Origin of the sequence: Streptomyces bullii (assembly GCF_042657145.1) — a bacterium.
GTDB lineage: Bacteria > Actinomycetota > Actinomycetes > Streptomycetales > Streptomycetaceae > Streptomyces > Streptomyces bullii.
Genome location: NZ_JBHSNY010000008.1, coordinates 225,001 through 272,714, shown reverse-complemented (window position 1 = coordinate 272,714; position 47,714 = coordinate 225,001). Strand labels below are relative to the sequence as shown.

At 72.7% G+C, this 47,714-nt stretch carries 44 protein-coding genes and 4 pseudogenes (1 of these 48 running past the window's edge); 28 read left to right on the top strand and 20 right to left on the bottom strand.

Features of this window, described 5'->3' with window-relative positions:
- The first annotated feature begins 435 nt into the window (after positions 1 to 435).
- A complete protein-coding gene (gene polA, locus ACFPZJ_RS24145; protein ID WP_381025269.1) occupies positions 436 to 3,162 on the top strand; it encodes a DNA polymerase I in 2,727 nt (908 codons plus the stop codon).
- Positions 3,163 to 4,106: 944 nt separating this feature from the next.
- Here the strand turns inward: polA and ACFPZJ_RS24140 are convergent.
- On the bottom strand, positions 4,107 to 4,961 hold the full coding sequence (locus ACFPZJ_RS24140; protein WP_381025267.1) for a DUF4184 family protein: 855 nt from the start codon (positions 4,959 to 4,961) through the stop codon (positions 4,107 to 4,109).
- A 319-nt stretch (positions 4,962 to 5,280) separates the two neighbouring features.
- Between ACFPZJ_RS24140 and ACFPZJ_RS24135 the strand changes: the two genes are divergently transcribed.
- The 3 genes from ACFPZJ_RS24135 (at position 5,281) to pgfA (ending at position 8,346) form a co-directional block, all read left to right on the top strand.
- A complete protein-coding gene (locus ACFPZJ_RS24135; protein ID WP_381025264.1) occupies positions 5,281 to 7,053 on the top strand; it encodes a lytic transglycosylase domain-containing protein in 1,773 nt (590 codons plus the stop codon).
- Positions 7,054 to 7,196: 143 nt separating this feature from the next.
- Positions 7,197 to 7,331, top strand: a complete 135-nt coding sequence (locus ACFPZJ_RS24130; protein ID WP_381025262.1) for an SPW_0924 family protein — start codon at positions 7,197 to 7,199, stop codon at positions 7,329 to 7,331.
- Between the two features lie 25 nt (positions 7,332 to 7,356).
- Positions 7,357 to 8,346, top strand: coding sequence for a cell envelope lipid trafficking protein PgfA (gene pgfA / locus ACFPZJ_RS24125; RefSeq protein WP_381025259.1), 990 nt, complete (start codon positions 7,357 to 7,359; stop codon positions 8,344 to 8,346).
- A gap of 10 nt (positions 8,347 to 8,356) precedes the next feature.
- Here the strand turns inward: pgfA and hrpB are convergent, their stop codons facing one another.
- Both hrpB and ACFPZJ_RS24115 read right to left on the bottom strand, forming a co-directional pair.
- Positions 8,357 to 10,900: an ATP-dependent helicase HrpB gene (gene hrpB / locus ACFPZJ_RS24120; protein WP_381025257.1), complete on the bottom strand. Its 2,544-nt coding sequence runs from the start codon at positions 10,898 to 10,900 to the stop codon at positions 8,357 to 8,359.
- A gap of 4 nt (positions 10,901 to 10,904) precedes the next feature.
- Positions 10,905 to 11,768 (bottom strand): class I SAM-dependent methyltransferase, encoded by an 864-nt coding sequence (locus ACFPZJ_RS24115; RefSeq protein ID WP_381025254.1) that lies wholly within the window; start codon positions 11,766 to 11,768, stop codon positions 10,905 to 10,907.
- A 316-nt stretch (positions 11,769 to 12,084) separates the two neighbouring features.
- On the opposite strand from ACFPZJ_RS24115, the gene rpsA reads away from it, so the two are divergent.
- The 4 genes from rpsA to ACFPZJ_RS24095 all read left to right on the top strand — a co-directional run bounded on the left by rpsA (position 12,085) and on the right by ACFPZJ_RS24095 (position 15,834).
- On the top strand, positions 12,085 to 13,575 hold the full coding sequence (gene rpsA, locus ACFPZJ_RS24110) for a 30S ribosomal protein S1 (protein ID WP_381025252.1): 1,491 nt from the start codon (positions 12,085 to 12,087) through the stop codon (positions 13,573 to 13,575).
- A 170-nt stretch (positions 13,576 to 13,745) separates the two neighbouring features.
- Positions 13,746 to 14,684 carry a PAC2 family protein gene (locus ACFPZJ_RS24105; protein WP_381025250.1) on the top strand — a complete coding sequence of 313 codons (939 nt, stop codon included), beginning with the start codon at positions 13,746 to 13,748 and terminating at the stop codon, positions 14,682 to 14,684.
- Between the two features lie 74 nt (positions 14,685 to 14,758).
- A complete protein-coding gene (gene coaE / locus ACFPZJ_RS24100; protein ID WP_381025248.1) occupies positions 14,759 to 15,403 on the top strand; it encodes a dephospho-CoA kinase in 645 nt (214 codons plus the stop codon).
- A gap of 50 nt (positions 15,404 to 15,453) precedes the next feature.
- Complete coding sequence (locus ACFPZJ_RS24095) at positions 15,454 to 15,834, top strand: tetratricopeptide repeat protein (RefSeq protein ID WP_381025245.1); 381 nt, start codon at positions 15,454 to 15,456, stop codon at positions 15,832 to 15,834.
- Positions 15,835 to 16,021: 187 nt separating this feature from the next.
- Here the strand turns inward: ACFPZJ_RS24095 and ACFPZJ_RS24090 are convergent.
- Positions 16,022 to 16,267 (bottom strand): annotated as a pseudogene (locus tag ACFPZJ_RS24090) (DUF6343 family protein); the annotation flags it as partial.
- 162 nt (positions 16,268 to 16,429) lie between these two features.
- Between ACFPZJ_RS24090 and ACFPZJ_RS24085 the strand changes: the two are divergent.
- Positions 16,430 to 16,750 (top strand): annotated as a pseudogene (locus ACFPZJ_RS24085) (SAM-dependent methyltransferase); the annotation flags it as partial.
- Positions 16,751 to 16,861: 111 nt separating this feature from the next.
- On the top strand, positions 16,862 to 17,362 hold the full coding sequence (locus tag ACFPZJ_RS24080; RefSeq protein ID WP_381025243.1) for a DoxX family protein: 501 nt from the start codon (positions 16,862 to 16,864) through the stop codon (positions 17,360 to 17,362).
- Between the two features lie 121 nt (positions 17,363 to 17,483).
- Here the strand turns inward: ACFPZJ_RS24080 and ACFPZJ_RS24075 are convergent, their stop codons facing one another.
- A complete protein-coding gene (locus tag ACFPZJ_RS24075) occupies positions 17,484 to 17,939 on the bottom strand; it encodes an RNA-binding S4 domain-containing protein (protein WP_381025773.1) in 456 nt (151 codons plus the stop codon).
- Between the two features lie 405 nt (positions 17,940 to 18,344).
- Here ACFPZJ_RS24075 and ACFPZJ_RS24070 point away from each other — a divergent pair, with 405 nt between their 5' ends.
- The 3 genes from ACFPZJ_RS24070 to ACFPZJ_RS24060 are packed head-to-tail and all read left to right on the top strand — an operon-like array spanning position 18,345 to position 21,143.
- On the top strand, positions 18,345 to 18,971 hold the full coding sequence (locus ACFPZJ_RS24070) for an ArsR/SmtB family transcription factor (RefSeq protein ID WP_381025242.1): 627 nt from the start codon (positions 18,345 to 18,347) through the stop codon (positions 18,969 to 18,971).
- A gap of 41 nt (positions 18,972 to 19,012) precedes the next feature.
- Entirely contained in the window at positions 19,013 to 20,362 is a 1,350-nt protein-coding gene (locus ACFPZJ_RS24065) for an MFS transporter (RefSeq protein ID WP_381025771.1), read from the top strand.
- 34 nt (positions 20,363 to 20,396) lie between these two features.
- The gene (locus ACFPZJ_RS24060) at positions 20,397 to 21,143 is read left to right on the top strand and encodes a uracil-DNA glycosylase (RefSeq protein ID WP_381025240.1); all 747 of its coding nucleotides are present in this window, start codon (positions 20,397 to 20,399) and stop codon (positions 21,141 to 21,143) included.
- Between the two features lie 32 nt (positions 21,144 to 21,175).
- Here the strand turns inward: ACFPZJ_RS24060 and ACFPZJ_RS24055 are convergent, their stop codons facing one another.
- Positions 21,176 to 21,835, bottom strand: coding sequence for a GntR family transcriptional regulator (locus ACFPZJ_RS24055; RefSeq protein WP_381025237.1), 660 nt, complete (start codon positions 21,833 to 21,835; stop codon positions 21,176 to 21,178).
- A gap of 179 nt (positions 21,836 to 22,014) precedes the next feature.
- Between ACFPZJ_RS24055 and ACFPZJ_RS24050 the strand changes: the two genes are divergently transcribed.
- Positions 22,015 to 23,469, top strand: a complete 1,455-nt coding sequence (locus ACFPZJ_RS24050) for an NCS1 family nucleobase:cation symporter-1 (RefSeq protein WP_381025235.1) — start codon at positions 22,015 to 22,017, stop codon at positions 23,467 to 23,469.
- Positions 23,470 to 23,474: 5 nt separating this feature from the next.
- Positions 23,475 to 24,197: an aspartate/glutamate racemase family protein gene (locus ACFPZJ_RS24045; RefSeq protein WP_381025234.1), complete on the top strand. Its 723-nt coding sequence runs from the start codon at positions 23,475 to 23,477 to the stop codon at positions 24,195 to 24,197.
- A 72-nt stretch (positions 24,198 to 24,269) separates the two neighbouring features.
- On the opposite strand, the gene ACFPZJ_RS24040 is transcribed toward ACFPZJ_RS24045, so the two are convergent.
- On the bottom strand, positions 24,270 to 24,677 hold the full coding sequence (locus ACFPZJ_RS24040; RefSeq protein ID WP_381025232.1) for a RidA family protein: 408 nt from the start codon (positions 24,675 to 24,677) through the stop codon (positions 24,270 to 24,272).
- Positions 24,678 to 24,706: 29 nt separating this feature from the next.
- Positions 24,707 to 25,309 (bottom strand): hypothetical protein, encoded by a 603-nt coding sequence (locus ACFPZJ_RS24035; RefSeq protein ID WP_381025230.1) that lies wholly within the window; start codon positions 25,307 to 25,309, stop codon positions 24,707 to 24,709.
- Positions 25,310 to 25,436: 127 nt separating this feature from the next.
- Between ACFPZJ_RS24035 and ACFPZJ_RS24030 the strand changes: the two genes are divergently transcribed.
- The 4 genes and pseudogenes from ACFPZJ_RS24030 to ACFPZJ_RS24015 all read left to right on the top strand — a co-directional run bounded on the left by ACFPZJ_RS24030 (position 25,437) and on the right by ACFPZJ_RS24015 (position 29,496).
- Positions 25,437 to 25,895, top strand: coding sequence for a hypothetical protein (locus tag ACFPZJ_RS24030; RefSeq protein ID WP_381025228.1), 459 nt, complete (start codon positions 25,437 to 25,439; stop codon positions 25,893 to 25,895).
- Positions 25,896 to 26,043: 148 nt separating this feature from the next.
- Positions 26,044 to 26,874: a nucleotidyltransferase domain-containing protein gene (locus ACFPZJ_RS24025; RefSeq protein ID WP_381025226.1), complete on the top strand. Its 831-nt coding sequence runs from the start codon at positions 26,044 to 26,046 to the stop codon at positions 26,872 to 26,874.
- A 304-nt stretch (positions 26,875 to 27,178) separates the two neighbouring features.
- A pseudogene (locus tag ACFPZJ_RS24020) lies at positions 27,179 to 27,373 on the top strand (cytochrome P450); the annotation flags it as partial.
- A gap of 227 nt (positions 27,374 to 27,600) precedes the next feature.
- Positions 27,601 to 29,496, top strand: coding sequence for an FUSC family protein (locus ACFPZJ_RS24015; protein ID WP_381025224.1), 1,896 nt, complete (start codon positions 27,601 to 27,603; stop codon positions 29,494 to 29,496).
- A 42-nt stretch (positions 29,497 to 29,538) separates the two neighbouring features.
- Here the strand turns inward: ACFPZJ_RS24015 and ACFPZJ_RS24010 are convergent, their stop codons facing one another.
- Together ACFPZJ_RS24010 and ACFPZJ_RS24005 are read right to left on the bottom strand one after the other, a co-directional pair.
- Positions 29,539 to 30,057, bottom strand: coding sequence for a class I SAM-dependent methyltransferase (locus ACFPZJ_RS24010; RefSeq protein WP_381025221.1), 519 nt, complete (start codon positions 30,055 to 30,057; stop codon positions 29,539 to 29,541).
- A 3-nt stretch (positions 30,058 to 30,060) separates the two neighbouring features.
- Complete coding sequence (locus tag ACFPZJ_RS24005) at positions 30,061 to 31,014, bottom strand: endonuclease/exonuclease/phosphatase family protein (RefSeq protein ID WP_381025219.1); 954 nt, start codon at positions 31,012 to 31,014, stop codon at positions 30,061 to 30,063.
- A gap of 46 nt (positions 31,015 to 31,060) precedes the next feature.
- Between ACFPZJ_RS24005 and ACFPZJ_RS24000 the strand changes: the two genes are divergently transcribed.
- A complete protein-coding gene (locus ACFPZJ_RS24000) occupies positions 31,061 to 32,413 on the top strand; it encodes an amidohydrolase (RefSeq protein WP_381025216.1) in 1,353 nt (450 codons plus the stop codon).
- Between the two features lie 219 nt (positions 32,414 to 32,632).
- Positions 32,633 to 32,815: a hypothetical protein gene (locus tag ACFPZJ_RS23995; RefSeq protein WP_003989511.1), complete on the top strand. Its 183-nt coding sequence runs from the start codon at positions 32,633 to 32,635 to the stop codon at positions 32,813 to 32,815.
- An 8-nt stretch (positions 32,816 to 32,823) separates the two neighbouring features.
- On the opposite strand, the gene ACFPZJ_RS23990 is transcribed toward ACFPZJ_RS23995, so the two are convergent.
- The 3 genes from ACFPZJ_RS23990 to ACFPZJ_RS23980 all read right to left on the bottom strand — a co-directional run bounded on the left by ACFPZJ_RS23990 (position 32,824) and on the right by ACFPZJ_RS23980 (position 35,995).
- Positions 32,824 to 34,746: an ABC transporter ATP-binding protein gene (locus ACFPZJ_RS23990; protein ID WP_381025768.1), complete on the bottom strand. Its 1,923-nt coding sequence runs from the start codon at positions 34,744 to 34,746 to the stop codon at positions 32,824 to 32,826.
- A gap of 287 nt (positions 34,747 to 35,033) precedes the next feature.
- A complete protein-coding gene (locus tag ACFPZJ_RS23985; RefSeq protein ID WP_381025213.1) occupies positions 35,034 to 35,465 on the bottom strand; it encodes a hypothetical protein in 432 nt (143 codons plus the stop codon).
- Complete coding sequence (locus tag ACFPZJ_RS23980; RefSeq protein WP_381025765.1) at positions 35,462 to 35,995, bottom strand: ATP-binding protein; 534 nt, start codon at positions 35,993 to 35,995, stop codon at positions 35,462 to 35,464. The genes ACFPZJ_RS23985 and ACFPZJ_RS23980 overlap by 4 nt, the downstream gene beginning before the upstream one ends.
- Positions 35,996 to 36,354: 359 nt before the next feature.
- Between ACFPZJ_RS23980 and ACFPZJ_RS23975 the strand changes: the two genes are divergently transcribed.
- The 3 genes from ACFPZJ_RS23975 (at position 36,355) to ACFPZJ_RS23965 (ending at position 38,426) form a co-directional block, all read left to right on the top strand.
- Positions 36,355 to 37,215, top strand: coding sequence for a helix-turn-helix domain-containing protein (locus ACFPZJ_RS23975; protein ID WP_381025210.1), 861 nt, complete (start codon positions 36,355 to 36,357; stop codon positions 37,213 to 37,215).
- Positions 37,216 to 37,491 carry a DUF397 domain-containing protein gene (locus tag ACFPZJ_RS23970; RefSeq protein WP_381025209.1) on the top strand — a complete coding sequence of 92 codons (276 nt, stop codon included), beginning with the start codon at positions 37,216 to 37,218 and terminating at the stop codon, positions 37,489 to 37,491. It abuts the gene before it with no gap.
- A gap of 131 nt (positions 37,492 to 37,622) precedes the next feature.
- Positions 37,623 to 38,426 carry an SAM-dependent methyltransferase gene (locus tag ACFPZJ_RS23965; protein ID WP_381025206.1) on the top strand — a complete coding sequence of 268 codons (804 nt, stop codon included), beginning with the start codon at positions 37,623 to 37,625 and terminating at the stop codon, positions 38,424 to 38,426.
- A 110-nt stretch (positions 38,427 to 38,536) separates the two neighbouring features.
- Here ACFPZJ_RS23965 and ACFPZJ_RS23960 read toward each other — a convergent pair.
- The 4 genes and pseudogenes from ACFPZJ_RS23960 to ACFPZJ_RS23945 all read right to left on the bottom strand — a co-directional run.
- A pseudogene (locus ACFPZJ_RS23960) lies at positions 38,537 to 38,623 on the bottom strand (chitosanase); the annotation flags it as partial.
- Positions 38,624 to 38,905: 282 nt separating this feature from the next.
- On the bottom strand, positions 38,906 to 40,396 hold the full coding sequence (locus ACFPZJ_RS23955) for a glutamate synthase subunit beta (protein WP_381025204.1): 1,491 nt from the start codon (positions 40,394 to 40,396) through the stop codon (positions 38,906 to 38,908).
- Positions 40,397 to 40,556: 160 nt separating this feature from the next.
- Positions 40,557 to 41,036 (bottom strand): anthrone oxygenase family protein, encoded by a 480-nt coding sequence (locus ACFPZJ_RS23950; protein WP_381025201.1) that lies wholly within the window; start codon positions 41,034 to 41,036, stop codon positions 40,557 to 40,559.
- Positions 41,037 to 41,234: 198 nt separating this feature from the next.
- On the bottom strand, positions 41,235 to 41,936 hold the full coding sequence (locus tag ACFPZJ_RS23945) for a DUF2293 domain-containing protein (RefSeq protein ID WP_381025198.1): 702 nt from the start codon (positions 41,934 to 41,936) through the stop codon (positions 41,235 to 41,237).
- Positions 41,937 to 42,030: 94 nt separating this feature from the next.
- Between ACFPZJ_RS23945 and ACFPZJ_RS23940 the strand changes: the two genes are divergently transcribed.
- A complete protein-coding gene (locus ACFPZJ_RS23940) occupies positions 42,031 to 42,672 on the top strand; it encodes a nucleoside/nucleotide kinase family protein (RefSeq protein ID WP_381025197.1) in 642 nt (213 codons plus the stop codon).
- Positions 42,673 to 42,782: 110 nt separating this feature from the next.
- A complete protein-coding gene (locus ACFPZJ_RS23935; RefSeq protein ID WP_381025195.1) occupies positions 42,783 to 43,211 on the top strand; it encodes a CBS domain-containing protein in 429 nt (142 codons plus the stop codon).
- A 38-nt stretch (positions 43,212 to 43,249) separates the two neighbouring features.
- Here ACFPZJ_RS23935 and ACFPZJ_RS23930 read toward each other — a convergent pair whose 3' ends face one another.
- Positions 43,250 to 44,377: a magnesium and cobalt transport protein CorA gene (locus ACFPZJ_RS23930; protein WP_381025192.1), complete on the bottom strand. Its 1,128-nt coding sequence runs from the start codon at positions 44,375 to 44,377 to the stop codon at positions 43,250 to 43,252.
- A gap of 281 nt (positions 44,378 to 44,658) precedes the next feature.
- Between ACFPZJ_RS23930 and ACFPZJ_RS23925 the strand changes: the two genes are divergently transcribed.
- Positions 44,659 to 45,450: a methyltransferase domain-containing protein gene (locus ACFPZJ_RS23925; protein WP_381025190.1), complete on the top strand. Its 792-nt coding sequence runs from the start codon at positions 44,659 to 44,661 to the stop codon at positions 45,448 to 45,450.
- A 184-nt stretch (positions 45,451 to 45,634) separates the two neighbouring features.
- On the opposite strand, the gene ACFPZJ_RS23920 is transcribed toward ACFPZJ_RS23925, so the two are convergent.
- Positions 45,635 to 46,564, bottom strand: coding sequence for a carbohydrate kinase family protein (locus ACFPZJ_RS23920; RefSeq protein ID WP_381025188.1), 930 nt, complete (start codon positions 46,562 to 46,564; stop codon positions 45,635 to 45,637).
- Positions 46,561 to 47,466 (bottom strand): pseudouridine-5'-phosphate glycosidase, encoded by a 906-nt coding sequence (locus ACFPZJ_RS23915; protein ID WP_381025762.1) that lies wholly within the window; start codon positions 47,464 to 47,466, stop codon positions 46,561 to 46,563. The genes ACFPZJ_RS23920 and ACFPZJ_RS23915 overlap by 4 nt, the downstream gene beginning before the upstream one ends.
- Positions 47,467 to 47,568: 102 nt before the next feature.
- Here ACFPZJ_RS23915 and ACFPZJ_RS23910 point away from each other — a divergent pair, with 102 nt between their 5' ends.
- Positions 47,569 to 47,714, top strand: partial view of a VOC family protein gene (locus tag ACFPZJ_RS23910; RefSeq protein WP_381025185.1) — the beginning only. 283 nt of this gene lie beyond the right edge of the window; only the first 146 of its 429 coding nucleotides appear in the window; the start codon lies at positions 47,569 to 47,571; the stop codon falls past the right edge of the window.

Genomic DNA, 47,714 nt, shown 5'->3' with positions numbered 1-47,714 from the left:
GCTTCCTGCCCGCCGTCCGGTCCGCTCCTTCCTGCCCGCCTTCTCGGTCCGCTGCGGTCCGCCTCTTCCTGCCCGCCGTCCGGTCCGCTCCTTCCTGCCCGCCTTCTCGGTCCGCTGCGGTCCGCCTCTTCCTGCCCGCCGTCCGGTCCGCTCCTTCCTGCCCGCCTTCTCGGTCCGCTGCGGTCCGCCTCCTCCTGCCCGCCGTCCGGTCCGCTCCTTCCGGTCCTTCCCTCCGGTCCGTTCCGTCCGCCTTCCTGTCCGGCCGCAGGCGGTCTGGCGGTCCGGCGGTCCGGCTGTACCTGCGCGTCTGCCGGGGTGCGGTCACGCCGTACCGAACCCTCCGCACCGTCCGTCCGCCCGCCCTTCGGCCGCCGCCCCGGCGGACCGGACCGGGGCCGGGACCGACTGTCGGTGGCTCGTGGCAGGATCGGGGGCGTGGCAGAGACAGCATCGAAGACGACCGACACCCCCTCCGGCGGCAGCCGCCCGCGCCTGATGCTCATGGACGGGCACTCGCTGGCCTACCGCGCGTTCTTCGCGCTGCCCGCGGAGAACTTCACCACCGCGACCGGCCAGCCGACGAACGCGATCTACGGCTTCGCGTCGATGCTCGCCAACACCCTGCGCGACGAGGAGCCCACCCACTTCGCGGTCGCGTTCGACGTCTCGCGCAAGACCTGGCGGTCCGAGGAGTTCACGGAGTACAAGGCGAACCGCTCCAAGACGCCGGATGAGTTCAAGGGCCAGGTCGAGCTGATCTGCGAGCTGCTCGACGCCATGAACGCCGCCCGCTTCGCCGTCGAGGGCTACGAGGCCGACGACGTCATCGCCACGCTCGCCACGCAGGCCGAGGCCGAGGGCTTCGAGGTGCTGATCGTCACCGGCGACCGGGATTCCTTCCAGCTGGTCAGCGAGCACACGACCGTGCTGTATCCGACGAAGGGCGTCTCGGAGCTGACCCGGTTCACCCCGGAGAAGGTCTTCGAGAAGTACGGGTTGACGCCCGCCCAGTACCCCGACTTCGCGGCGCTGCGCGGCGACCCGTCGGACAACCTGCCGGGCATCCCGGGCGTCGGCGAGAAGACGGCCGCCAAGTGGATCAACCAGTTCGGGTCCTTCGCCGAGCTGGTCGAACGCGTCGACGAGGTCAAGGGCAAGGCCGGGCAGAACCTGCGCGACCACCTGGAGGCCGTCAAGCTCAACCGCCGGCTCACCGAGCTGGAGCGGCGGGTGGAGCTGTCCAGGGGCGTCGCCGACCTCGCCCGGGCGCCGTACGACCGCAAGGCCGTCGCGATGGTCCTGGACACCCTGGAGATCAGGAACCCCTCGCTGCGCGAGCGGCTCTTCGCCGTCGACCCCGGCGCGGAGGAGGCCGAGGTCACCCCCATCGCGGCGGACGGTGTGGAGCTGGACGGCACGGTGCTGGGCACCGGCGAGCTGGCCCCCTGGCTCGCTGAGCACGGAACGCAGGTCCTCGGTGTCGCCACGGTCGACGCCTGGGCGCTCGGTACGGGTTCGGTCGCCGAGGCCGCGCTCGCCGCGCCCGGCGGGGCCGCCGCCTGGTTCGACCCGTCCCAGCTGGACGAGACCGACGAGAGGGCGTTCGCGACCTGGCTCGCCGACGCGGACCGGCCCAAGGTCCTCCACAACGCCAAGGGCGCGATGCGCGTCTTCGCCGAGCACGGCTGGACCGTCGAGGGCGTCACCATGGACACCGCGCTCGCCGCCTACCTGGTCAAGCCGGGCCGCCGGTCCTTCGACCTGGACGCGCTGTCCCTGGAGTACCTGCACCGCGAGCTCGCCCCCGCCGCCGCGGCCGACGGCCAGCTGGCCTTCGGTGCGGACGAAGGCGCCGAGGCCGAGGCGCTCATGATCCAGGCCCGGGCCGTCCTCGACCTGGGGCAGGCCTTCGAGAGCCGGCTGGAGGACGTCGGCGCCGCCGACCTGCTGCGCGACGTGGAGCTTCCCACGTCGGCGCTGCTGGCCCGCATGGAGCGGCACGGCATCGCGGCCGACCGGGCCCACCTGGAGGCCATGGAGCAGATGTTCGCCGGCGCCGTGCAGCAGGCCGTGAAGGAGGCGCACGCGGCGGCCGGGCACGAGTTCAACCTGGGCTCGCCCAAGCAGCTCCAGGAAGTCCTCTTCGGCGAGCTGGCCCTGCCGAAGACGAAGAAGACCAAGACCGGCTACACCACCGACGCCGACGCCCTGGCCTGGCTGGCCACCCAGACCGACAACGAGCTCCCGGTGATCATGCTCCGCCACCGTGAGCAGGCCAAGCTGCGCGTCACCGTCGAGGGCCTGATCAAGACCATCGCCGCGGACGGCCGTATCCACACCACGTTCAACCAGACCGTCGCCGCGACGGGCCGCCTGTCGTCGACCGACCCGAACCTGCAGAACATCCCGGTCCGCACCGACGAGGGCCGGGCCATCCGCCGCGGCTTCGTCGTGGGTGAGGGCTTCGAGTCCCTGATGACGGCGGACTACAGCCAGATCGAGCTGCGGGTGATGGCCCACCTGTCCGAGGACGAGGGCCTGATCGAGGCGTTCACCTCGGGCGAGGACCTGCACACCACCGCCGCCTCGCAGGTGTTCTCGGTCGAGCCCACCGCGGTGGACGCCGAGATGCGCCGCAAGATCAAGGCCATGTCGTACGGCCTGGCCTACGGACTGTCCGTATTCGGCCTGTCTCAGCAGCTGAACATCGAGGCCGCCGAGGCCCGTGCCCTGATGGATGCGTACTTCGAGCGCTTCGGCGGCGTACGGGACTATCTGCGCCGTGCGGTCGACGAGGCCAGGGCGACGGGCTACACGGCCACGCTCTTCGGGCGTCGCCGCTACCTGCCCGAACTCAACAGCGACAACCGCCAGCGCCGTGAGGCGGCGGAGCGGATGGCCCTCAACGCGCCGATCCAGGGCACGGCGGCCGACATCGTCAAGATCGCCATGCTCAAGGTGGACCAGGCGCTGCGGGAGGCCGGCCTGAAGTCCCGCATGCTCCTGCAGGTCCACGACGAAATCGTCCTGGAGATCGCCCCCGGAGAGCGGGCCACGGCGGAGGAACTGGTCCGCCGGGAAATGGCGAACGCGGTCCACCTCCGCGTCCCCCTGGGCGTCTCGGTGGGCGCGGGCCCGGACTGGGAGTCGGCAGCGCACTAGCCCCTCCGGGGGTGGGCAGGGTGTTCTGCCGGCGTGCCTCCCCGCGCGGTGGGCCTGCGTGTCGTGCGGCGGGGCTGCCCGGTGCGGAGCAGGGCCGAGGTCTTGCTGCCGGAGCGCCTCCCCCGCGGGAGGGCGGGCAAGTGGGTTCTGCTGGCGCGCCTCCCCGTGCGGGGTGGGGCCGGGCGTCGTGCGGCGGGCTGCCCCTCCCGGGCGGAGCTGCCGTCGTCTGCCCGAGTGCCTCCCCCTGCGAGGGTCGGCAGGGGCCGTTCTGCTGGGCGTACCTGCCCGTACGAGGCAGACGGTGCCCTGCGGGCCGCTGACCCGCGGCCCGCTGCCCCTCCTGGGCGGCTGCGGGGTTGGCCGGGCGCCCCCGGGCGCCGCCATCCCCTTCACCCACCCGGCCCCCACGAAAAAGCCGAGGCCTTCCGCGACCGCCAGGATGCGGGGCATGGGCATACGACTGCTTCTCTGTCGGTCGGCATCCGCGCGTGCGGGGGCAGGTGCCGACCGAGCCGCCCGCGAGGTGCCCCCGTGGGTCCCGGCCTTCGCGGCCGCCGCCAGTACCGGCCGCATCCCCGCCACCCTCACCACGGCCATGCGGCACGCCACGGCCGACCTGCGGCGTCATGTCGCCGACAGATGGCGGCCCACCGGCTCCACCGTCTCGACGGGCTTGACCGGCTCGCCCGGTTTCCAAGGCTCAGCGGACCTCAACGGCTCAGTGGAACCCAAAGGGTCAGTGGGCCTCAAAGGCTCAGCCGGCTACAACAGCACGGCCGGCGCCCCCGCTGCTCGACCCCCCACCCCTGCACTCACCACCCAGCCGTCCGCCTGGCGGCTGTGGGCCGAGTTGGCCCGCGGCTACCTCACGCTCGTCCTCGCGCTGCTGCCGCGGTCCCGGCCGGCGCCCACCCTCACCGTGTTCATCGCGACGACCGACACCCTCAGCGCACTGCCGGACGGCTCGGCTCCGCACCGACGTCGCAGGGACCCGCAGGGACGGGAGCCGGGCGCCACACCCTGACGGCCACGGCGTACGCCAGCACCCCCAGCACGAGCCCCGCGCCCGCCCCGAAACAGACCGTGGGGATCAGCTCCCAGGGACGCGCGGTCGCCCCCCAGTACTCCCACCACCCCGACGCCCGCCGCACCGCCGCCACCAGCGCGCAGCCGCCGATCAGCGCACCGGCCCACCACCGGTCCCGTACGGACAGCGCCGCGACCCCGACCGGCTCCGCCCGGGGCGCCCGGCGCAGCGCGTACGTCACGAACACGGCGATGACCACCGCGGCCACCGCCGAACCGCCGTACTGCAGGTACCAGTACAGCGGCGAGCCCGCCACCTCCTGCCCCAGTACGGGGAAAAGCCGCATCCCCCACCGGTCGAGATGGGTGAACGCGTCCAGGACGACGTGCGTGAGCGCACCCAGCACGGCGGACACGTACCAGCGCAGCACCAGCGACGGCCGTACACGCGCGTGTGCCGTGCCGCAGCGCACCCACCACCCCACCCGCCCCTGCCAGGCGCGCGGCAACAGCGCCACCAGCGGCTCGCGCACCAGCAGCCACAGTCCCACCAGCACCCAGGCGACGAGCACGTCGACCGTGAACACGCCCGGGAACGAGTGCGTGACGTCGCCGAACTCCATCGCCCCGGACAGGACACTCGCCGCGTAGTAGGTCATGTCGGGTGCGAAGGAACCCGCCACGAGGACGGCCGGCACCAACGCGCCCCGGCCGGTTCCGTCGGCGCGGACGGCGGGCAGCACGGCCGCCGCATGACTCAGTGTGAACGGCAACTCGGCACCTCACGAAGGTCGTTGAGGAGCCCGGTCGGCCCCCGTTGATCACCGGCCCCAGTATGCGCGACACCGCGCGCTCCGGCCCGTAGCGGCCGGGCGTGGTCAATCGGTGAAAACCGGACCCGAACGGGTGCCCGAGGAAAGCAAGTTGTCGTAGGGTCGCGAGGGTCGCCGTGCCAGGGAGCGCGGGAACAGGACGCAACAGAACAGAGACTTACCCGCCGAGGGGCAACCCGTGGGGCGGGTCGATCGTCACACCAGAGCGACACGACAGACAGAGACGGGCGCTCGGGCGTCCACGGGAGGGGTTCACTCTATGGCGGCGCAATTCGGCAGGAGGCTGCGCAAGGGGGCGGCTACCACCGCCTTGGCAGCGGCCGCGGTGGCGGCCCTGTCCGCGTCCCAGGCTCCGGACGTCACGGCCGACAGCCACGGCAGACAGACCGCGTCGGACGCCACACCCTCACCCGAAGCCGACGCCGACGGCAGCGCGACCGGCAACTCGCCGTACTACACGGACCTGCCGCCGCTGAACAGCCCGAACCCGTCGCCGACCACGGGCACCACCCCCGCCGCCCCGGGCACGACCGAGGCGGGCATCCCCGCGACGGTCCTCGACGCCTACAAGAAGGCGGCGGACTCGCTGGGCGAGTCCAAGCCGGGCTGCAACCTGCCCTGGCAACTCCTCGCCGCCATCGGCAAGGTGGAGTCCGGCCAGGCCCGCGGCGGCCGCGTCAGCGCCGACGGCACCACGCTCTCCCCGATCCTCGGCCCACAGCTCAACGGCAACGGCTTCGCGAACATCAGGGACACCGACGGCGGCGCGTACGACGGGGACAGTTCGTACGACCGTGCCGTCGGCCCCATGCAGTTCATCCCGTCCACCTGGGAGTGGGCGGGCCGCGACGGCAACGGCGACGGCAAGGAAGACCCCAACAACATCTACGACGCCGCGCTCGCCGCCGGCCACTACCTGTGCCGCTTCGGCTGGGACCTGTCCGTCCAGGCCGACCTCAACCGCGCCATCCTCAGCTACAACAACTCGCAGGACTACCTGCACCGGGTCCTGTCCTGGCTGGAGTACTACCGCAAGGGCACTCACGAGATCCCGGACGGCACCGGCACCCTCCCTGTGGGGCGCAGCGACGACAAGGATGCGGCCGGTCCCAAGCCGTCGCCCCAGGAGCCCAGGACGCCGGGCACGACACCGCCGAGCGGCGACAGGCCCGACAACCCCGGCGACACCCCGACGAACCCGAAGCCGCCCACGACGCCCGCGCCGGGCTCGCCGAGCCCCACCCCGCCGCCCCCGACCCCCCCGGCTCCCCCGTCCACTCCCACCGACACGGTCCACCACCTCGAGGACGCGGGCACGGCGAAGCTCACCGCGATGGCCGGCGACGCGTTCTCCGCGAAGATCAGCACCCGGGCCGAGACGGAGGCCGGCAAGGCGGTCGGGAAGGTGCGGATCCGCTTCACCGTCGTCGGCGACACCGACGCCACCTTCACCGGTGGCGAGAGCGTGGCCACAGTCGTCACCAACAGCTCCGGCGTGGCCGTCGCGCCCGCCCTGCGCGCGGGCGAGAAGACGGGCGAGTTCGTCGTCCGCGCCACCGTCGTGGGCCGGGCCGTCCGGGGCCTGGACTACGCGGCCACCGTCACCGAACGCGCCGCCGACACCCTCGTGCGCACCAGCGACGCGCCGCTGACCTGCACCCCGGGCGGCGAGTTCGCCAACCCGGTCGAGGTGAAGGCCACGTACAAGGGCGCCGTCGCGGACAAGGTGGCGGCCACCGCAACGCTCATCAAGTCGGCCGACGACCCGGCCGTCAACGACAAGGGCCCCTACTTCAAGGACGCCGACGGAAAGGCCGTCCGTACGCTCACAGACCTGCGGACGGACGGGAACGGCCTGCTGAAGCTGCCGCAGCTGTACGCGGACGACACCACCGGCACGTTCCTGCTGCGCGTCACCACCGAGGGCGGCGCGCTGCTCACCGTCGAGCTGACCGTGGCGGCGGCGGAGACGTCGTCGCCCAGCCCTTCCCCGAGCCCGTCCACCAGCCCGTCGGACGGCTCCGGCGGATAGCCGTCCGCCCGCCGCGGCCGCGACGCCCCTCCCGCCCGGGAGGGGCGATCGTCGTGTGTGCGACGTGTTCTCATCCCCGCCGCCCGTTGCTACGGTGCCCCGATCTGACGATGTATCAGCTTGGCTTCACCGGGAGGCCCCGCATGCGCGCCCTGATCGCCGCCGCGACCGGTCTCGCCCTCGCGTGCGCCCTGGTCCTGACGATGACCGCCCTGGGCTCTCCCACGGGGGAGACGTCCCCCAAGCCCCTGCTGACGACGGTGCCCGCACACCCCTGACCGCCCGCCCGGGAGGGAGGCCGCCATGCGCCGCAAGGCCAGCCTGGTCCTGCTCGCCTTCGCCGTGTTCTTCACCGCGCTGTCCCCGCTGCTGCGCTGGTACGCCTACCCGCGCCTGGCCAAGGTCCCGGCGCACCACTACCAGCACATGGTCCTGGTGGCGAAGGAGGCCACCCTCCTCGACTACACCACCATGCGGGCCAGGAAGGTCCCCGAGGTCACCATCGTGCAGACGCTCAGGGGCAACGTGGAGGCCTCCGAACGGATCGAGAGGACCACGGACCGGGACGTGGTCGTCTGGGACGGCCTGTCCTACGTCGTGGACGCCGACGGAAAGACGGTGTCCACGATCCCCGAGCGCTACGTCTTCGACGCCCACACCCAGGAACCCGTCCACACCGCCGGCGAGATGGTCGACGGCGACCCCGTCCGCCGCGAAGGCCTGGAGTTCAAGTGGCCCTTCCTGACCGAGAAACGGGACTACGCGTACTTCGACGCCCAGGCGCGCGTCACCGCCCCCATCCACTACCGGGGCGTCCGGGACTTCCGCGGCCTTGAGGTCTACTGCTTCGAGCAGACCATCCCCTGGACGAAGGTGAGGTTCCCCAAGACCCTGCCCGTGAAGGGCCTCACAGCCGAGTCGGTCGCCCGGACCGGCACGACCCGCTGGTACACCACGGTCCGCAGGTTCTGGGTCGAACCCGTCACCGGCGCCCCCGTGTACGGCGAGGAGATCCACCGGGAGGAACTGCGCGGCGGCAGCCTCCTCGGGGACCGCGACAAGGTCACCGCCTTCGCGGGCCATGTGAAGATGCGGGAGGACTACGTCAACCACACCGTCGACCTGGTGAAGTCCCAGCGCGTGCCCATCCTGCTCATGACGTCGTACCTGCCGTGGGGCTTCCTGACCCTCGGCGTGCTGCTGCTGTCCCTGTCGCTCCACCTGGAGGCCCGTGGACGCCGCCGGGGCCCGGCCGGCGCGAAGTCCGCCGAACCGGCCCCGGTCACCGCCTGAGCCGCCCAGGTCACCGCCGGAGCCGCGCGTTGGTGTGCCGGGTCGGCTCGGCCACGGCCGGGTCCTCGGGCCACGGATGCTTCGGATACCGGCCGCGCAGCTCCGCCCGCACGCCCCGGTAGCCGTCCCTCCAGAAGGAGGCGAGGTCGGCGGTGACCGCGGCGGGCCGTCCCGCGGGGGAGAGCAGGTGGACGAGGAGGGGCACCCCGGCGATCTGCGGCGACTTCTGCGCCCCGAACATCTCCTGCAGCTTCACCGCGAGCACGGGCCGCTCCGGGTCGGAGTAGTCGATCCGGATCCGTGACCCGCTGGGCACGGTGATCCGCTCGGGGGCGAGCTCGTCGAGGCGGGCGGCCTCCCCCGACGCCCAGGGCAGCAGCCGGCCGAGCGCCTGACCGGCATCGATCCGCCCGAGGTCGGCACGCCGCCGGGCCCTGCCGAGCTCCGGCTCCAACCACTCCTCCACGCGCGCGTGCAGAGCCTCGTCCGAGACGTCCGGCCAGGGCTCACCCAGACGCAGGCGGAGAAAGGCGAGCCGCTGCCGCAGGAGCACCGCATCCGGCGACCAGCGCAGCAGCCCCAGGCCCTCCTGATGGAGCCCGTCGAGCAGCGCGGCCCGTACCAGGCCGGGGCCGGGGTCCCTGAGCGGACGCACCGCCAGCTCGACGGCCCCCAGCCGTTCGACGCGCCGCGCCACGACGTCCCCGTCGCTCCATCGGACCTCGTCCCGTTCCTCGCGCAGCACCCCCGCCGCGAGCCGGGCGACCTCCTCGTCGACGACCGCCCCGAGCCGCACGCGCGCGTGCCCCTCGCCGACGGGCCGGTCGGCCACGGCGACGGCGATCCAGGGAGCACCGCGCAACGCGCTGCCCTCACCCACCTCGGCCCGGGTGCCGGACACCATGAGATACGACCCGCCGTCGGCTCTGGCGACACGCTCGGGAAAGGCGAGAGCGGCGACGACCCCGACCAGCCGGTCCACCGAGGCGTCCGCCCACCCGCCGGCCTTCGGCCCCCGCGGAGGGGAGTCGCCGACGGGCGGGCGGGGCATCTCCGCAACGGCGGACCGCAGCCGCCGGACCTCCGCCCGCCAGCGCCCCGCGTAGGCGTCACCCCCACGCCGCACGGCCCGCAGAGCACCGGCGAGATCGTCCCCGTACTCCCGCGGCGCCTCCTCGCTGAGCAGGGCCACGACTTCGGCCGCCTCGCCGAAGGCACCGGCGTCCAGCAGCGCCCGCCCCAGCCGGGGATGCACGCCCAGCCGAGCCAGCCGCGCCCCCCGCTCCGTGGCCCGCCCGGCGGCGTCCACCGCGCCGATCGCGGACAGCACCGACCGCGCCGCCGCCATGGCCCCGCCCGGCGGCGGATCCAGCAACGCCAGTCCGGACGCCTCAGGATCCCCCCAGCACGCCACCTGAAGGGCGAACGCCGTCAGGTCGGCCACCTTGATCTCGGGGGAGGGGAACCGCGGCAGACGCCCGTCCTCGGCCTCCGACCAGCACCGGTACACCGCTCCCGGCGCCTCACGCCCGGCCCGCCCCGCCCGCTGCCGCCCGGCCGCCTGCGAGGCCCGTACCGTGGTCAGGGCGCTCAACCCGCGCGCGTGGTCCACGCGCGGCTCACGGGCGAGCCCCGAGTCCACCACCACTCGCACGCCCGGCACCGTCAGCGACGACTCGGCCACCGAGGTCGCCAGCACCACCCGGCGCCGCTCCCCGGGAGCCAGCGCCGCGTCCTGCACGGCCGCCGGCGCCCGCCCGTGCACCTGCAGCACCTCGACGTCCCCGAGGCCCTCCAGACCGCCCAGCTGCCCGGCGACCCGGGCGATCTCCCCGACCCCGGGCAGGAAGCACAGCACGTCACCGTCCCGTACCGCCAAGGCACGCCGCACCACCGACGCCACGTGCGTCAGCAGCGCCGGATCGACCCGCATGCCGTGCGGCGGCCGTACCGGACGCGCGGGCGGCGCCCACACCACCTCGACGGGATACGAAGCCCCCCGCGCCTCGACCACCGGCGCCCCGCCCAGCAGCCGCGCCCACCCCTCGGCGTCGGTCGTCGCCGACGCCGCCACCAGCCGCAGCTCCGGCCGCAGCGACTCGCGCACGTCCCACAGGAACGCCGCCGCCGTGTCCGCGTCCAGATGCCGCTCGTGGCACTCGTCGAGGACGACGACGTCCACACCGTTCAGCTCCTGGTCCCGTTGCAGGCGCTGCACCAGCACACCGGTCGTGACGACCTCCACGCGCGTGTGCCGCCCGACGACGCGTTCACCGCGCACGGTGTAGCCGACGCTCTCGCCGGGCTTCTCACCGAGCAGCCACGCCATGCGCCGGGCCGCCGCCCGTGCCGCGATCCGCCGCGGCTCCGCCACGACCACCTGCCGCCGTGGCCCCTCGCCGAGCAGCCCGGCCAGCGCGAGCGGCACCAAGGTCGTCTTGCCCGTCCCGGGCGGCGCGACGAGCACCGCGGTCCCGTGCCCCTCCAGGGCGTCGTTCAGACCCGGCAGGGCACCACGTACGGGCAGGGCGTCCAGAGCGTCGTAACGGATCACGCACTCAGTCTCGTACGCACACGAAGATCGCCGTCCCCGGGATCAGGTTCCCGCGCAGCGGGGACCAGCCGCCCCACTCGGAGGTGTTCCAGACCGGCCACTCCGGCTCCACCACGTCCACCAGCCGGAATCCCGAGGCCACGATGTCCCGGACGCGGTCGCCGAGCGTCCTGTGGTGCTCGACGTACACCGCCCGGCCCTCCTCGTCCTGCTCCACGTACGGCGTGCGGTCGAAGTAGGAGGCCGAGACGGTCAGCCCCTCCGGCCCCGGCTCGTCCGGGAACGCCCAGCGGATCGGATGCGTCACCGAGAAGACGAGACGGCCGCCCGGGCGCAGCACCCGGCGCACCTCCCGCAGCACCTGCCGCGGATCGGCGACGAAGGGCAGCGCCCCGTACGCCGAGCAGGCCAGGTCGAAGGAGCCGTCCGCGAAGGGCAGCGCGCCGGCGTCGGCACACACCAGAGGGAACGATCCGCCGATGCGCAGCGCGTGCTGCAGCTGCCGGTGCGAGATGTCCAGCGCGACCGGACGCGCGCCCTGGGCGGCGAGCCAGCGCGAACACTGGGCCGCGCCGGCGCCGATCTCCAGCACGACCCGCCCCTTCAGCTCCTCCGGCGGGCCGAGCAGCTCCGCCTCCACCTCGTCCAGGCCCTCCGGGCCCCACACGAAGCGGTCGTCGCCGAGGAACGTGCCGTGCTCGGTCTGGTACTCGTCCGCGTTGCGGTCCCACCAGCCCCGGTTGGCCCGGGCGCTCTCAGTGACGTCAGCGTCTCGGCGGGTGGCCTCCGGTTCGGGCGCTTCGGGCTCTTGGATGATCGGCTCCTTCGTCGTACTCTTCCGTCCAGCCCGTCCCCGGTGGTGTCCCAAAGGGGACTTCGCGGGGTCCGCGTGACCTCGGGAGGAAGGACTTGTGCCGGGATTGCGGCGATCCGCCCCGGGTGGGCGGCTTCGCGCATTGACCCTGCCCGGCCGCCCCCGTATGCTACAAGTTGCGCTGCGGGCCTGCGCACCTCAGACGTAGCAGGCTGCGCTCGCATCTGTTGTATGTCCCCTCGGTTGTCGAGGCGCCATCACCAGTCCAATGGTGGGGCGCTTCCTTGGCTGTCCGGCTTCTGCAGAGCGAAACGGGCTCCAGCGTGAGCAGTACCTACGACTTAATGTCCGTACCGGAGCCCTTTTCCACATGACGAGCAGCACCGAGACCACCGCTTCCACCCCGCAGGTAGCGGTCAACGACATCGGTAACGAGGAAGCGTTCCTCGCAGCGATCGACGAGACGATCAAGTACTTCAACGACGGCGACATCGTCGACGGCGTCATCGTGAAGGTCGACCGGGACGAGGTCCTGCTCGACATCGGTTACAAGACCGAAGGTGTCATCCCGAGCCGCGAGCTCTCGATCAAGCACGACGTCGACCCGAACGAGGTCGTCGCCGTGGGCGACGAGATCGAGGCCCTGGTCCTCCAGAAGGAGGACAAGGAAGGCCGCCTGATCCTCTCGAAGAAGCGCGCCCAGTACGAGCGTGCCTGGGGCACCATCGAGAAGATCAAGGAAGAGGACGGCATCGTCACCGGTACCGTCATCGAGGTCGTCAAGGGTGGTCTCATCCTCGACATCGGCCTCCGTGGCTTCCTGCCGGCCTCCCTGGTCGAGATGCGCCGTGTCCGCGACCTCCAGCCGTACGTCGGCAAGGAGCTCGAGGCGAAGATCATCGAGCTGGACAAGAACCGCAACAACGTGGTCCTGTCCCGCCGTGCCTGGCTGGAGCAGACCCAGTCCGAGGTCCGCCAGACGTTCCTCACCACCCTGCAGAAGGGTCAGGTCCGCTCCGGCGTCGTCTCCTCGATCGTCAACTTCGGTGCCTTCGTGGACCTGGGTGGCGTCGACGGTCTGGTCCACGTCTCCGAGCTGTCCTGGAAGCACATCGACCACCCGTCCGAGGTCGTCGAGGTGGGCCAGGAGGTCACCGTCGAGGTCCTCGACGTCGACATGGACCGCGAGCGTGTCTCCCTGTCGCTGAAGGCGACCCAGGAAGACCCGTGGCAGCAGTTCGCCCGCACCCACCAGATCGGCCAGGTCGTGCCCGGCAAGGTCACGAAGCTGGTTCCGTTCGGTGCGTTCGTCCGCGTGGACGAGGGCATCGAGGGTCTGGTCCACATCTCCGAGCTGGCCGAGCGCCACGTGGAGATCCCGGAGCAGGTCGTCCAGGTCAACGACGAGATCTTCGTCAAGGTCATCGACATCGACCTCGAGCGCCGCCGCATCAGCCTCTCGCTGAAGCAGGCCAACGAGTCCTTCGGTGCCGACCCGTCCGCGGTCGAGTTCGACCCGACCCTGTACGGCATGGCCGCGTCCTACGACGACCAGGGCAACTACATCTACCCCGAGGGCTTCGACCCGGAGACCAACGACTGGCTGCCGGGCTACGAGAAGCAGCGCGAGGAGTGGGAGCGCCAGTACGCCGAGGCGCAGGCCCGCTTCGAGCAGCACCAGGCGCAGGTCATCAAGTCCCGCGAGGCGGACGCCCAGGCCGCTTCCGAGGGTGGCGAGGCCGCCGCTCCGGCCGCGTCCGGCGGTTCGTACTCGTCCGAGGGCGGCGACAACTCCGGCGCCCTGGCGTCGGACGAGGCGCTGGCCGCGCTGCGCGAGAAGCTGGCCGGCGGCCAGAGCTGAGCGCACCCCGCTAGCTAGGCACTAGCCGAAACTGTGGGCCCACCCTTCGGGGTGGGCCCACAGTCGTTTCCCCGGCCTCCTCCACAGCGGCGGACAAAGATCGCGTCCGCTGGGAATGCGGGTGCCCCGCGTCACGTTGTGATGTACGGACACAAGGAGGAGCGGTCACTGTGCTTGATCCGCAGGGTTTGTACGCATGGGAGCCGAAGGGCCTGGCCGTGGTGGACATGGCACTCGCCCAGGAGTCGGCCGGCCTTGTCATGCTCTACCACTTCGACGGATACATCGACGCGGGTGAGACCGGCGACCAGATCGTCGACCGGCTGCTCGACTCGCTGCCCCACCAGGTCGTCGCCCGCTTCGACCACGACCGGCTCGTCGACTACCGTGCCCGCCGCCCGCTGCTGACCTTCCAGCGCGACCGCTGGACCGAGTACGAGGAGCCCGCCATCGAGGTGCGGCTCGTCCAGGACACCACCGGAGCGCCCTTCCTGCTGCTGTCCGGACCCGAGCCGGACGTGGAGTGGGAGCGCTTCGCCGCCGCCGTGAAGCAGATCGTGGAGCGGCTCGGGGTGCGCCTGTCCGTCAACTTCCACGGCATCCCCATGGGCGTCCCGCACACCCGGCCCGTGGGCCTCACCCCGCACGGCAACCGTACGGACCTCGTCCCCGGCCACCGCAGCCCCTTCGAGGAGGCCCAGGTGCCGGGCAGCGCCGAGTCCCTCGTCGAGTACCGCCTGATGGAGGCGGGGCACGACGTCCTGGGCGTCGCCGCGCACGTGCCGCACTACATCGCCCGCTCCCCGTACCCCGACGCGGCCCTGACCGTGCTGGAGGCCATCACGGCGGCCACCGGACTGGTGCTGCCGGGCATCGCGCACGCGCTGCGCACGGACGCCCACCGCACCCAGACCGAGATCGACCGGCAGATCCGGGAGGGCGACGAGGAGCTCACCGCGCTCGTCCAGGGCCTGGAGCACCAGTACGACGCAGCCGCCGGCGCCGAGACCCGGGGCAACATGCTCGCCGAGCCGGTGGAGATCCCGTCGGCCGACGAGATCGGGCGGGAGTTCGAGCGGTTCCTGGCGGAGCGGGAAGGCGACAACTGACGGGTCGGCGGGGGGCCTCGGTGCTGATGAGGCCGGGCAGTGCCCTGTCGGTGGCAGGGCCTAAGCTTCCGCTCATGCTGACAGTGGGCCTGACCGGCGGGATCGGTGCCGGCAAGAGTGAGGTGTCCCGGCTGCTGGTGGAGTGCGGGGCCGTGCTGATCGACGCGGACCGCATCGCGCGCGAGGTCGTGGCGCCCGGCACTCCCGGTCTCGCGGCGGTCGTCGAGGCCTTCGGCGAGGAGGTGCTCGCCGCGGACGGCAGCCTGGACCGGCCCAGACTCGGCTCCATCGTCTTCGCCGACCCGGAGAAGCGGGCCGTCCTCAACTCGATCGTGCACCCCCTGGTGGGCGCCCGTTCCCGCGAGCTGGAGCAGGCCGCCGCCGAGGACGCCGTCGTCGTCCACGACGTCCCGCTCCTGACGGAGAACGGCCTCGCGCCGCTGTACGACCTCGTGATCGTCGTCGACGCGCGCCCCGAGACCCAGCTCGACCGGCTGGTCCGGCTGCGCGGCATGACCGAGGAGGAGGCCCGCGCGCGGATGGCCGCCCAGGCGACCCGCGAGCAGCGCCTGGAGATCGCGGACATCGTCATCGACAACGACGTGCCCTTGGGCGAGTTGGAGCGCCGGGTCAGGGAGGTGTGGACCGAGCTCGTGCGTCGCGCCCAGGCCTCCCCGCAGCCGCCCCAGCAGTCGTCCCCGCAGCCGTCTCGGGAATAGCGGGCGGCTCAGGGGGCGTTGAAGGACCCCAGCGAGGGAAGGACTGTGTCGTGCCCGAGACCAGCGGATCGACCGGACGTACTCCCGAGACGCATGTCATCGACTTCCGCGCCGCCGAGCAACTGCTCGCGGCGCGGGACCCGCGTGGCGCGGTGAAGCTGCTCGACGGTGTCATCGCCGCACACCCGGAGAACACCGCCGCGCGGCTGCTGCGGGCGCGTGCCTTCTTCGCGGCGGCGCAGTTGCGCCCCGCCGAGCTGGAGTTCTCCATCGTCCTGGAGCGCGAACCGGACAACGCCTTCGCGCACTTCGCGCTCGCGCGCACCTATCAGCGGCAGGGGCGCCCCGAGCAGGCCAGGCGCCACTTCCGGCTGGCGGCCGCCCTGGATCCGAAGCCGCAGTACCTGGAGGCGGCGCGGTTCGACGCGTGAGCGGGGCGTCTTCGCCGCCTACCTGGACGTGAGTTGTCGCAGTGAGTGTCTGCTACGGACGGTCTTCCGGAGGCCGGGGCGACGGGGGCACGTCGCGTTCGCGCCCTCGCTCCCTCTTTCTCGTCCTCATCCTCATCCGCTTCCGCTTCGGCGACGGGCGGTACGGGGGCGCGCCGTGGTCGTCCAGCGGGCGGTACGGCGGGATGTCCGGGCCGGGTTGGTAGTGCGGGCCCTGGCGGATGTGTCTGAGGATCACGGCCATGTCGATGGCGACGACCAGCGACAGTGCTCCGCAGGCGGCGGCCCAGCCGGGCCGGCCGACGAGTGCGAAGGCGACCGTTCCGAAGATCGCCCACACCAGGCCCCACACGCTCAGCCAGAACCGCGTCCGCAGCGCACTGCGCGCGGTCACCGGCTCACTGCCCGTACGCATAGTGATCACCACTCCTGTTTGAAACGTACTCCTCTGCGCGCGGCCGTACCAAAGGGGGCGGGAGAACCTGTACGACCTCGCGGTACCCCACGAGGACATCAACGACCTGGTCGCTGGCTGCCGACCCGCAGCTGAAGCGGTACCCCACGGGGGACTCCGACGCGCACCTGCGCCCGGCATGTCGCGGAGGGCGGCTGTGTGCTGATCCAGAGGGAGGGCGAGGACTACCACATGAACGTGCCGCGCGAGCGGGTGGACCCCAGCGGCTTCACCGTACGGATCGTGTCGGCGGAGCCGGTCGGCGACGGGGTGGACTCGGTGCGCGCGGAGTACGAGTTCCCCGACGCGGTCTGGACACAGACGTTCCGCGCGCGGCCGCTGACGAAGGAACAGTTCGAAGAGGCGCTCGGCGAGGCGGGCCTGAGGGTGGACCGCTATCTGACGCGTGACCGGATAGGGGTCCGGGCGGTGGCCGTGGGCTAGGGACCGAGGGAAGCGATGAGTTCCGGGGCGGAGGACGGTCCACCCCTGTGACCGCATGCACTGCATGAACCGCATGACCGCACTACGGAACCCATCACCCAGGAGACCCTCATGCCCGAGACCACCGCCCGCGCCGCATCAGCTGCCTCTGCTTCTGCCTCTGCTTCTTCCGCTTCTTCCGCTTCCGTTTCGTCCGGTGCCGTCGTCGCCGAGTCGGCGTCGGTGCGGGGCCGGCCTGCTCGTATCGCGTTGCGCGGGCTTCAGGTGCTGCTCGCGCTGTTCTTCGGGATCGCCAGTGCCCTGCCCAAGCTGGTCGCGCACTCGTCGGCCGTCGAGTCCTTCGACGAGCTCGGCTGGGGCAGCGCGGGCATGTACGCCATCGGAGCGCTCGAACTCGCCGGCGGTGTGGCCCTGTTGATCCCGGTGCTGCAGTCGGTGGCGGCGATGGCGCTGAGCGCGCTGATGGTGGGGGCGTTCGTCGTCCAGGTCACCGTCTTCGACGGGCAGTACGCGGCGACACCGCTCATCCTCATCGTGCCGCTCGCCCTCATCGCCTGGGCGCGTCGCAGACACAACGCGGATCTGCTGCGGCTCGTGCGACGTCGCGGCTGATCGCCTGGTGCGAGGCCGGCAGCGTCCGGGAGGGGCGAGGGGGTCGTCCCGGACGCCGCCGACCCAACCGCTCCGCGCTTGCGGAACGGTTGGGTCGGCCGGCCCGCAGGGCGGGAGGCGTTCAGGGCCTCGGCTTGCCGAGGCCTCCGCCGGGGCCGGCCAGTCCGCGCAGGCGTTCCAGTTCGCGGCGGTCCCGCTTGGTCGGGCGGCCCGCGCCGCGATCGCGGATGCCGGCGGGGGCAACCGCCTCGCGGGGCGGGGGCGGCGGGGAATTGTCGATGTAGCACTGGGCGGCCACCGGGGCACCGACCCGCTTGCGGATCAACCGTGTGACGACGACGATCCGTTCGCGGCCGTCGTGCCGCAGGCGCACCTCGTCGCCGACGCGCACGGCGTGGGCGGGCTTCACTCGCTCGCCGTTCACCCGGACGTGGCCGCCCTTGCAGGCCGCGGCGCCGAGGGAACGCGTCTTGACCAGGCGTACGGACCAGATCCAGCTGTCGATGCGGACGTTCCCGCCGTTCTGCGGACCGGCCGCCTCGGCAGCGGCCACGGCTGCGGCGACCTTGGGGTCCAGGGCCTGCTGCTCCCTTGACCCTGTGGCTGAGTCTTCCGTGCCCGAGGCTGACTCGCCGGAGGCTTCCTGGTCCGAGGGATCAGGGGCTGTGGTCTGTGTGTCCTCAGCACGGGCGGCCCCCGCCTTCGACCCGGCCCCGGCCTTCGCACTGGCCTTCGCCCTGGTCTTCGACCCGGCCCCGGCTTCTGATCCGGCTCCGCGTGTCTCGTCGTACTCCGCACCTTCAGCAGCCATGTCTCCGACCTTAGTCCCCTGCGCCGCCCGGCCGGACGGGATGGTTGTCGGGGGCGCGGCCAGGTGATCGTCGAGACTCCATCAGCAAGTACGGCATTCCCCCGGAGGTTCCCAAAGGAAGTTTTGTAAAAATACTTTTGCAGAGTGCCTGCGAGCACCTACCCTCCCGACATGGCTCGCGATGAAGACAAGCGCGTACTCGACCCCGAGCGGGACTCCGCCGCCCTGAAGGCCCTCACGCATCCCCTGCGTATCCGACTGCTCGGCCTGCTGCGGCAGGACGGTCCCGCCACCGCCAGTGAACTCGCCGTCCGTACGGGGGAGTCGTCGGCCTCGGCCAGCTATCACCTGCGGGTGCTGGCGAAGTACGGGTTCATCACCGAGGCCGAGCACCGCGACGGGCGGGAGCGGCGCTGGCGGGCGGTGCACGCCGTGACGTCCTGGAGCAACGAGGCCATGGAGACCTCGGTGACGGGCCGCGCCTACGTCAGCCTGTCGCGGCGGCGCCAGATCGAGCACCTGGAGGAGTCCCTCGCCCGGTACGAGGCCGACCTTGCCGCCGGACGGCTGGACCAGGACTGGGTGGAGCCGTCCGGGATCAACGACTTCGTGCCCCGTCTGACGCCCGAGTCGCTCACCGAGCTCTGGGACCTGTTCTCCGGCAAACTGGCGGAACTCACCGCCCGCGACGCGGAGGACCCGCGGGCCGAGCGGGTCGTGCTCGTCTGGGCGGGCCTTCCTGCCGCGGCCCGGGACCCGGAGGACTCCGCGCAGGCCGACAGTGAGGACAGCCGGTGAGCGCACAGCCGGTCGGGCCCGCGAGCGAACAGCCGGTGCGCATGAGCGCAACTCCCGAGGCGCTGGCCGCCCGCCGCTACGTCACCGTCTGTGCGCTCTTGTGGCTCCCTTCGGGGTTAGGGCTGGCGCCTTTGATCCCTCTGCTCACCGAACGCGGCATGTCCCTCGCGGCCATCGCGGGCTTCTTCGCCGCCCACTCGCTCACCGCGGCGGCGCTGGAGCTGCCCACCGGAGGGCTCTCCGACGTCCTCGGGCGCCGTGCGGTACTCGCGTCGGCGGGTGTGCTCAACGTGGTGGCCCTGGTCATGGTGGGCCTCGGCACCACCGCCTGGGTGCTCACGGTCGGCCTGGTCCTCAAGGGCGCGGGCCGCGCCCTGGCCAGCGGCCCCGCCGAGGCCTGGTACGTCGACACGGTCCAGACCCACGCCGGGCCCGGCGCCGACCTGCGGACCGGCCTGGCCCGCGGCAGCACCGCGACCTCCGCCGTCCTCGCCGGGGGCATCCTGCTCGGCGGCGCCCTGCCGTGGCTGCTCGGCCTGGGCCCCGACCTCGGTGACCGGCTCAGCGAGGTCACCTCCCGCATCGTGCCGCCCCTGGCCGTTCCGCTGCTGCTCGGCGCTATGGTCGAGGTCGTCTTCGTGGGGTACGTCCTGGCCGCGCTGCGCGAACCGCCCCGCCCGCCGGCCGGGCCGGGCTCCCTCCTGCGAGGCATACGCGGCACCGTCGCGGCCGGGCTGCGCCTGGGCTCCCGCGACGCGCTGGTCCGCCGGATCCTGCTCAGCGCGGGGGCCGTCGGCGGCGCCCTGGGGGCGCTCGAACTGCTCAGCCCCGACCGTGCCGTGGCGCTGACCGGAGGATCGGAGTCGGGGGCGGTGCTCTACGCGGCACTCGCCTGCGCGGGCTTCGTCTGCGCCGGTGCCGGCAGCCACCTCGCGCCGTTCGCCGCCCGGGCGGCGGGCAGCGGCGAGCGGGCGGTGCTGGCCGGGCTGGCCGCCGGCGCGGTCGGTCTGCTGCTCCTCGGCGTCACGGCGGGCGCCGCACAACCGCTCGCCATGACCCTGGCGGTCGTCGGCTTCTGCCTGGTCTACCTCGGTCTCGGCGTGGCGGGGCCCAGCGAGAACGAACTGCTGCACCACCGGGTGCCCAGCGCGGGCCGCGCCACCGCCCTGTCCTTCCAGTCCCTCGCCCTCCAACTGGTCGCCGCGGTCACCGGGCTGATCGTCGGAGCGCTGCGCCCCGGACCGCTGCCGTGGCTGCTGGCAGCTGCCGTACTGCTGTCGGGGACACTGCTGTGGCTCCGCAGGCCCACGACGGACACGGCGCAGAGGCCGTCCTCCGAGGAGCCGGGCGCCCCACGGCCTTCCGTGCACCGGGTACGCGGGTCCGGTTGACGGGGTGACCGGGACGGCCCCCTACCGTGGAGCCATGGAATCCAGCGGCCCCGCCGGTCTTCCCGGACTCGCCGGCCTCGACCGGCGCATCGCCGGCTGCCGTGCCTGCCCGCGGCTGGTCGCCTGGCGGGAGGAGGTGGCCCGGACCAGGCGCGCCGCCTTCGCCGACTGGACGTACTGGGGGCGCCCGGTCCCCGGCTTCGGGCCGCCCGACGCCCGGCTGCTGATCGTCGGGCTCGCGCCCGCCGCCCACGGCGGCAACCGCACGGGCCGGATGTTCACCGGGGACCGCTCCGGCGACGTCCTCTACCAGGCGCTGTACGACGTCGGCCTCGCCTCGCAGCCCACCTCCGTGCACGCCGACGACGGCCTGGAGCTGTACGGCGTGCGCGTCACCGCGCCCGTGCACTGCGCCCCGCCCGCCAACAAGCCCACCCCCGAGGAACGGGACACCTGCCGGCCCTGGCTCGTGCGGGAACTGGGGCTGCTGCGTCCCACACTGCGGGCCGTGGTGGTGCTCGGCGCCTTCGGCTGGCAGGCCGCGCTGCCCGCGTTCGCGCAGGCGGGCTGGACCGTGCCCCGGCCCCGCCCCGCCTTCGCCCACGGCGCCCACGTGGACCTCGACGGCCTCCACCTCTTCGGCTGCTTCCACGTCAGCCAGCGCAACACCTTCACCGGCCGGCTCACCCCCGCGATGCTGCGGGAGGTGCTGCGGACGGCGGCGGAGGCGGCCGGGCTGGGAGACGGCGGCGCCGAGGACGAGGTGACGGCGAGGTCGTAGCGGCACGTGCCTTGCGCGCCTGGCCCCTGCTTCTAGGGCAGTTCGGCCTCCTCGCCGAACAGGTGCCGTACCGTCGAGCGGTAGTTGGTCCGTACATGGGTGCGGGCGTGCGCGCGGGCCCGCTCCGGGTCGCCGGAGGCGATCGCGTCGAACAACTCCCTGTGCTCCACGAGGAGTTGTGGCCACTCCTCGTTCCGCCGGGTCATCCAGCGCAGGCGGCCTGCGACCGGCTCCAGGGCGGCGGTCAGCAGGCTGTTGCCCGCCATGGCCACGATGCGGTCGTGCAGACGGCTGTTGACGTCCGTGATCATCTCGGCGTCCCCGGCCCGGGTGGCGTTGGCCGCCAGGTCCAGCAGCTCGGCGACCCCGGCCAGGTCCTCCGGTGTCGCCCGCGCCGCGGCCAGCCCCGCCGCGTACACCTCCAACGCCTCGCGCAGCTCGAAGAGTTCCTTCACGTCCGTCGGTGTCAGCCGGCGCACCACCGTGCGGCGCGGTGTCTCGAAGTGGACGAAGCCCTCGGCGACCAGGGCGCGGATCGCCTCCCGGACCGGCACCCGGGAGACCCCGAAACGCTCCGCCAGCTCCCGTTCGACCAGCCGGTCGCCGGGGCGGAGGCGGCCCGCGATGATCTCCTGGCGCAGAGCCGCCAGGACGCGTTCGCGTACCGCTCCCAGGGGTTCGATCTTCGTCATGAGGTCATCTTCGCCGACTCGGGGTGGCTTTTACCGAGCGTTAACAAGAGCGACATCGGTCGGAACGGTTGACGGGAGGACCATGACCGCAGTTTGGTATACCAAACGTCCCCCGCAGCGGTCCTGCTTCGTCCCTCCGCGCAGCATTCCTCCTCCGTCCCCTCGCTCAGGGAGGCCCCGTGTCCCTCGCCGACCGTGCCGAAGCCACCGGCACAGCAGCGTTCGTCCCCGACCCCAGGCTCACCAACGAAGACCTCGCGCCCGCGGGCAAGCGCAACTGGAAGGTCTTCGACCTGTTCGCCATGTGGATGTCCGACGTCCACAACCTCGGCAACTACACCTTCGCCGCCGGACTGCTCTTCCTCGGCATGAACGTCTGGCAGATCTTCACCTCCCTGCTCGTCGGCTTCGTGCTCATCTACATCGGCATGAACTGGATGGGGAGGATCGGGCAGCGCCACGGCGTCCCCTTCCCCGTCGTCAGCCGCATCAGCTTCGGCGTCTGGGGCGCGAACATCCCGGCGCTGATCAGGGCCGTCATCGCCATCATGTGGTACGGCATCCAGACCTACCTCGCCTCCGTCGCCGTGAACGTGATGCTGCTGGCGGCCTGGCCGGGCCTGGAGTCCTGGACGCACAGTTCCTTCCTCGGCCTCGACGCCCTCGGCTGGGTCTCCTTCATCGCCCTCTGGCTGGTCCAGGCGGCGATCATCAGCCGGGGCATGGAGTCGGTCCGCAAGTTCCAGGACTTCTGCGGCCCCGCCATCTGGCTGGTCATGATCGCGCTGGCCGTCTGGATCCTCGCCAAGGCCGGCTGGACCATCTCCCTGACCACCACCCCGCACCCGGTCTCCGTCGGCGAGCAGTGGCGCCAGTGGTTCGGCGCGATCGGCCTGGTGCTGGCCACCTACGGCACGCTGATGCTCAACTTCTGCGACTTCTCCCGCTTCTCGCCCGACTACCGGACCGTCAAGCGCGGCAACTTCTGGGGCCTGCCGGTCAACTCCACGGCCTTCGTGATCGTCTCGGTGATCGTGACGGCCGGCGCCTTCGAGGTGTTCGGCAAGGAGATCACCGACCCCGCCTACCTCGTCGCCGAGATCGGCAACACCTGGGTGCTGGTGCTCGGCGCGCTGACGTTCGCCATCGCCACCATGGGCGTCAACATCGTCGCCAACTTCGTCTCCCCGGCGTACGACCTCGCCAACGTCTGGCCGCAGAAGATCACCTTCAAGGTCGGCGGCATGATCAGCACGGTGGCCGCGCTGGTGGTGACCCCGTGGAACCTCTTCTCGAACCCCACCGTCGTCAACTACTTCCTCGGCGGCCTCGGCGCGTTCCTCGGCCCGCTGTTCGGCGTGATCATGCTCGACTACTTCTGGGTCAAGCGCGGACGGATCGACGTCGACCAGCTCTTCAGCGCCGCGCCGGGATCTCCCTACTACTACCGCAAGGGCGTCAACCCCAAGGCGCTGTGGGCGTTCCTGCCGGCGGCGGGGGTCGCGGCGGTGCTCGCACTGGTGAAGACCTTCAGCGATGTGGCGCCGTACTCCTGGTTCATCGGCACGGCGCTGGCGGCCGGGCTGTACTGCGTGCTGTGCCGCGGCGAGCGCACCCCCGCCGGGGAGGTCTGAGGAGCGTGCGGATCGTCGTCACCAACTGCAACACCACGCAGGAGATGACCGAGGAGATCGTGCGAGGTGCCCGGGCCGCGGCAGGCCCGGGCACCACCGTCGCCGGGCTGACCCCCGCATGGGGCCCGGAGTCCGCGGAGGGCTGGCTGGACAGCTACCTGTCCGCAGCGGCCGTCATCGACACGCTGCGCACCTACGACGGACCGCCGTACGACGCCGTCGTCATGGCCGGGTTCGGGGAGCACGGGCGCGAGGGCGTCCGGGAACTGGTGGACGTACCGGTCGTCGACATCACGGAGGCCGCGGCGCATCTGGCCTGCCTGCTCGGGCGGCGCTACGGGGTCGTCACCACGCTGGAACGGTCGCGCGGGCAGATCGAGGACAGCCTGGAGACGGCGGGCGTCGGCCGCAACTGCGCCGCCGTCGTCGGCACGGGGCTGAGCGTGCTGGACCTCGGCGACGACGAGCGTACGGAGGCGGCCTTCCTGGCCGCCGCCGAGCGGGCCTGCGCGGCCGGCGCCGAGGTGCTGGTGCTGGGCTGCGCCGGGATGACCGGGTTGCAGCGGGCGGTGGGGGAGAAGCTGGGCCTGCCGGTCGTCGACGGCGTCTCGGCGGCGGTCCGTCTCGCGGAGTCCCTGGTGGCGCTGGGGCTGACGACGAGCCGGGCCGGGAGTTACGCCAGGCCACTGCCGAAGCGGCGGGTGTGGGGCGGGGGTCCCGCGGGCTGAGTCGGGAGCCTGGCGGGTGCGGGCGGGCCCGGGCGTGGCGGCCGGCGCAGCGCACCTCCGTGCCACCGCCGGTCAGGTGCCCTCCGGCACCACGGCCGTCGCCGTGATCTCCACGAGCTGCCCGGGGTAGCCCAGGCAGGCCACGCCCACCAGTGTCGACGAATGGGGCCCCGCGCTGAGCCCCGACGCCTGGACGACCTCCCAGACGGCGGACAGCACCTCCGGCTCACCGCTCACCACGTACACGTCCGTCACCACGACATGGGCGAAGTCGCTGCCGACCGCCCGCAGTTGCTCACCGAGGTTGGCGAGCACCTGCTCGGCCTGCCGCACGGGATCCCCCGGCCCGACGAGGTGCCCGTCGCCGTCGAGCGGAACGGACCCGGCGAGAAGGGCCAGTTTCGTCCCCGCCTCGACCACCGAGGCGTGCGCGTAGCGGGGCGGTGGGAAGAGACCCGGGACGGTGACACGCCTCACCATGAAGGCTCCGATCTGTTGTGGCTCAAGCCTCACCGGCCGGATTCGTCGGGGCTCCTCCGAGCCTCGGGAGGCCGCGGCGGCCGTGGTGCCGGCAGGTCGATCAGATCGCTGACGCCCGCCACCTGTTGCAGGGTCCGCGCCAGCGACACCAGCGTCTGCCGCACCGTCGCGATCTCTCGGCGCAGTTCCTCCGCGTGCTCCCACTGCCGCTCGTGCGCCACCGGATCCCGGCCCGGCGGCCGCTGGGACTCGTAGGCGGTCAGGCGGGGATGCCACTGGGCGAGCAGTGGACGCAGCACGCGGTTGAGGACGGTCACGGCCAGGATGCCGAAGCTGACATGGCCGGGTGCCAGCGGCGGAGCGACGTCGGGGCCGTAGCGGCGCAGGATCTCACGGGTCGTGGTGAAGAAGGTGTACAGGGACGACAGGGCCTCGCGCAGGAAGCCCTCGTCCGGTTCGAGTTCCTCGACCGACACCCGCGTGACCAGCTCCAGGTACAGCTCCCAGGCCGCGCTGCGCTCCGCGTCGGCTGGTTCCCAGGTGCCGGAGATCTCGCCGACGAAAGGAATCGTCAGCTTGGCCGTTATCTGCGCGGGCCCGGCCGGCCGTCGCCTGCGCTGTCTGTTCGCCATGATCACCCTCCCCCGTACACAGTAGGGCAAGCCGCCGGACCGGACGTCCTCCTCGGCCACTCCCGGCCATCCCCGTCGGCACGAGCCGGTTACGCTGGCCTTCCCCGGCACCAGGAGGGAGGCACCCATGGCAGCGCCGAGCGAGCCGGAGCGGAGGGCGGCCTTCGACATCCAGGTCGAGCTGGTCACCCGGGTCGGGGTGCAGGAACTGCCACCGGGCACGGGCAGCCTGCGCGAGGCCCTGGACTCCCTCAAGTCGCTGATCGACATCACCCTCGCGACCCTGCGCACCTACGGCATCGCCCCGGATCGCGGTTCCGGCACCGGCGCTCCGACCGTGCAGAGCCTCGCCCAGTCCCTGGTCGACGACATCCTCAGCCCTTTCACCAGCACCTGGCATCCCCGGCTGGCCGCCCACGAGGCCCGGTGCCCGGCGGGCGCAGCCCCCGTCGACCACGAGGCGGCCTGGCCGGAGGCGGCGGCGATGCACGGGGAACTGGCGGCGCTGCGCGAGCCGTTGATGCGGATCGTGTCGGGGCTCGGCGGGATCTCGGGAGCGGACTTCGGGACGGCGGCGAGGGGCTGACGACGGCTGCGAGGTCATCACGTGGGTCCACGCCGTCCGTACGGGGGTACGGCCATGAATGTCTCGCGATGCCCCCACCGCCCCCGTACCCTTCTCGCGGTTCCCATCACCGCGTTCCCACCACCCCCGACCGACAGGAGCCGCAGCAGTGCCCGTGTCCACGGACCAGGCGTTCCTCGACGGTGTCGCCGACCGGCTTGCCGTTCTCCCGACGGTGACGGCCGTGACCCTCGGGGGGTCCCGGGCCCTGGGCGCCGAACGGCCCGACAGCGACTGGGACTTGGCGGTCTACTACCGGGGGGCCTTCGACCCCGGCGACCTGCGCGCGGTCGGGTGGGAGGGCGAGGTGTCCGAGGTCGGTGACTGGGGCGGCGGCGTCTTCAACGGCGGTGCGTGGCTGACGATCGAGGGGCGGCGGGTGGACGTCCACTACCGCGATCTCGACGTCGTCGAGCACGAGCTGGCCGAGGCGGAGCAGGGACGTTTCCGCGTGGAGCCGCTGCTGTTCCACCTGGCCGGCATCCCCAGCTACCTGGTCGTCGCCGAACTCGCGATCAACAAGGTGCTGCGGGGGCAGCTGCCCCGCCCCGCGGACTATCCGTCAGCGCTGCGCGGCACCGCGCCGGACCGCTGGCACGGCATGGCCGCCGCGACCCTCGCCTACGCCAAGGCGGGCCACGCCCCCAGGGGCGCCCTCACGCAGGTCGCGGGCGCCATCGCCCTCGCCGCGACGCAGACGGCGCACGCGGTGCTGGCGGCGCGAGGGGAGTGGGTCACCAACGACAAGGGGCTCGTCGAACGCGCCGGGCTGGCCGAAGTCGACGCGGTGGTGAACCGGTTGACTCCGGAACCCGACGCCTTGGCCGATGCGGTCACGGCAGTGGAGGAACTGCTGGGGCGGGCGGTGGCGGCGTCCCGGCTGGCTGGGACGCCTCCTGCGCCGGCCGGTCGCCGCTCTCGTCGTCCGCCGACCGGCTGATACGCACAGCGCCTGCGGTGACGCAGAGATCACAGCGGGACTACGTCGCAGAGCGGAGCCGTGGGCATGCATCGGGGCGGTCCTCCGGCGTCGGCCCCACCCAGCACCACTCAGCCCCCCCCGCAAGGAGTGATGCGCGCCATGAGCGCTCTGGCGACATCGTCCGCCCCCACCGCACCCGGAGGACTCCCGCTGATCGGGCACGGTCTTCGACTCGCCCGGAACCCGCTGCCGTTCATCGACTCCCTGCGGGCGCACGGCAGCGTGGTGTGCGTACGCAGAGGCCGAGGGATCCCTCCTCGCCTTCGGTGACGGCCGTCGCAAGTGCATCGGCGAGAACTTCGCCTGGGCACAGCTGCGGATCGGCCTCGCGACCATCCTCCAGACGTGGCCGGTGTTCGCGCCCACGGCCACGCGGACGCCGTGCCCCGAGGCCGTCGTCACCGTCAAGCCCGACGTCCTGACCATGACGTTCCACCGGGAGGCACCCGGCGGCTGACGGCGTCAGGGAACCAGAGGCCGGGCACGAGTCCCGCTCGTGCCCGTGAGCCTGCCCCGCCCCGATTGCGTTCATAAAGAACCCGGCTTTCACGCCGATCGTCACATCCCGGCAATACAACCGTTCCCGTCCCACGCCGCACGCCCCCTACCGTGGACACCACACCCCGGCCCGGCCACCGTCGCCCGAAGGCTCACCCCTGCCCTCGACCCGACGACAGGAGCCCCGTGTCCCGCCGCCTCTCCCTCGCACCGCCGCCCTGGCTCGCCCACGCGCTCCGCGCACAGCGCGGTCCCGTCCCCTGGAGCGCGGTCACCCGAGGCGCGCTCTCCGGCGGACCGCTGCTCCTGGCCGCCGTCCTGGCCGGCCGCACCTCCCTCGGTGTCCTCGCCGCCATCGCCGCCATGCTCGCCGGCATCAACGACCGGCCGGGCAGCCGCCGGGCCTCCGTCGAGCGGCTCGGCGGACCCGCGCTGGCCGGGGCCGCCGGGCTGCTCGTAGGCACGTACGGCGGGCAGAGCGTGGGAGCCGTCGCGCTGACGCTGCTGTTCACCGGGCTCGGGCTCGTCGCCGGCGGCGTCAGCGCCATCGGGCCCGTCGCCTCCAGCGCCGGGACCCAACTCCTCGTCGGCACCGCCGTCGGGGCCGGAATGCCCTTGCCGGACAGCGGCTGGCAGCAGGCGCTGGCCTTCCTCGCCGGGGCCGGGTGGCTGCTCGCGCTGCGGCTCGTGCTGCCCACCCCCGGCTCCCTCGCCGGGGACTTCCGGTTCGACGGGGAGCGGGAGGCCGTCGCCGGTGTGTACGAGGCCATCGCCGCGCTGCTCGACGCCGTTGCAGGGCCCGATGCCATCGCCCGCCGTGCCGCGCTCACCGCCGCGCTCGACCACGCGCAGGACGCGCTCGCCGGCCCCCGCCTGCGGCGGTACGCCTCCTCCTCCGCCGAGCGGCGGCTGCACGCGCAGTACGCCGCCGCCCTGCCCCTCGCCGAGGCGGCCACCGCACTGGCGTGGGCCGGGGAACCCGTCCCCGAGCGCTCCTCCGAGGGACCGCGCCGACTCGCCGCCGCCGTACGGGAGAACAGCCACACCGGGCCGCTGCCCGCGCCCACCCGTTCGGTGCCCGCCCTGCGGGCCCTCGACGACGCCCTGCTGCACGCCGCCGAGGTCTTCGACCGGGGCAAGGGCGGTCACCTGCACACCCGGCGGCGCGGCGCCCGGGACCTGGTGCGCACCGCCTTCGGCAGCGCGGGGCGGGAGTACGGGCTGCGGGTCGCGCTCTGTTTCGGGGCCAGCGCGGCCGTCGCCCAGGCGCTGCACCAGGCCCGGTGGTACGGGCAGCACGAGCACTGGTACTGGCTGCCCGCCACCTCGGTCTTCCTCGTCAAGCCCGACCTCGGGCCGTTGGCGTCGCGGGTGCTGAGCCGGGCGGCCGGGACCGTCCTCGGGGCGCTCGTCTTCGCCGGGTTCGCAGCCGTCCTGCCCCGGCCGGAGGGACTGATCGCGCTGGTCGCCGTCAGCGGCGCGCTGATCCCCGTCGCCACCCGGCACTTCGCCGCCCAGACCGCCGTCGTCACCGTCCTCGTCCTCGCGCTGGTGATGGTCGGCGGCGAACCGCAGGCCTCCGCCAGCCGGATCGGCGAGACGCTGCTGGCCTGCGCGATCGTGCTGATCGTCGGGCACCTGCCGATCCCGGGCCAGCGGGCCGGGGGAGTACGGGCCCGGCTCGCGGCGGCGAGCGACGCCGCGCACGCCTACCTCGTCCACGTGCTGGGCGAGGCCGACGCCCCGCGCATCGGCACGGCGGGGACACCGTCCGACCACCGCGCCACCCGCTGGACCCTCCGACGCGAGGCCTACCGGACCCTGGCCGAGGCCCGCACGGCCGTCTCCCTCACCGCGCACGAACTGCCCGCCCTCGCCCGGCACGCCGAGGGCGCGGACGAGGTCGCCGCCCTCCTCGAACAGCTCGTCGACACCACGACCGCCTGCGCCGTCCACCTCGACGACACAGGCCGCCTCTCGGCCCGGCACACCGAGCGCCTCCGCGCCCTCCTCGACGAACTCGCCGGACACCAGCGGAACATCGGACTGCCCGTGCTGCCGGACGTCCCGCGCGCCGTGTGACCCGAGTCGGTTACAGCAGCGAACCGCTGTCGCGATGTTCCGTCAGGGCGGACGCCGGGCCACCACGGCCACCAGGCTGCTGCCCGTGGCTGCCGTCGCCGCACGCACCTCGGTCGTGAAGCCGTGGGACGCGACGAGCGGGGCCACCTTCCCGGCGATCTCCTCGGCCCGCCGCGCGTCCGGCGGCTCCCAGCACAGGCACAGGGTGCCGGCCGGGGTCAGCCATCTCCGCAGCGCGGCCAGTTCACGGTCCGGGGAGCGCACCCAGAAGACGTTCACGTTGACCGCGAGGATCCGGTCGAAGGAGTCGTCGGGGAACTCCGCCGCCTCCAGGGCCACCGCATGGAAGGTGTCCCGGCCGTCGGGGTGACGGCGCCGGGCCGCCTCCACGGCCGTGGCCGACCGGTCGAGGCCCGTCACCGTTCCCGTCGTGAGGCGCGCGCGGATCAGCCCGGCCGCGACACCCCGGCCGCACCCGATCTCCAGGACCCGGTCGTCCGGGGCCGGATCCAGGACCCGCACGGCCCACGTCAGACGCTCGGGAACAGACCCGGACGCCATGACTCAGCCCTCCACCCGCACCCACACCGGCGCGTGATCCGACCCCGCCGCCCCGCGCCGCTCCGCCGGATCCGGCCCGATCGACGGCAGGCGCGGCGCGCCGTCGCCCGGCAGGCCCGTGCCCGCCGCCGTCACCCGGTGGACCAGACGGTGACTCACCAGCACATGGTCGATCAGCTCGCGTCGCCCGGAGGTGACACGGGAGTAACGCTGCTCAGCGGGGATCAGCGGCGCCACGTCCCACAGCCGCAGCGCGTCGCCCTTGTCGGCGACCTCGTACCCGGGCGTGCCGATCTCCGAGCCGGGCGGGCCGAACAGGATCTGGGTGGTCGCCGCCCGCACCTCGTCGTTGAGGTCGCCCAGGACCGCCACGTCCCGTGCCCGGCCGTCCCCGGCCAGCAGTTCGTCCGCGAGGGCGCGCAGCGCCGCCGCCTCGGCCGCCCGCCGGTAGAGGGCGTAGGCGCCGTAGCGGGCCCGTTCACCCTCGTCGTGCGGATGGAACCGGCCGTCCGGATACGACAGCAGCTTCGACTTCAGATGACAGACGGCCACCCGCAGCGGGCCGTCCACGCTCTCGACCTCCACCGCCAGGAAGCCGCGCCCCGCCTGCGCCGTCGTCAGACCCGAGTCGTCCGCCTGCACCGGGCCCAGCTTCGCCGGGAACGCCTTGGTGTCGGCCACGACCACCGGCTCCGCGCGGCTGAGGAAACCGACCCTGATGCCCCGCCCGTCCGCGTGCTCGGAGAGCGCGATGTGCCAGTCGTCGTCCAGCATCCCGGCCAGGTCCTCCAGGGCGGCGGGCTCCCCGACCTCCTGCACGCCGAGCAGCGTCGGGTCGAGCTCCGTGATCACGGCGGCCAGGGCGGCGAGCTTCGACTCGTAGGCGGCCCGGTCCTTCGGGCCGTACGGACCGCCGGGCCGGTAGAGGTTCTCCAGGTTCCAGGTGCCGAGGAGCATGCCGGGCTCCTTTCAGGGGCTGACGACAACGCCGTACGTTGGCGTCATGACGCTTCCCCGCGCCGAGCTCATCATCACCGGATGCACCGTTCTCTTGCACGACGATCAAGAGCGGATCGGATGGGAGGAGGACGCCGCGATCGTCGTACGGGGAGGGGCCGTCGAGTCGGTGACGACCGCCGCGGCCGTCCGGGACACCCCGGCGGCCGAACGCATCGACGCACGCGGCCAGGTGGCGCTGCCCGGGCTCGTCAACTGTCACACCCACGCCCCGATGGTCGCGCTGCGCGGGCTCGCCGAGGACCTGCCCACCGAGCGGTGGTTCAACGACGTCGTCTGGCCCGTCGAGTCCAACCTCACCGAGAAGGACGTCGAACTGGGCGCGCGGCTGGCGTGCGCCGAGATGATCCGAGGCGGGGTCACCTGCTTCGCCGACCACTACTTCACCATGGACACGGTCGCCGCCGTCGTCGTCGAGTGCGGCATGCGGGCCCTGCTGGGCCAGGCCTACTTCTCCTCCCAAGGGCCCGAAGGGCGGGAGGACTCCCTGGAGTTCGCGCTGCGGCACCGAGGCTCCGCAGGGGGCCGCATCACCACCGCCCTCGCCCCGCACGCCCCCTACACCGTGACCGACGCCGACCTCGCCGCCACCGCCGGCCTCGCCCGCGAGCACGGCCTGCCGGTGCACCTCCACGCCGCCGAGAACCGCGACCAGACCGACACCAGCCTCGTCCGGCACGGCCGCACCCCCGTCGAGGTCCTGGCGGACACCGGCATCCTCGACGCCGACGTCCTCATCGCGCACGGCACGGGCATCACCGAGCGCGACCTGCCGGTCCTGGCACGCGCGGGCGGCCGCGTCGCCGTCGCCACCGCGCCCCGGGGCTACCTGAAGTTCGCCTGGCCCACCACCACCCCGATCCGTGCCCTGCGCGACATCGGCGTCCCCGTCGGACTCGCCACGGACGGCGCCGCCTCCAACAACTCCCTCGACGTGTGGGAGTCCATGGCGCTCACCTCGCTGATCCAGAAGTCGACCGAGGGCGACCCCCGCTGGTTGACCTCCCGCCAGGCCCTGCACCACGCCACACTGCAGAGCGCCCGGGCCGTCGGCCTGGGAGAGGAGGTGGGCAGCATCGCGCCGGGACGCAGGGCCGACATCATCCTCGTCGACCTCACCGGCCCGCACACCCAGCCCGTCCACGACCTGCCCGCGACCCTGGTGCACAGCGCCCGCGCCGCCGACGTGCGCACCACGATCGTCGACGGCCGGGTCCTCATGCGCGACCGGCACCTGCTGACCATCGACGTCCCCGCCGTCGTCGGGGAACTGGAGGAGCGGCTGCCCGCCCTGGTGGACCGCGGCCACGGCAGGCGCGTCCAGCAGTACGACACCTGAGAGGTCTTGTGAGGCGCCTGTGGAAAGTGAGCGCCCTCACGGTCACGGTACGTGCGGCTGCCGACACGACTGGTCATGCGAACGGCCGTGTGGCTGAGACTTCTCTCACACTTGGCGGTGAACGGGTGTCAACTACGTCTCAGTACCGTCACCGGGCGAGGCCTTTTCCCCATGATTGGCGTTTAACTCTACGAGTACAGCGCTACATGGAGGTGCAGGGTGAACGGGCGAACGGTGCTCGAACGCTTTCCCGCCGGTGGGCCGCGTGGCTCGTGGCCGGCGGAGGAGTTCGCGCAGGCGCGGCGTCTGGAGGGCCTGCCCGCTGAGGTTGTCATGGACCTCGCGACGGACATGTTCCTGGTGATCGTGCGGAGCGGCGACGGGGCCGACGCCACTGCCTGACGTGCGGCTCACCCCGCCTCCGGCGCCCTCGCGGCCGGGGCGGGCGGCCGGGTGAACTGTTCCGCTTGGAGCGCGTACAGCTCCGCGTAGAGGCCGCCGGTGGCCAGCAGCTCGTCGGGTGTGCCGGACTCCACCAGCCGGCCCTGGTCCAGCACGTGCACCAGGTCCGCGTGGCGCACGGACGCCAGCCGGTGGGTGATCAGCACGACCGTCTGTCCGCCGTCGGCCAGGGCCCGGATCCGGTCGAAGACCTCCAGCTCGGCCCGGGCGTCCAGGGCCGCCGTCGGCTCGTCCACGATCAGGATGCGCCCGTTGCGGAACGCGGCCCGGGCGATGCCGAGCCGCTGCCACTGGCCGCCCGACAGCTCGTGTCCGCCGCTGAAGTCGCGGGCCAGCAGGGTGTCCAGCCCGCGCGGCAGGTCCGCGACCACACCTTCGGCCCCGGCCTCGGCGACCGCCGCGGCCAGGCGTTCCTCGCTCAGTGGCGCCGAGGGGCGGCCCACGGCGACGTTCACCCGCGCCGTGAACGGCCACCGCTTGAAGTCCTGCGCCACCATCGCGATGCGCTCGGCGATCCGGTGCCGGTCCATGGTCGCCGCGTCCACGTCGTCCCACAGGATCCGCCCCTTCTCCGGCACGTACAGACCGGCGAGCAGCTTGACCAGGGTCGTCTTGCCGGAGCCGTTCTCGCCGACCAGCGCGACGATCCGGCCCAGGGGCAGGGTGAGGGTGATGTCGTCGAGGGCGGGGCGGGCCGCGTCGCCCGGGTAGCGGAACGTGACGTTCTCGAAGCGGATCTCCCTCGGATCCTCCGGCAGCGGCCGGCCGCCGACCGGGATGGCCCGCTCGGCCGCCTCGGCGTACAGCTTCTCCAGGTCCCCGACGAACAGGGCCTCCTCATGGAGCTGGTTGACCTCCAGGACCAGGGTGTCCAGACTCGCCGAGCCGGTGCGGATCGCGATCACGGCCGTACCCGCGACCGACAGTGCCATCGCCCCGGCCAGCAGCAGAGCGCCGAGCGTCGCGTACGTCGCCGCCGTCGCCAGCCCCGTCCAGGCCGCCGCGACCAGCCCCGTACGGGCCGCCAGCCGGGCCAGCCGGGCCTGCTCCGCCTCCGCGGTCTCCGACATGGCGCGGAAGTGACGCAGCAGGAACGGGCCCACGCCGTGCACACGGATCTCCGGAGCGGCCGCGGGCTCGGTGAGCAGACCGCTGATCAGATGGCCCGCCCGGGCGTGCTGCACCCAGATGTGGAAGGAGGCGTAGCGGCGCCGGGCGATCGTCAGGGCGCTCCAGGCGCTCGGCAGCGTCATCGTCACCAGCAGCGGGAGCAGCACCGGATGCAGCACGGTCAGCACGCCGGCCGCCGCGATCAGCGAGATCGCCGCGTTCGCCACACGCGTGCCGTACATGATCATGCGGCGGGCGGAGGAGGCGCCGTACTGGGCAGTGTCCAGCAGCTTGTGGAAGGCGTGGTCCTCGATCGCGGCCAGCTCCACGGCCGCCGCCCGCTCCAGGTACAGCTCGGTCGCCACCCGCTCCACCTTGGGCTCCAGTCGCCCGGTGGCGTAGGTGCTCGCGGCCCGCAGGAGCGTCGCGAGCAGCATCACGGCGGCCACCGTGACCAGGGCCGGAACGGCCCCGCGCAGCCGGTCCTCGATCGAGCCGCCGCCCATCAGCCGGGCGAGCACGCTGTTGACGGCCAGCAGACCCACCGCCTGTGCGACACCCCGGGTGACCTCGGCGGCCAGCACGGTCCGCGCGGCACGCGGGTCGGCCTGCCGGGCGAGCCGGAGGCCGGCGGCCAGCAGTGCGGGCAGCCGCGTGATCAGGGCCCGGAAGCTCAGCTCCAGGAAGGCGCCGTGGTGCTGGTTCCAGCCCGTGTCGTAGCGCAGCGGGCCGCCGAACAGCAGCCGCTCGGACTCCGACAGCGGCGGCTCGTCCGCCTGCGGCTTCTTCGCGCTCCGACCCGGACGCCCCTGCCTCTCCCGTCCGCCCGAGTCCTGTGTCGCACCCACCGTCGACCTCCCCCGATCCACGCCCCCGGACGAACGGCACTATCGCGGCGTGAGGCCGAACGGGCCAGGGCGCACACCGGGGCGCCGGAAGCGCGTGGGCGTACGACCTGGGGGAGGGCGGGCCTGGCGACGGGGCGGGGATCCAGGCGGAGGGGGGGCGCGGGAGGGAGGCTGTCCCGAGGAAGCCGGGCGTCGTGACGCTACGCGCTGACCGGACGCGACCAGGCAGGAGTCGTCCCCGTCAGTCGGCACAGGGCCAGGTAGAGGGGGATCGGCGGGGTGTACGGGAGCGTGCCCTCCGGCCGGTGGATGAGGCCGGGCAGGTCCGGGGTGTCCGGCACCACCGCACCCGTGGCGTATCGCGCCGGCGCGGGCCACTCCAGGGCGTAGTCGGAGTCGGACGGCACGAGCCACCACCAGTGCGCCTCGTCGGCGTAGACGCACCCCACGCGCGGCAGCCGGGTGATGAGCAGAGGTCCGAAGCGGGCGGGCACGGCCACCGCGTCGCAGCCCAGCGGGGCGGTCATGCCGTCGGGCACGGGCAGCCTCCGCAGCGTGCCCGGGGGGCCCAGCCCGCGCTGCAGCCGGACCAGCCTGTCCAGGTTCAGCACCCGGCCGGACCGGTTCCTCACACGCTGCCCCTCTCCGGGTTCCGTTCGGCCGGGGGGACCCCGGACTCCCTGGGGCCCTCGGTGCCGCGGGTGTGCTCGTCGTCCGAGCCGCCCGACGTGCCCGGCTTGGGCCGGGTGCCCCAGCCCAGGTCGTTGCGGGGTTCGGCGGGACCGCGCGGGGTCTCGCCCTTGCGCGGCAGCTCCGCCCAGACCAGCAGCCCGGGACCGTGTTCATGGGCGCCCCAGGCGTGGCAGAGGGAGTCGACGAGAAGCAGTCCCCTCCCGTGCTCCTCCTCGGGGCGCCGCCGGGTGGCCGCGTGGAGCCGGCCCGGGGCGCAGCCCTCGTCCCGCACGGCTATGCGCACGAGGTCGTCGCCGTCGTGCAGCTCGCAGACTATGTGGGTGCTGGCGGTGTGCACGATGGCGTTGGTGACCAGCTCGGAGACCACCAGAACCGCGGTGTCGCAGGTGTCCTCGCACACCGACCAGACGGTCAGTCGGGCGCGCGTCAGGCGTCTGGCCTGCGCCGGAGAGCCCGGATGTGCGGCCAGTTCGAAACGGAACCGGCGCTCGGCAGTGGCCCCACCAAGGCCGACTCCCGCTGCTTCACCGAGGCCGAGGAGACCTGGGGCGGCGTCTGTTCCTAAGGGCGCGGACGGAATCACGCTTGCCACTATCGCCCCGTCGGGGACAGGTTGGCAAGTGTCACTCTGGAATTTACAGAGTGCTGTGTGACGGTCTGGAAGGCCGTGGCACACTGCTCGCAACAGCACCTCGCGCGGCGCCAATTGGGATCGACTCGAAGGAGAGTTCGTACCGGGTCCTGTGTCACACGGTTCGAACCTCGCCTTCGAATAGGTCTTCGAGCGGCGCCGTCGGGCTGTCAGGAATTTTTTGCTGGAGGTGGAGCGTGAGCGAGCCGCGGTCCGCGCCGACGGTAGGCCAGGTGGTCCTCGGGCGGCGCCTGCTGGACCTTCGGGAACGCGCCGGGCTCAGGCGGGAGGAAGCCGCCCGCATCCTGCGTGTCGCGCCCGCCACCATCCGCCGGATGGAGACGGCCGAGGTCGCGCTCAAGATCCCCTACCTCCAGATGCTCCTGCAGGCGTACGGCGTGCTCGGGGAGGAGGCGGACGCCTTCGTGCGGCTGGCCGAGGAGGCCAACAAGCCCGGCTGGTGGCAGCGGTTCCACGACATCCTGCCCAACTGGTTCTCGATGTACGTCAGCCTGGAGGGCGCGGCCGCCCTCATCCGCTCCTACGAACCCCACTTCGTCCCCGGCCTGCTGCAAACCGAGGAGTACGCGCGCGGGGTGCTGCGCTCGGGCGCCGTCGGCCAGACCCGGCCGGAGGACATCGAGCGCCATGTCGCCCTGCGTCTGCAGCGCCAGGAACTGCTCACCCGCCAGGACGCGCCCCGGCTGTGGGTCGTGATGGACGAGACCGTGCTGCGTCGCCCGGTGGGCGGCCCGGAGGTGATGCGTGCCCAGATCGACAGACTGCTCGAGGCCACGAAGCTGCCCAACGTCACGCTGCAGATCGTCCCGTTCGCGAACGGGCCGCACCCCGGCACGTACGGGCCGTTCGTGCTGTTCCGATTCGCCATGCCAGAACTGCCGGACATGGTCTACAGCGAGTACCTGACCGGCGCCGTCTACCTCGACGCGCGCGCGGAGGTGGCGACCCACCTCGAGGTCATGGACCGCATGGCGGCGCAGGCCGCTACGGCACATCGCACGAAGGAGATCCTCAGGGATCTCCGCAAGGAGCTGTGAATGGATCGCATCAAGTCCCACCCCCAGCCGCGGATCCGCGCCGAGCGGATCTACAACGGCATGCCCGCTCGGGAGTTGGGCAGCGAGGGTTGGCACAAGCCGTGGAGCGGCGGCAACGGGGGCAACTGCCTGGAGGCCATGAAACTCGCCGACGGCCGGATCGCCGTACGGCAGTCCACCGACCCGGACGGGCCGGCGCTGATCTACACCTCCGACGAGATGACGGCCTTCATCGAGGGGGCCAAGGCGGGGGAGGCCGATTTCCTGCTGTCCTGAGGAAGCGCCCGGGCCGTTGTCGCCCGGTCCTGCTCGCCGTTGTTCGCTGTTGTTGGTTCTTTCTTGCGTCAAGTCCCTTATGTTGGCACTGAGTTGATCGCTAATCGCTGCGGACCCTTATGGAGTAGGCCATGACCGGGCAGCCCCCCGTCGGGATCGACACGAGCAGGCCGCATCCCGCCCGGATGTACGACTGGTATCTCGGCGGCAAGGACAACTACCCGGTCGACGAGGCCATGGGCCGGCAGATGCTGGCCCTCGACCCGCGGGTGCCGGTGATGGCCCGGGTCAACCGGGCCTTCATGCACCGGGCCACGCGCTGGCTGGCCGGCCAGGGCGTACGGCAGTTCCTCGACATCGGCACCGGCATCCCGACCGAGCCCAACCTCCACCAGGTCGCCCAGCAGACCGCGCCCGACGCGCGCGTCGTCTACTGCGACAACGACCCCATCGTGCTGGCCCACGCGGCGGCCCTGCTGCGCGGCACCGACGAGGGGGTGACCGAGTACCTGCAGGCCGACGTGCGCGAGCCGGACGCCATCGTCGAGGGCGCGAAGAAGGTGCTGGACTTCACCCGGCCCGTCGCGCTGTCGCTCATCGCGCTGCTGCACTTCGTCCCCGACGAGGACGGCGCGCACGACCTGGTCCGGCGCCTGCTGGCCGAGGTGCCCTCCGGCAGCTACCTCGTGATGACCCACGCGACGGCCGACTTCACCCCCGAGGAGTCGGCGGCCGCCACCGAGAAGCTGAAGGCCGCCGGGGTCACCCTGGCCCTGCGCTCCCGCGAGGAGTTCACCCGCTTCTTCGACGGCCTCGACCTCGTCGAACCCGGCGTCGAGGTGCCCCACCGCTGGCACCCCGAGCTGGGGGAGCCGGTACCCGGTCAGGACGACGGGGTCATTCCGGGCTACGGGGCGGTGGGGCGCAAGCCGTAGCGGTCCCGCGGTGCGCCGGATCGTGTCCGGGCACCGGAGCATGTCTGTGCACCAGATCGTGTCCGTGCACCGGATCGCGTGCGCCGTGGCGGCTCAGTCCGTGCGCCGGAGTCCAGCGGCGGATCGAGGTCGAGGTTGCCCTTGCGCAGGAACACCCGCTGCGCCGTGTCGACCCGGCTGGTGTCGCTGTGCGCCCCGTGGCGGCGGATCACGTCCGTGGTGCCGGGACGCCGCTCGCCCTGCGCGCTCGGCGAGGGCCGCGACGAGGCGGTCCCGCCGACGCCGGTACCGCTGCCGCATCCGACGTAGGTGACGGTCCTACGACCCCGAGGCGATGAAGTCGGCGAGGCTCGCAGGGTCCAGGACGTCGGTTACGCCTCCCGCTCGCCCTTGACGGTCGTTGACGACGGGCGGGGGCGGTAGCGGGCGGTCGACGGTGGTCAGGGCGGTCGAGGATCGACGGCCCTCCGTCCCCGGCGTCACACGGCCATCGGCCGGTCGAACGGACCGATCGGCGCCGGCAGCCGCGAACTCCCCATGAGATGACGGTCGACCGCCGCCGCCACAGCCCGCCCCTCGGCGATCGCCCACACGATGAGCGACTGGCCCCGGGCGGCGTCCCCCGCCGCGAACACCCCCGGCACGTTCGTGGCGAACCCGGCGTCCCGCACGATCGTCCCGCGCGGCTCCAGGTGCAGCCCGAGCTGGTCGACGAGCCCGTCCGTGCGATCGGGGCCGGAGAAGCCGAGGGCGAGCAGCACGAGGTCGGCGGGGAGCGTCCGCTCGGTGCCCGGCACCGGGCGGCGCGCCGCGTCCACCTCGACCAGGTGCAGCGACCGCACGTGCCCGGCCTCGTCGCCGGTGAAGCGCAACGTGGACGCCGCGAACAGCCGCGCGTCCGCGTCCGCCACCGGAGCGGTCCGCAGATCGCGGGCCTCCTCGTGCGCGGCGGACAGCCGGTACATCCGTACCGGATACGTCGGCCAGGGCTCGGTCTCCTCGTCGCGCTCCGCGCCCGGCTGGGCGTAGATGTCCAGCTGGGTCACGGACGCGGCCCCTTCCCGTACGGCCGTGCCCAGGCAGTCGGCGCCGGTGTCGCCACCGCCGACGACGACGACGTGCCTGCCGGCGGCGGACAACGGGGAGACATCGAGGTCCCCCTCGCACACCCGGTTGGCCAGCGGCAGGTACTCCATCGCCTGGTGTATGCCGGCCAACTCCCGCCCGGGCACCGGAAGTTCGCGCCAGGCGGTGGCTCCCGTGGCGATCACCACGGCGTCGTAACGGGCCCGCAGCTCGGCCGCGTCGACGTCCCGCCCGACCGCCGTGGACGGACGGAACCGGGTCCCCTCGGCCCGCATCTGCTCCAGCCGCCGCTCCAGATGGTGCTTCTCCATCTTGAACTCGGGGATGCCGTACCGCATCAGCCCGCCGATCCGGTCGTCCTTCTCGTACACGGCGACCGTGTGCCCGGCCCGGGTCAGCTGCTGGGCCGCGGCGAGCCCGGTCGGTCCCGAGCCGATCACCGCCACCGTCCTGCCCGACAGCCGCTCCGGCGGGCTGGGCGGCGCGAAGCCCTCCTCCCAGGCCTTGTCGGCGATGGCGCACTCGACGTTCTTGATGGTGACGGCCGGCTGGTTGATCGCCAGCACACAGCCGGCCTCGCACGGCGCCGGGCACAGCCGGCCGGTGAACTCCGGGAAGTTGTTGGTGGCGTGCAGGCGCTCCGCCGCCGCCCGCCAGTCCTCGCGGGAGACCAGGTCGTTCCACTCGGGGATCAGGTTGCCCAGCGGACATGCCTCGTGACAGAAGGGGATGCCGCAGTCCATGCAGCGGTCCGCCTGCTTGCTGATGATGGGCAGCAGCGCCCCGGGGGCGTAGACCTCGTTCCAGTCCCGGACCCGTTCCTCGACGGGCCGGCGCGGCCAGTCCTGACGAGGGGTGGTCATGAATCCCTTGGGATCGGCCATGGCCGTCTTCCTTGCGTGCGCGGGTGGCAGGCCGTGCGTCGTCGGGCGGCACTCTTCCGGCCACGATACGTGCCCTCAGCCGCGTGCGCAGAGTGTCGGACAGCGCTTTCTCCCAGGTTCCCTCAGGTTCTCCGGGATTCCCTCAGGACCGGTGCCGGGGTCAGGTGAGCGCCAGGACGTACGCCACCGCCGCCCCGGCCGAGGCGACCATGCGGACGTGGTTCCACCCCGTCCACTCGCGCACGTACGACGGCCAGTACGCGGCCGCCTCCGCGGTGCCCGGGTCGAGCCGGGCCAGCGCGTCATTGCGCGGCACGTTCGCGAGGACGGTGACCCCGAACGTGCCGAACAGGTACAGCGCACTGCCCACCAGCAGCTCCACCGTCCCCTGGTCCGGCCACAGCACGAAGGTCACCACGGCGATCACCGCGCACAGTACCGCCGAGCCGACGAACAGGAGCATGAACGCCGGCTGCACCGCGGACACGTTGATCGCGTTCATCGCGGCCACGCCCTGCGCGGGCGGCAGCGCGGCGAGCGCTCTCATCACGAAGGCCGAGAACGCGAAGAAGGCCCCGGCCACCAGGCCGGTCCCGAGCACGCCCAGCACCGTCAGCACGAAGTACGGTCCGTCGATCATGTGAGCCCCAACTCCCGCCCGTCGAGCCGAGCCGACCGCCCGGCGCCCGTCCGTCCCCTGAAGTCAATGCCAGTGTGAGCCCACCGCCCACCGCCCACGGCCGAGGGCCCCGCGGACCCCTACCCGAACGCCCAGGGCGTCCCGGCATGACCGGGTCGGGCGCTTCGCGACCGCTCACCGCCTCACCCCGCCACCGCCTCACCCCGCCCCCGCCTCACCCCGTGCCGCCCGCCACCCCCTTAGCACCGTTTCCACGGCAGCCGCGATCCGCCGGCGAGCCTCCTGACGTGGTACGCCGCTCATCAGCAACCGGTCGTACGGCGTGTCCAGATGCCGTACGGACGCCACGACCGCCGAGGTCACCGCCCCCTCCGTCAGTGCCCGGCCGGCCGCGCTGCGGCCCACCCGTCCGCTGCCCCGGACCGAGGCGTGCGCGGCGATGTCCCGGGCGCGCCCAGCCGGACACCCGGGAAACAGCCGCTGTATCTCCGCCGCGAACGCCTCCGCGAACCGCTCGTCCTGGACCGCCCGCCGCCGCGCGTCCCGCGCCCTGCGCCGACGCCGGGCCTCGGCGTCCGCGAGGCAGCGCTGCTCGGCGCGGGCGAGCGCGGCCTCCTCGACCAGCACGCCCTGCCGTTCGTAACGACTCCTGCGCCGGTTGAACCGCACGACCACCACCGACAGCGCGCTCTCCTCCCGCGCTCTGCGCGTCAGCGCGGTGTCGCCGCGCGGCAGGAACTCCAGATGCGCCAGGTCGGCACAGTCGAGGCAGCTTGGGGCACCGTCCTCCATGACGAGCAGCGGCAGCGGCCCGCGCCGGCACACGGCACAATGCCGCTTCCTCAGGGGTTGGAAGACCAGAAGTTGGGGGTGAGGAGGGGCGGTTGCGCGAGGTGCCATACCGGGTTTCTTGCCCTGGCGGGGGTGCCGCAGCACCTCGCCCCCGGGGGGCGGAGGACGCGTTCCGACCGATCACTGACGCATCATGGGCCGTGTGCGACTGGAAGCGATCACCTGGGACCGGCTCGGCGAACAGCTCGCCGAGCGCCTGCTCGACCTGAAGCCGGCCGACGGCGGTCCCTGGCCGCGCATCGCCTTCGACGGCGCCCCGGCCGCCCGCCCGGGAGACCTCGCCGAGCGCGTCTCGCAGGCGCTGCGCGTCCACGGCCGCTCCTCCCTCGTCGTGGGCACGGAGGGTTTCCTGCGCCCCGCTTCGGTCCGCCTGGAGTACGGCCGCCGGGACGTGGAGTCGTACTACAGCGGCTGGTACGACACCGGCGCCCTGTGGCGCGAGGTGTTCGGCCCCCTCGAACCGGGCGGCGACGGACGCGTCCTGCCCGACCTGTGGGATCCGGTCACCGACCGCGCGACGCGCAGCGCCTACGTGCAATTGCCGCCCGGCGGTGTTCTGTTGCTGCACGGCCCGTTCCTCCTGCGGCACTGGTTCCCCTTCGACCTGAGCGTCCACGTCCTCCTCTCCCCGGGCGCCCTGCGCCGCCGCACCCCCGAGGCCGAGCACTGGACCCTGCCCGCCTTTGAGCGCTACGAGCACGAGACCGACCCGGCCGGCGCGGCCGACGTGCTGGTCAGGGCCGACGATCCCCGCCATCCGGCATGGAGCGGGCCGCCCGTCTGAGCCCTTCTTCTCCGGGTGCGCCCGCCGGGCGGCGCGGCGAGAATGAAGGGCGCCGGGACTCGCGGTGCGTCCCGCGCCGCGCCGGCCTGCCCGGGACCGGGAGGTACCTCATGACCACCGCCGGAGACATCATGCACCGCGGCGCCCAATGGATCCCCGCCCATGAAACCCTGGACCGCGCCGCCCAGTTGATGCGCGAACTCGGTGTCGGCGCCCTGCCCATCAGCGACGCGGACGAACGGCTCTGCGGCATCCTCACCGACCGGGACATCGTCGTCGGCTGCGTCGCCCTGGGCCGCGACCCGGCCAAGGTCACCGCGGGCGAGATGGCCCAGGGCACCCCGCGCTGGATCGACGCGGACGCCGACGTCAGCGAGGTCCTCCGGGAGATGCAGGAGCACCAGATCCGCCGGCTTCCCGTCATCCACGACAAGCGCCTGGTCGGCATGATCAGCGAGTCCGACCTGGCCCGGCACCTGAGCGAGAACCAGATCGCCCACTGGGCCGAGAGCGTCTACGCCAGGTCCTCCACCCGCTGAGCCCCTGTCTCCCGCCCTGGGCAGTGGCGCGCCGTGCGTCAGAGCCAGCCGTTGCGCCGGAAGCCCCGGTAGAGAGTCAGACAGGCGACGGATATCACGCCGATGACCATGCCGTAGCCGTACCGCCAGTGCAGCTCCGGCATGTGGTCGAAGTTCATGCCGTACACCCCGCAGACCATCGTCGGCACGGCGACGATCGCCGCCCACGCCGTGATCTTCCGCATGTCCTCGTTCTGCGCGACGGTCACCTGGGCGAGGTGGGCCTGCAGGATCGAGTTGAGCAGTTCGTCGAAGGAGGCGATCTGATCCTTCGCCCGCAGCAGGTGGTCGGAGACGTCCCGGAAGTAGGCCTGTATCTCCGGGTCGACCACCCGTATCGGCCGGGTGGCGAGCTCCTCGAGCGGGCGGCTCAGGGGCGCCACGGCCCGCTTGAGTTCGAGCAGTTCGCGCTTGAGCTGGTAGATACGCCCCGGATCGACCCGCGCGCCGTTCTCCGCGAACACGTCCGTCTCGACCTGGTCGATATCGGCGTGCACGGCGTCCGTGACGCTCAGATAGTCGTCGACCACGAGGTCCGCGACCGCGTGCAGCACCGCGGCCGGGCCCTTGGCGAGCTGCTGCGGGTCGGACTCCAGCTCCTCGCGCAGCGGGCCCAGCGAGCCGTGCCGTCCGTGCCGCACCGTGATCACGAAGTCCTGGCCCACGAACAGCATGATCTCGCCGGTGTTCACCACCTCGCTGGTGGCCGTGAGTTCCTCGTGCTCGACGTAGCAGACCGTCTTGAACACGGCGAAGAGCGTGTCGCCGTACCGCTCCAGCTTGGGGCGCTGGTGGGCCTCGACGGCGTCCTCGACCGCCAGCGGATGCAGGTCGAAGAGCTCGGCGACCCCCGCGAACTCCTGGTCGGTCGGCTCGTGGAGACCGAGCCAGACGAAGCCCTCACCGCTCTTGCGCACCCGCTCCACGGCGTCGACCAGATCGCCTCGCGCGGTCGTACGGACCCCTTCCTGGTACGTCACGCAGTTCACTACGGAGGAGCCCAGCGGGGACCGGGCCGGGTGACTCAGATCGACGCGAGGGCGCCGCCGGGCCAGCCGAGCCACCTTGCGCAGGCCGCCGACCCCGCCGAGGCTCGTGACCTTCCGCAGATTCCCTGCCATGGACATGTGGATCTCCTCGCGCCGTGCTGGTGCGCCTTGGCGCGCCAGTCTGCCAGGCCGACGTGAGCTGCGGGTAAGCCTGTGGATACCGCGGGTTCCGCTGTGTTCCCGGCTGTGGAGGAACACCGCCCGCCCACGTCGACCAGGACGTCCCTGCCCCTTCCCCCAACACCCGCGAGCAGTCGCCGAGCCGCCCCGCAGACTGTGACGCGCGTCGACACCGCACGGTTCGTCGCACGGGAGCGTCGACCACTCCGTACAAGTCAGACAAATGGGATGATCGCGACATGATGCGACTCGACGGGTACCTCCTCGACGACCAGCGCACCGACACGGAGGAGTGGTGCAACGCCTTCGCGGCCCTCTTCGATCCCGTGACGTTCCGGCATCTCGAAGCGCTCGGCATCGGCCCCGGGTGGCGCTGCTGGGTGGTCGGCGGCGGCACCTCCGTGGTGTCCTGGATGGCCAGGAAGGTCGGCCCGACCGGGCGGGTCCTCGCGACCGACACCGACATCGCGCCGCTGCTGCCGGTCGCCCGCCCGCCGGTCGAGGCACGCGTCCACGACATCGGCGAGCAGGAGCCGCCGGGAAGGGGTTTCGACCTCGTGCACGCCCGGCTCGTCCTCGTCCATGCGCCGGACCGGGAACGGGCTTTGCGGTCGATGGCCAGCGCCCTGCGTCCCGGCGGGCGTCTCCTCGTCGAGGACGCCGATCCCGCACTGCAGCCCCTGCTCTGCCCGGACGAGTACGGCCCCGGGCAGCAGCTCGCGAACCGGCTGCGGCACCGCGTCCGGCAACTGCTCGCCGACCGCGGGGCCGACCTCGCCCAGGGCCGCAGACTTCCCCGCCTGCTGCGCGAGGCCGGACTCAGCCGCGTCCATGCCGACGCCCACTTGCCGATCGCCTCACCCGCCTCCGCCGCCCTGGAGTCCGCGACGATCCACCGGGTCCGCGCCCGACTCGTCACCGCGGGCCTCGCCACGGACCAGGACATCGACCGCCACCTCGCGAACCTCGCCTCCGGCGCCCTCGACGTGGCGACGGCACCACTGATCTCGGCGTGGGGCCACAAGGCGTAGGAGGTGGGCGAGTTGACGCGGGGCGCGTGGGCCGAGGCCCGCCGGCGCCGCACCTCGCCCTGCCGCCGATGTGCGGCCGACTGCGACACTCTCTCCGGTGGCTCCGCAGCTGCCCCCGGCGCCCATCCCCTGCGAGTCCCCGACGTGCCGCCACTCCAGCAGCCCTGCAACAACTCCGCCACCGTCACCCCCGCACAGGCGGTCTGCCGCCCACACGCTCCACTGCCAGCGCCCCCGCCCGGCACCCCTGCGCGGCCGCATCCTCGGGCCGGGCTCCCCCGAGCAGGGCGGCCAGGAACGCGCCCGTGAACGCGTCGCCGGCGCCCGTGGTGTCCCGGGGCACCGCCGGAACGGCGGGGACACGCGCCCGCACCGCACCGGACCGGGCCACCAGCGCACCGTCCGCGCCCTGCTTGGCGACCACCAGTGGGACGTGCCTGCTCAGCTTGGCCGCCGCGTCCGCCGGATCGGGCAGCCCCGTGAGCAGGCACGCCTCGTCACGGCTCGGCAGCAGCACGTCCACGCCCTCGACGAGCGTCAGGAAACGACCGACGCCCAGCTCCACCAGGAACCCGGCCGACGCGGGATCCAGACTCACCGGAACGCCACGCGCGCGTGCCGCCTCCAGGGCCACCGTCAGCAGGGCCCGGCTCCGTGCGGAGAACAGCAGGTAGCCCGACAGATGCAGCCGAGCGACTCCGTCGAGCAGCGCGTCCGACCAGTCGCCGGGGTCGAGCCGCAGCGACGCGCCGCTGTCGGTGAGGAACGTCCGCTCCGCGGCGGCGCCCTCGTCGACGAGGCAGATCACCGTCCCGGTCGGCGCCTCCTCGTCCACGACGAGACGGGGGCGCACTCCACAGCGGGCCAGCTCGCGCTCGTGCCGGTCCGCGGCGTCCCGGCCCACTCGCCCGAGCAGCCGCACCTCCGCCGCACCGCAGTGGGCGGCCCAGCAGGCGACGTTGGCGCCCGCTCCGCCCGGCACCGTCCGGATGACGGCCGCCGTGTCCGTGCCTACGGCGAGGGAGCCCCGATGCCGCGCGACGACGTCCGTGACCACGTCACCGACGACCAGGAGGGCACCGCCGCGCGCGGCCGGCGGGGCTGTCCCGTTCACTGCCCGGCCCAGGCCGTCGCGATCCGCGCCGCCAGGCGCACATTGCCGCGCACCGCCGCCAGGTTGGCGCTCAGCGAGGCGCCGTCGGTGTGCCGCACCAGGTAGTCGAGGAGGAACGGCGTGACGGCCTGGCCGATGACCCCCTCCGCCTCGCACGCGTGCAGCGCGTCGGCGAGCACACGCGCGTGCAGCTCGGGATCCAGCTGCTCCTCCTCGGGCACCGGGTTGGCGACGATCAGTGCCGACTCCGGCCCGCCGAGTGCGTCCTGCGCCCGCATGACGTCCGCGACCCGCTCCGGCGTGTCCAGCGTCCAGTCGACCGGATGCCCCGAGTCGGACAGGTAGAAGCCGGGAAAGCGATCCGTGCCGTAGCCGGCCACCGCGACCCCCAGCGTCTCCAGCCGCTGCAGGGTCGCCGGCACGTCCAGGATCGACTTCACCCCCGCGCATACGACCGTGATCCGCGTGCGCGCCAGCAGGCCGATGTCGGCCGACTCGTCCTGTGTCACCGTCCACTCCCGGTGCACTCCGCCGAGCCCGCCCGTCGCGAACACCCGGACGCCCGCCAGCGCCGCCAGCAGGGCGGTCGCCGACACCGTGGTCGCACCGCTCGCCCGGGAGGCCATCGCGAGCGGCAGGTCGCGGTGCCCGAGTTTGCGGATCTGGTCCTCGTTCGCGACCCGCTCCAGCTGCTCCTTGTCGAGACCGACATGGGGCCGCCCGTCCAGCACCGCGATCGTCGCGGGCACGGCACCCTCCTGCCGTACGGCCGCCTCCAGCTCCCTCGCCACCTGGAGGTTGCGCGGTCGCGGCAGTCCGTGCGCGATGATCGTGGACTCCAGCGCCACCACCGGTCGACGCGCGTCCATCGCCTCGCGCACCTCTTCGGACACCACCAGCACCACGGGCCTGCCTCCTGTCTGTCGGTCTTCCCTCATCTCTGGCGGGCCGCGCGCCGGGTCAAACCCTTGCGGTCCGTCACGGACATCACCAGCCTGGAGTACATGACGGACGACACACCACGTCTCGACCACGTGGTCCTCTGGGTGCGTGATCCGGTCGCCGCCGCCGGCTTCTACGAGAAGGCGGTCGGTCTGGAGCCGGTCAGACTCGCCGAGTTCGCCGCGGGCGAGGCCCCGTTCCCCTCCGT

Coding starts and splice junctions, on each gene's coding strand:
- ACFPZJ_RS24010 (WP_381025221.1), bottom strand. CDS start 30,057: ATGGCGTCCGGGTCTGTTCCCGAGCGTCTGACGTGGGCCGTGCGGGTC.
- ACFPZJ_RS23965 (WP_381025206.1), top strand. CDS start 37,623: ATGACCGGGCAGCCCCCCGTCGGGATCGACACGAGCAGGCCGCATCCC.
- ACFPZJ_RS24000 (WP_381025216.1), top strand. CDS start 31,061: ATGACGCTTCCCCGCGCCGAGCTCATCATCACCGGATGCACCGTTCTC.
- ACFPZJ_RS24065 (WP_381025771.1), top strand. CDS start 19,013: ATGAGCGCAACTCCCGAGGCGCTGGCCGCCCGCCGCTACGTCACCGTC.
- ACFPZJ_RS24035 (WP_381025230.1), bottom strand. CDS start 25,309: ATGGCGAACAGACAGCGCAGGCGACGGCCGGCCGGGCCCGCGCAGATA.
- ACFPZJ_RS23935 (WP_381025195.1), top strand. CDS start 42,783: ATGACCACCGCCGGAGACATCATGCACCGCGGCGCCCAATGGATCCCC.
- ACFPZJ_RS23950 (WP_381025201.1), bottom strand. CDS start 41,036: ATGATCGACGGACCGTACTTCGTGCTGACGGTGCTGGGCGTGCTCGGG.
- ACFPZJ_RS24030 (WP_381025228.1), top strand. CDS start 25,437: ATGGCAGCGCCGAGCGAGCCGGAGCGGAGGGCGGCCTTCGACATCCAG.
- ACFPZJ_RS24055 (WP_381025237.1), bottom strand. CDS start 21,835: ATGACGAAGATCGAACCCCTGGGAGCGGTACGCGAACGCGTCCTGGCG.
- ACFPZJ_RS23945 (WP_381025198.1), bottom strand. CDS start 41,936: ATGGCACCTCGCGCAACCGCCCCTCCTCACCCCCAACTTCTGGTCTTC.
- ACFPZJ_RS23970 (WP_381025209.1), top strand. CDS start 37,216: ATGGATCGCATCAAGTCCCACCCCCAGCCGCGGATCCGCGCCGAGCGG.
- ACFPZJ_RS24040 (WP_381025232.1), bottom strand. CDS start 24,677: ATGGTGAGGCGTGTCACCGTCCCGGGTCTCTTCCCACCGCCCCGCTAC.
- ACFPZJ_RS24135 (WP_381025264.1), top strand. CDS start 5,281: ATGGCGGCGCAATTCGGCAGGAGGCTGCGCAAGGGGGCGGCTACCACC.
- ACFPZJ_RS23930 (WP_381025192.1), bottom strand. CDS start 44,377: ATGTCCATGGCAGGGAATCTGCGGAAGGTCACGAGCCTCGGCGGGGTC.
- ACFPZJ_RS24005 (WP_381025219.1), bottom strand. CDS start 31,014: ATGCTCCTCGGCACCTGGAACCTGGAGAACCTCTACCGGCCCGGCGGT.
- coaE (WP_381025248.1), top strand. CDS start 14,759: ATGCTGACAGTGGGCCTGACCGGCGGGATCGGTGCCGGCAAGAGTGAG.
- ACFPZJ_RS24080 (WP_381025243.1), top strand. CDS start 16,862: ATGCCCGAGACCACCGCCCGCGCCGCATCAGCTGCCTCTGCTTCTGCC.
- ACFPZJ_RS23925 (WP_381025190.1), top strand. CDS start 44,659: ATGATGCGACTCGACGGGTACCTCCTCGACGACCAGCGCACCGACACG.
- ACFPZJ_RS24070 (WP_381025242.1), top strand. CDS start 18,345: ATGGCTCGCGATGAAGACAAGCGCGTACTCGACCCCGAGCGGGACTCC.
- pgfA (WP_381025259.1), top strand. CDS start 7,357: ATGCGCCGCAAGGCCAGCCTGGTCCTGCTCGCCTTCGCCGTGTTCTTC.
- ACFPZJ_RS24130 (WP_381025262.1), top strand. CDS start 7,197: ATGCGCGCCCTGATCGCCGCCGCGACCGGTCTCGCCCTCGCGTGCGCC.
- rpsA (WP_381025252.1), top strand. CDS start 12,085: ATGACGAGCAGCACCGAGACCACCGCTTCCACCCCGCAGGTAGCGGTC.
- ACFPZJ_RS23955 (WP_381025204.1), bottom strand. CDS start 40,396: ATGGCCGATCCCAAGGGATTCATGACCACCCCTCGTCAGGACTGGCCG.
- ACFPZJ_RS24060 (WP_381025240.1), top strand. CDS start 20,397: ATGGAATCCAGCGGCCCCGCCGGTCTTCCCGGACTCGCCGGCCTCGAC.